Source organism: Pantoea sp. Taur (assembly GCF_009830025.1).
Classification (GTDB): domain Bacteria; phylum Pseudomonadota; class Gammaproteobacteria; order Enterobacterales; family Enterobacteriaceae; genus Pantoea; species Pantoea communis.
The window spans coordinates 115,344-171,854 of the sequence record NZ_SZZZ01000006.1 but is presented as its reverse complement, the minus strand read 5'-3'; the positions used below and the strand labels follow the sequence as shown (position 1 = coordinate 171,854).

Sequence of the window (56,511 nt, the reverse complement as noted above, 5' to 3'; positions counted from 1 at the left end):
ACCGGAGCAGCCTCCTGTGCAGCCGGTACCGCCGCCGGAAACGGTGCCGCAGCCGCCAAAACTCAAAACCATTAACTGGAATGCCAGCGTGCAGCCGTTAGTGGGGAACATGGTGCAGTCTGCCGGTGTGAATCCAGGCAGCGTGCTGCTGGTGGATCGCATCAAGAACAGCACCAACGGTTCGTTGCAGAGTGATAAAGCCACCGATGCGATTCAGAATGCGCTGGCGAACAACGGCAAATTCACTTTGGTAACGCCAGAACAGCTGGCACAGGCAAAACAGACTTTGGGCTTATCCGCCGATGACAGCCTCAATTCGCGCAGCAAAGCCATTGGCCTGGCACGTAATGTCAACGCGCAGTATGTGCTTTACAGCAGTGCTCAGGGCGATGTGAAAGCGCCAACGCTGCAGATGCAGCTGATGCTGGTGCAGACCGGTGAAATTATCTGGTCAGGCAATGGTATTGCTCAACCCTGATCCCATACTGCAACAACGGATTCAGCAACAATGGCCGACGGCGCAAGCTGCCGGTCATTTTTTCGCGCTGCCGGGATTGAGTGGCAACAGTGTGCGGGTGAAAACCGAGCAGGGTGAGCTGCTGGCGCGTCGTGCGCCACAGCAACCGCTCCCGTTTGTTGATCGCCAACGCGAATATCGCATCTTGCGTCGAATGCGTGCTGCGCAACTCGGGCCGACGCCACTGGATTGGCATCATCCCTGGTTATTACAGAGCTGGTTGCCCGGCGAGGTGCTGACTCCTGAGCAATTCAATCAACAGCGTGATGCGGTGCTTGCCTTGCTACATCGCCTGCATCAGCAGCCGCTGACAGGCTATCGCTTGCGACTGACACCGCTGTTGCAACACTACTGGCAGCTGTGTCAGCAACGCCACTGGCGCTGGCAACATCAACTGCAGCGCCTGATCAGGCAGGGTGAACCCCGGCCGTTACGCCTCGTGCCGATTCATATGGATGTTCACGCGGGCAATGTGATTGCCACGTCAGACGGCTTACGTCTCATCGATTGGGAATATGCTGCCGATGGCGATGTGGCATTGGAACTCGCGGCGCTCTGCGCGATCGATGGTGAACACCCAATCGACTGGATTGCGGGTTACGCGCAACGCAGCCAGCTTGACGAAGCGCGACTTAAGCGACATATGCGGCGCTGGCAGCCGTGGCTGCATCTGCTGATGGCGAGCTGGTATCAGCTGCGTGCTGAGCAGAGCGGTGACCCTCATTTGCAACAGCTGGCGCAGGCCAGCTGGCAGGATCTCTAACTCAGGATTGTAACCATGACCATGAATACCCCCGGCCCATTAATGCTGGATGTTGAAAGCTACGAACTCGACGCCGAAGAGCGCGAGATTCTGAAGCATCCGCTGGTGGGCGGACTGATTCTGTTTGCCCGCAACTTCCACGATGTGGATCAGCTGGCGGAACTGGTACGCCAGATTCGCGCTGCTTCGCGTAATCGTTTAGTGGTCGCCGTGGATCAGGAAGGCGGACGGGTGCAGCGCTTCCGTGAAGGCTTTACCACACTCCCCGCGATGCAATCTTTTGCCGCCCTGCATGATATCGCCACGGCGGGTGAAGTTGCCCAGCAGGCGGGCTGGCAGATGGCAGCGGAAATGATCGCGATGGATATCGACATCAGCTTTGCGCCAGTGCTGGATATTGGCCACATCAGCGCGGCGATTGGCGACCGTTCCTTCCATGAAGATCCCGCCATTGCATTGCAAATTGCTCGCCGTTTTATCAACGGCGTGCACGAAGCCGGCATGAAAACCACTGGCAAGCATTTCCCCGGCCACGGTGCGGTGAGTGCTGATTCACATAAAGAGACCCCGCGCGATCCGCGCGATGCCGCCACGCTGCGCCAGCATGATATGGCGATCTTTAAGCAGTTGATTGATGAGCAACTGCTGGATGCCGTGATGCCGGCGCACGTTATCTATACTGAGATCGATCCATTACCTGCCAGCGGCTCACCTTATTGGCTGCAAACCGTGCTGCGTAAAGAACTCGGTTTTAACGGGGTGATTTTCTCCGACGATCTGTCGATGGAAGGTGCTGCGGTAATGGGCAGTTATGCTGAGCGCGCTCAGCAGTCGCTCAATGCGGGCTGCGACATGATCCTGGTGTGCAATCAGCGCGCCGGAGCGGTGAGTGTGCTGGATAACTTGACGCCGATCCAGGCGGAGCGTGTCACGCAGTTATACCATCAGGGGCGTTATACCCGAGAAGCGCTGCAATCCAGTGAACGCTGGAAGCAGAATCATCATCAGCTGAGCGCATTACAGGAGCGCTGGCTGGAGCATAAAGCGTCGGGCAGATAAGCGTCGCTGCCCGGATTTCATTCCACGCTGAGGATAATCATGATCATCTATCTGCACGGTTTTGATTCCAATAGTCCGGGCAACCACGAAAAAGTGCTGCAACTGCAGTTTATTGACCCGGACGTCAGACTCATCAGTTACAGCACGCAACACCCCAAACATGACATGCAGTTTCTGCTGAAAGAGTGCGATAAATTGCAGCAGCAGGGCGGTGACGCGTATCCCTTGATTTGCGGGGTGGGGCTGGGTGGTTACTGGGCCGAACGTATCGGTTTTCTCTGCGGTATGCGTCAGGTGATTTTCAATCCCAACCTATTCCCGTATGAGAACATGGAAGGCAAGATTGATCGTCCGGAAGAGTATCTGGATATCGCCACCAAGTGCGTCAGTGATTTTCGTGAGAAGAATCGCGATCGCTGCCTGACCATTTTGTCCCGCCATGACGAGGCGCTGGATAATCAGCGCACGGCCGCACAACTGCACCCTTTCTATGAAATCGTGTGGGACGAACAGGCCAGCCATAAATTCAAGAACATCTCGCCACATTTGCACCGCATTAAGGCCTTTAAATCCCTTGCCTGAGCCTCCGCGCGCCGTGTGATGCGGCGCACAAAACGTTTAACATTCTGATAATGCGCTTGAAAGATTGATGTACATCAATTTTCTTATGATATGTCGTTAGCGCCGTGATATTCTGCCCTCAGCTCGCGATTTAACGTCGCCAACCCTATGTTTATTAAGGTTTTTAGTAACCATTAATTAACTATTGGTTTACAACTTTGAGGGGGTCTTTGTTGACTACATCTATGGAAAAAATCGTCATTATTGGCGGTGGTGCCGGCGGCTTAGAGCTGGCAACGCAGCTCGGTCACAAGCTGGGCAGGAACAAGAAAGCCGAGATTATTCTCGTCGATCGCAACCACAGCCATCTGTGGAAGCCATTGTTGCATGAAGTGGCAACCGGTTCGATGGACGAAGGGATCGATGCCCTGAGTTATCTGGCGCACGCGCGTAATCACGGTTTTCAGTTCCAGCTGGGTTCGCTGACGCAAATCAACCGCGAAAACAAAACCATTGAGCTGGCGGAAATCCGTGATGCTAACGGTGAATTACTGGTACCGCAGCGCGAGATGGCTTATGACCGTCTGGTGATGGCGCTGGGCAGCACTTCCAATGACTTTGGCACTCCGGGTGTGAAAGATCACTGCATCTTCCTCGATAACCCGCATCAGGCTCGTCGTTTCCACAACGAGATGCTTAACCTGTTCCTGCGCTTCTCCGCCAGTGAAGGTAGCCTGGAAAAAGTGAACATTGCGATTGTCGGCGGCGGCGCCACCGGCGTTGAGCTGTCAGCAGAACTCTACAATGCCGTGAAGCAGCTGCACAGCTATGGCTACAAAGGCCTTGATAGCTCTGCACTGAACGTGACGCTGGTGGAAGCCGGTGAGCGTATTCTGCCAGCATTGCCACCGCGCATTTCTGCTGCGGCACACCAGGAACTGACCAAGCTCGGCGTGCGCGTCCTGACGCAAACCATGGTGACCAGCGCAACAGAAGAGGGGCTCAATACCAAAGGCGGCGAATTTATTAATGCTGACTTGATGGTGTGGGCTGCCGGTATTAAAGCGCCGGACTTTATGAAAGAGATTGGCGGGCTGGAAACCAACCGTATCAATCAGTTGGTGGTGAAAGACACGCTGCAAACCACGCTGGATGATGACATCTACGCGATTGGTGACTGCGCCTCCTGCGCACTGCCGGGCGGCGGTTTTGTGCCACCGCGCGCGCAGTCTGCACACCAGATGGCGTCACGCGCGCTGGAAAATATTCTGGCGCAACGCAAAGGCAAACCGCTCAAAGCCTACGTCTATAAAGATCACGGTTCCCTGGTATCACTGTCGCGCTTCACCACCGTGGGTAGTCTGATGGGTAACCTGATGCGCGGCTCGATGATGGTAGAAGGGCGCATTGCGCGTTTCGTCTACATTTCTCTATATCGCATGCACCAGATTGCGCTCCATGGATACTTCAAAACCGGCCTGATGATGCTGGTCGGTAGCCTGAACCGCGTGCTGCGTCCTCGCCTCAAGTTGCACTAATGTTTTCGGGCGGTCCTCTGCCGCCCGATGCCGCTCTGCCTGCCGTAACCCGCTGAAAAACGACAATTCAGTTTAAGGTTACGGCGGTATTTCAGCCTCTCTCAGAACTCTCCGAAAAACTGGCCCTGACGGCTTTCCGCTGCGTTTCCTCCATTAATCTGATGTTGCAATTACGGACCATCTGTAAAACTTATATCCACAAACACGGCGCGGCGCGCACGCCGGTTATGCCTCGGCTACACAGGATTTCGTAGCGGCAGGAATGCGCGGTAACAACATTCAGGAGGACATTCCTGTGAATAAATCAATGTTAGCGGGTATCGGTATCGGCGTGGCAGCAGCGTTAGGGGTTGCCGCCGTCGCCAGCATGGATGTCTTTGATCGCGGCCCGCAGTATGCACAAGTTCTCTCGGCTACGCCGATCAAAGAGAGCATTAAACAACCGCGACAGGAGTGTCGCAACGTGACGTTAACGCATCGTCGTCCGGTACAGGATGAGAACCGCATCGCCGGTTCGGTACTGGGTGCAGTGGCGGGCGGCGTGCTCGGTCACCAGTTTGGTGGCGGTCGTGGGCGCGATGTCGCAACGGTAGCGGGCGCGCTGGCGGGCGGTTACGGTGGTAACCAGGTGCAGGGGGCACTGCAGGATCGTGATACCTACACCACCAACGAGCAGCGTTGCAAAACCGTTTATGACAAACAGGAAAAAATGCTGGGTTATGATGTGACCTATAAAATAGGCGACCAGCAGGGCAAAATCCGCATGGAAAATGACCCTGGCACCCGCATTCCGCTTGACCGTAATGGTCAGCTGATCCTGAATTCGAATCAGGCCTGATTGGGCAAAGACACGTCACAGCAGCAGTAACGAAAAAAGCGCCGTAAGGCGCTTTTTTTATGGTGTAAACCGGCGCGGCGAGATTCATCTCGCGTCCCGATAGCCACCATGTTGCATGCAGAAGCGCAATGTATCGCTTCGCCAGGCGAGATGCGGTTGAGAACGCTAAATCCGATTCTTCGCCAGCTCGGCAATAAAGCCCTGAATCCACTCCATCCGCACTTTGCGCTCTTCCAAATCACGAGTGAATCTCAGACGGGTTGGACCATCCAACTTCCACTGTTTAGGATCTTTTTGCAGCAGGCCAATCAACCAACCGGGATCGACATGATTCTGCGGCGCGAACTCGAAGAATCCGCCTTTTTCACTGGCTTCAATTTTACGCACGCCCAGTTCTCGCGCCACCAGACGTAAAGCCGCCACATCCAGAAGGTTGCGCGCCGCATCCGGCAACTTGCCAAAACGATCGATCATCTCAACCTTCAGCTCAGCCAGTTCCTGCTCGTCACTGGCTGAGGCAACGCGTTTATAGAGTGACAAACGCGTATTCACGTCCGGAATAAAGTCATCCGGCAGCAGCGCAGGCATGCGCAGTTCGATTTCGGTCTGGTTGCTGGTGAGATCTTCCAGCGATGGCTCGCGCCCGGCCTTCAGCGCATCCACGGCGTTTTCCAGCAGTTCCATATACAGCGTGAAACCGATCGTTTCCATTTGGCCGCTCTGATCTTCGCCCAGCAGCTCGCCGGCACCGCGAATCTCAAGATCATGCGTCGCCAGCGCAAAGCCCGCGCCCAGGTCTTCCAGCGAGGCAATCGCCTCCAGACGCTTCTGCGCATCAGTGGTCATGGCTTTTGGATGCGGCGTTAACAGCCAGGCATAGGCCTGATGGTGTGAGCGACCGACGCGGCCACGCAGCTGATGCAGCTGCGCCAGGCCAAAGTGGTCAGCACGCTCAATGATGATGGTGTTGGCGCTCGGCACATCAATACCGGTTTCGATGATGGTAGTACACACCAGCACGTTAAAACGCTGGTGGTGGAAATCATTCATCACCCGTTCCAGCTCGCGCTCGCGCATCTGGCCGTGGCCGATGGCGATGCGGGCCTCCGGCACCAGCTCCGCCAGACGCTGTGCGGCTTTTTCGATGTTCTCAACATCGTTGTAGAGATAGTAAACCTGACCGCCGCGTAAAATTTCACGCAGCAGCGCTTCACGCACCACCAGGCTGTCGTACTCGCGCACAAAGGTTTTCACTGCCAGACGGCGGGCTGGCGGTGTTGCAATGATCGACAGATCGCGCATGCCGCTCATCGCCATATTCAGTGTACGTGGGATGGGGGTAGCAGTGAGCGTCAGGATATCAACGTCCGCGCGCATCGCTTTAATACGCTCTTTATGACGCACGCCAAAACGGTGCTCTTCATCGACAATCAACAGACCGAGATCGTGCCATTTCAGGTCGTTTGACAGCAACTTATGCGTGCCGATCAGAATATCCACTTTGCCTTCACGTGCCTGTTCCAGCACCTGGCTCTGCTCTTTGGCGCTACGGAAGCGTGACAGCATCTCAATGCGCACTGGCCAGTTGGCGAAACGGTCACGGAAGTTGTCGTAATGTTGCTGCGCCAGCAGGGTGGTGGGCACCAACACGGCGATTTGTTTGGCATTCTCCACCGCGAGGAAGGCGGCGCGCATCGCCACTTCAGTTTTACCAAAGCCTACGTCACCGCACACCAGACGATCCATCGCCAGCGGCTGGCACATGTCGCTCAGCACCGCATTAATGGCCTGGCCCTGATCCGGCGTAGTCTCAAACGGGAAGCCTTCGCAGAACAGTTGATACTGATCGCGATCGTGCTTAAAGGCGAAGCCGGTTTTGGCCGCGCGTTGGGCGTAGATATCCAGCAGTTCGGCCGCCACATCACGCACTTTCTCCGCCGCTTTCTGGCGTGCGCGTGACCAGGCATCGCTGCCCAGCTTGTGCAGCGGGGCATTCTCATCCGCGCCACCCGCGTAGCGGCTGATCAGGTGCAGTGATGAAACGGGCACGTACAGCTTGGCGTCGCCCGCATAGGAGAGCATCAGATATTCCGCGACAATGCCGCCGGCTTCCAGCGTGGTCAGGCCAATATAACGGCCCACACCGTGTTCCAGATGCACCACCGGCTGGCCGGGATGTAGCTCGGCGAGGTTGCGGATCAACACATCGGGATTGATGGTACGGCGATTATCCTGGCGACGACGGCTGACACGCTCACCCAGCAGGTCGCTTTCACAAATCAACGCGCGATGGCCCGCGCTATCAATAAAGCCGCGTTCGCTGGCACCAATCATTAAACTGTGCGGCTGTTTGGCGGCTTCTTCAAAGCGTTCAATCGGCTGTGGGCGCAGTTTGATGCGCGCCAGCAATTCCTGCAGGCTTTCACGACGGCCTTCACTTTCTACTGAGAAAATGATCTGCCCATCAAACTGCTCCATGAACTGACGCAGCAGATCGAGTGGCGCTTTCGCCTGGGCCTGCACCGTCAGTTCCGGCAGCGGTTGATAGCCGAGATTGGTATTGGCGGCTTTTTCTGGCAGCGTTTCGCTGCTGAGCTGCATGCGTGGCCAGGCTTTCAGTTCACCGAGTAACGCGTCCGGGCGCAGCCACAACGTTGCAGGCTCCAGCAGCGGGCGCATAGGATCGATGCGGCGATTGTCGAAACGCGCGTTAGCATCCTGCCAGAAGCGATCGGCGCTGCCGTGCAGATCGCCACTGTTGAGTACCAGCGTGTTAGCAGGCAGATAGCTGAACAGGGTGGGCAACTCCTGCTCAAAGAACAGCGGCTGCCAGTATTCGATCCCGGCAGGCAGCGTGCCTTTGCTCACTTGCTGATAGACATGCTCCGGCTCGCGCCGCACATCAAATAGCTCGCGCCAGCGGCTGCGGAACAGCTCAATCGCCGCTTTATCCGTCGGGAATTCATGTGCAGGCAGTAGATTGATAGCCTCAACCGCTTCCAGCGTGCGCTGGCTGTCCACATCGAACAGGCGCAGGCTGTCAATTTCGTCATCAAAGAAGTCGATACGATAGGGCTGATCGCTGCCCATCGGGAACAGGTCCAGCAGCGCGCCGCGCGTGGCGTACTCGCCGTGCTCCATCACCTGATCGACATGGCGATAGCCAGCCTGCTCCAGCTGATCACGCAGCGCATCGCGCGAGAGTTTTTGCCCCTGCTTCATCACCAGCGCATGGCCATGCAGGAAGCTGTGCGGACAGACGCGCTGCATCAGCGTGTTGACCGGCATAATCAGCATGCCGCGCGTCAGATTGGGCAGTTGATAAAGGGTGGAAAGACGGGCAGAGATAATGTCCTGATGCGGCGAGAAGCTGTCGTAAGGCAGCGTTTCCCAGTCGGCGAGATTGGTGACCGGCAGATCGGTGAACTGGCGAATCTCCTCCTGCAGACGCAGGGCAGATTGCATATCCGGCGTAATCATCAGCACCGGACCCGGGTGGCGTTCGGTGATACTGGCGCACTCAACCGCCTGCGCGGCGCCAATCAGTTCGCCGAGCTGACGATGATCGCCCGCTTTCGCAGGCAGGGTATAACGACTCTGTTCCGACATAAGGACTCGACATTCTCTCCTTGGATTCCAGGGCGTCATCATTCCATAATCTGCCCTGAGGATCATCTGTCGCGGTGCTATTTCTCATCGCCCTTCATACTTCGCGCTGTGGCCGCGTTAGCTGCGTCTGCGAACCCCGGTCACTTACTTGATTGCTGTGTGTAGTGCATGCGCGGACGATCGACGTTAGCCCAGGACAGCTCTTTTTCCAGATGATAGCTGTGGTTGCCGTCGTCCCACTTCACGTAATAGCCGGTTGCCGCATCTCCCTGTTCAAAGACGTTGACGATCTCGCCTCTGATTTCTCCCGATTTGTGTTTCACGATACTGCCCTTCGGAAATCTGAACATGGGTATACTCCTTTTCGCCCGGCATCTTTCGCACCGTGGCGGCGTTGGCTGCGCCTACTAACCCCAGTCACTTACTGATGTAAGCTCCTGGGGATTAGCAGGCTTGCCGCCTTGCCACAGCACGAAATCTTTGGGCTGACTGCGGTGCTGATTAAACGGGCATACTGCGGTGCCGGCTGGACATAAATTTGTGCTACATGGAGAAGTCTACCGCAGGGTATGCCTAATAAACGCACAATAAGTATCATTATTTTGTCGCAATTTTATGCATTGACGCAGATTGCGACGTATTTGGATGCAACTTTGCCACAGACTCAGAGGGTTAGAGGTTTCATAAACAGGGCTGCTCCTTTATCATCCCACTACTTATTTTCAGGCAACTGCCAAGACGGATCTCATGTATCAACCAGTCGCGTTATTCATCGGTTTGCGCTACATGCGTGGACGTGCCTCAGACCGCTTCGGTCGCTTCGTCTCCTGGCTTTCCACCATCGGTATCACGCTGGGCGTGCTGGCGCTGGTCACTGTACTGTCGGTGATGAACGGCTTCGAGCGTGAGCTGGAGGGCAATATCCTCGGCCTGATGCCGCAAGCGTTGGTCACCAGCGACAAAGGCAGCATCAATCCACAACAGGTGACGGCGGAGAGCCTCAAACTGCAGGGCGTCACGCGTGTGGCCCCGCTGACCACCGCTGATGTGGTGCTGCAAAGCGCGCGCAATGTCTCAGTGGGCGTGATGCTGGGCATCAACCCGGACGAACAAGACCCGCTCACCCCTTATCTTGTGAACACGCAACAGAACGTGCTGCAACCGGGCCAATACAATGTGATTCTCGGTGAACAGTTGGCGTCTCAGTTGGGCGTTAAACGTGGCGACCAGCTGCGTCTGATGGTGCCGACGGTGAGCCAGTTTACGCCGGTGGGCCGCTTGCCGAGCCAGCGTATCTTCACCGTCGCAGGCACCTATGCTGCCAACAGCGAAGTCGATGCCTATCAGATTCTGGTGAATCAGCAGGATGCCTCCCGCGTGATGCGCTATCCGCTGGGTAATATCACCGGCTGGCGTTTGTGGCTGGATAAACCGCTGAATGTGGATGCCTTCAGTGAACAGCACCTGCCGGATGGCCTGACGCTGAAAGACTGGCGCGAGCGCAAAGGCGATCTGTTCCAGGCGGTACGCATGGAAAAAAACATGATGGGGCTGCTGCTGAGTCTGATCATCGCGGTAGCGGCGTTTAACATCATTACTTCACTCGGTCTGCTGATCATGGAAAAGCAGGGTGAAGTGGCGATTCTGCAAACACAGGGCTTAACCCGTCGACAGATTGTCGCGGTGTTTATGGTGCAGGGCGCCAGTGCCGGCATTATCGGCACCTTGCTCGGTACGCTGCTCGGCGTGCTGCTCGCCAGCCAGCTGAATAATTTGATGCCAGTGATTGGCCTGTTCCTGGATGGCGCGGCATTGCCGGTCGATATCAACGTCTGGCAGGTGGTCACGATTGCGCTGGTCTCGATGATCGTTGCGCTGCTCTCAACCCTTTATCCGTCATGGCGCGCTGCCGCCGTACAACCCGCTGAGGCTTTACGTTATGAGTAATACCCCTTTGTTGCAGTGTCGTGACCTGTGCAAACGCTATCAGGAAGGCAGCGTGCAGACCGATGTGCTGCGCAATGTGGCTTTTAGCCTGCAGCCAGGCGAACTGACGGCCATCGTTGGTAGCTCCGGCTCGGGTAAAAGTACCTTACTGCATCTGCTCGGCGGGCTCGATGCGCCCACTTCGGGTGACGTGGTGTTCGACGGCAAATCACTGAATGCGATGTCTTCTGCTGCCAAAGCCGAACTGCGCAACCGCGAGCTGGGCTTTATCTATCAGTTCCACCATCTATTGCCCGACTTCACGGCACTGGAGAACGTGGCGATGCCATTGCTGATTGGCAAAACCGCAAAAGCGGAGGCCGCCTCGCGCGCGCTGGAAATGCTGGCAGCGGTCGGGCTGGAAAAACGCGCTGCGCATCGTCCTTCTGAGCTGTCGGGCGGTGAGCGTCAGCGTGTCGCAATCGCGCGTGCGCTGGTGAACCGTCCGCGCCTGGTGATGGCGGATGAACCGACCGGTAACCTGGACGCGCGTAATGCCGATGCGATTTTCAAACTGCTGGGCGAGCTGAATCAGCAGCAGGGCACCGCATTTCTGGTGGTGACGCACGATCTGAATCTGGCTAAACGTCTGAATCGCCAGATGGAGATGCGCGACGGTCAGCTGAGCGAGCATCTGACGCTGGGAGCCATCTGATGGGTTCGTCATTATCCCTGCTGCTTGGCCTGCGCTTCAGTCGCGGTCGGCGGCGTGGTGGCATGGTCTCACTGATCTCCATCATCTCGACCATCGGCATCGCCCTGGGTGTTGCCGTGTTGATTATTGGCCTGAGCGCGATGAACGGTTTTGAACGCGAGCTGAACAAGCGCATTCTGGCCGTGGTGCCGCACGGTGAAATCGAGCCGGTGAATCAGCCTTTCCGCAACTGGCAGCCGATGATCGCACCGATTGAAAAGGTGCCGGGTATCGCTGCAGCGGCGCCTTACATTAACTTTACCGGCTTGATTGAGAGCGGCGCGAAGATGCAGGCGTTGCAGGTGAAGGGTGTCGATCCGCAACAGGAATCGCGGCTAAGCGCCTTGCCGAGTTTTGTCGATGGCGATGCGTGGCAGCAGTTTGGCGCGGATAAACAGCAGATCATCCTCGGTGGCGGCATTGCGAAATCGCTTAACGTGAAGCAGGGCGATTGGATCACCATCATGATCCCGAACAATGATGGTGAAAATAAGCTGCTGCAACCGAAACGTATTCGTCTGCAGGTATCAGGCATTCTGCAACTCAGCGGGATGCTCGACCACAGCCTGGCGCTGGTGCCGCTGGCGGATGCGCAAAAATATCTTGATATGGGTGACAGCGTCAGCGGCATTGCGCTGAAGATGAGCGATCCCTTCCAGGCGCAAAAACTGGTGCGCGATGCCGGTGAAGCCACGCACTCTTATGTCTATATTAAGAGCTGGATTGGCACCTACGGTTACATGTACCGCGATATCCAGATGATCCGCGCGATTATGTATCTGGCGATGGTGCTGGTCATTGGCGTGGCCTGTTTTAATATCGTCTCGACGCTGGTAATGGCGGTGAAAGACAAGAGCAGTGATATTGCGGTGCTGCGCACGCTGGGCGCCAAAGATGGCCTGATCCGCGCCATTTTTATCTGGTATGGCTTACTGGCCGGATTGCTCGGCAGCATCAGCGGTGTCGTGGTAGGCGTGCTGGTGGCGCTCAACCTGACACCGATCGTGCGTGGACTGGAGCATCTTACCGGTCATCAATTGCTGGCGGGGGATATCTACTTCATTGATTTCCTGCCATCGGAGCTGCACTGGATTGATGTGATTTCGGTGCTGGTGACCGCCATCCTGCTCAGCCTGATTGCCAGCTGGTATCCGGCGCGGCGCGCCAGTCGAATCGATCCGGCTCGCGTACTGAGCGGACAGTAATGATAAAAAACGCAGCCGCCTTCGCGGCTGCGCACATTTTCAGCGTCTGTGGCATGCAGCCGTCATGCGCAGCCGCTATTATCGGGAACCATTATCCCGAGCCAAACACCCGACATGCGGTGACAACCACCGCAGCATAAGGAGCTTTTATGCGCATACCGCGCCGCCGCCTACGACTCGCCCGCGACAAGAAAAATCGCCGCAAAGTGCATCAGCGCTTTCGCCAGCGCATCTTTGAACGCGATCGCAAAGCTGAACTGGCTGCGCACCCGCAACCGCGCGTCGTGGTACTGACCGGCGCTGGCATCTCCGCCGAGTCAGGCATTCAAACCTTCCGCGCTGCCGACGGATTATGGGAAGAGCATCGGGTTGAAGATGTCGCCACGCCAGAAGGTTTTCATCGTAATCCCGATCTGGTGCAGGGTTTCTATAATGCGCGCCGCCGTCAGTTGCAACAGCCGGAGATTCAGCCAAATGCCGCGCACAAAGCGTTGGCCGAACTGGAACAGGTGCTGGGCGACAACTTCCTGTTGGTGACGCAGAACATTGATAATCTCCATGAGCGGGCAGGCAGTCAGCGCGTGTTGCATATGCACGGTGAATTGCTAAAAGTGCGCTGTGAAAGCAGTGGCCAGGTGCTGGATTGGACGGAAGATGTTAAGCCGGACGATCGTTGCACCTGCTGCCAGTTCCCGGCCCGACTCCGTCCGCATGTGGTGTGGTTTGGAGAAATGCCGCTCGGCATGGAAGAGATTTATCAGGCGATTGAGAAAGCCAATCTGTTTATCGCCATTGGCACCTCCGGGCATGTCTATCCCGCCGCCGGCTTTGTGCATGAAGCAAAACTGCAGGGTGCGCATACCGTTGAGCTTAATCTGGAGCCGAGTCAGGTGGGCAATGAGTTCGCGGAAAGCCAGTACGGCTTGGCCAGTGAGGTGGTACCGGATTTTGTGCATACCTTTCTACGCGGGCTGTATAAGTAAGACGATATCTGGTTAAGCACTTTGCGCTGAGAACGCTAACCTGAAGGATAATGATTTGACGCAACATGGCGCGCCTCACGCGCCATGATAATAACGCAGGTTCTTTAGAGGGATGACAAATGGATCAATTACTTGAGCGTTTTCTCAGTTATGTGGCCGTAGAAACTCAGTCAAAACCGCAGGCGCGTCAGGTGCCCAGCAGTGAAGGGCAGTGGACGCTGGCGCGTCAGTTACAGGAAGAGCTGATTGCACTGGGATTTGTTGATGTGTCCCTGAGCGATCACTGCTGCGTGATGGGCACTTTGCCCGCCAACGTTGACTGGCCGACCCCGGTGATCGGCTTTATCTCGCATATGGATACGTCACCGGATTTCACCGCTAAAAACGTCAATCCGCAGATTATCGAAAACTACCGTGGCGGCGATATTGCGCTGGGCAATGGCGATGAAATCCTCTCGCCGGTGATGTTCCCGATTCTTCACAAATTGATTGGCCATACGCTGATCACCACCGATGGCAAAACCTTGCTGGGCGCAGATGATAAAGCGGGTATCGCTGAAATCATGACGGCGATGGCGCGCCTGGTGAAAGAGAATATTCCGCACGGCGCGATTCGTGTGGCGTTTACCCCAGATGAAGAGATTGGACGCGGCACCTCTCATTTCGATGTTGAAGGTTTTGCAGCGGACTGGGCGTACACCATTGATGGCAGCGATCTCGGCGAATTTGAGTTTGAAAACTTCAATGCAGCGACCGCGATGGTGAAAATCACCGGCAATAACGTGCACCCTGGCAGTGCGAAAAACGTCATGGTGAACGCGCTGGATCTGGCGATGCGTTTCCACGCCGAGCTGCCCGCCAAAGAGAAACCGCAGTTCACTGACGGTTATGAAGGCTTTTTCCATCTGCACACCATCAAAGGCACGGTTGAGCACGCCGAGCTGATGTATCTGATTCGTGATTTCGACGCCGACAGCTATGAACAGCGTAAACAGCTGCTGGAAGAGATTGCTGAGCGGGTCGGTAAAGGACTGCAGGCCGAATGCTCAATAAAAGTGGAGATCAGCGACAGCTACCGCAATATGCGTGAGAAAGTTGAGCCGCATCCGCAGATCATTGAGCTGGCGCTGCAGGCCATTCGTGATTGCGGTATCGAGCCAGTGGTGAAGCCGATTCGCGGCGGCACCGACGGTTCTGCGCTATCGTGGAAAGGTTTGCCGTGTCCGAACCTGTTCACCGGCGGCTATAACTACCACGGTAAACACGAGTTCGCGTCATTAAATGTGATGTCGCAGGCGGTGGATGTGATTGTGCGCTTGTCTGCGCTGGCAGCAGAGAAGAAATAATATGATAAAAGGCCTGCTAAGCAAGCCTTTTATCAATATCTTACGTGGCAGCGCAGTCAACAGCGTCTCTGTCGCGGCAAACATCTGTGGCAAATCGCGCCGTGATAAAGAGGCGCGATTTTAGCGCAACAGATTACTCACCAAAGAACCAGTAGCCGCTGTTCACCAGCGCCGCAAGCTGAGCCAGCAGCGACGGATCGTCCAGCGCATCGCCGAAATCTTCCAGCGTTAACACCTGATTGTGTGCCAGTGCCGCCAGCACTTCCGGGTGGCTGCACGCCACGCGCTCGCCATTCACAAACACCGCATCGCCCAGCGTTAACACGCGCAGGCCACCAAGACGTGTCAGCGCATCGCCTTGCTGCAGCGCATCGTAAATCTCATCAGGCTGATACGGCGGCTCAGGAGGTGCGATATCCAGTTCGTGACGTGTCTGTGAGATAAACTCACCAAACCACTGATTAAACTGTTCTGGCTGATTAATGACATCCAGCATCACCTGACGAATTCCTTCCACTTCAGAAGGCAAAATCTGTGACGGGCAATCACGCGACGGCACATCCGGATCGCTGAAACGATAGCTGCCTAATTCGTGCGCCAGCATGTAATCAGCGAAGCCACTGATCAATTCACGACCGTTAGGTGCACGGAAACCGACCGAATAATTGATGGCATTTTCCAGCGAATAGCCCTCATGCGGGAATCCTGGTGGAATGTACAGAATGTCGCCCGGCTCCATCTCTTCATCGATGATGGCATCAAACGACTCAACCTGCAGCAGGTCGGGATGCGGGCAGTGCTGTTTCATCGGCACTTTTTCGCCTACGCGCCAGCGACGACGGCCGGTGCCCTGAATGATAAACACATCATACTGGTCGAAGTGCGGGCCTACGCCGCCGCCCGGAACGGCAAAAGAGATCATCAGATCGTCAATGCGCCAGTCAGGCAGGAAGCGGAACGGGCGCATCAGGGCAGCAGAAGGTTCATGCCAGTGATTAACCGCCTGCACCAGCAGCGACCAGTTGCTCTCGCCGAGATGATCATAGCTTTCAAACGGACCATGGCTAACCTGCCATTTACCGTTGTTATGGCTCACCAGGCGGCTGTCCACCTCGTTTTCCATCGCCAGACCCGCCAGCTCATCAGGAGAAATGGGATCAATGAAGTTTTTAAAACCACGCTTGAGCACCACTGGACGTTTTTGCCAGTAGCGCTGAATAAAGTCGGGCCAATTAATATCGAGCTGAAAGTCCATACGAGTGTTCCGGTTAGGGCCATGAATGCAGGCAAGTATAACAGCCCGCAGGCCTTTCTACTCGCGGTGATGTTCAACTTCCTGACGCTGGAAAATCACTTCCATGCGGGCACCACCCAGTGGGCTGGTGCTGGCGATCACCTTACCGGCGTATTGTTCGAGGATGTCGCGGACCACGGCTAAGCCAAGGCCCTGGCCGGGACGTAACGTATCGGCACGCTGACCGCGCACGAAGATCAGATCGCGTTTGCTTTCAGGAATGCCGGGGCCGTCATCATCAATAAACAGATGCAGTGCCTTGTCGGTTTGTCGTGCGCTGACCTCAATAAATTCCAGGCAGTATTTGCAGGCGTTATCCAGCACATTGCCCAGCACTTCCATAAAGTCATTTTGGTCGCCGATAAAGGTCAACTCGGGGGAAATATCCAGGGTGATTTCGACACCTTTGCGCTGATAAACCTTATTCAGCGCCGAGCAAAGGCTATCCAGTAGTGCCGACACCGAATGCAGATCGCGCTGCAGCGGATTATGATCGGCCTGCATACTGGCTCGATGCAGGTAGTAGCCAATTTGTTGTGAAATACGGCTAATTTGCTCCAGCATCACTGGCTCGGCCTGCTCCACGGTGAGCTCCTTGCCGCTGCGCAGGGAGCGCAAGGTACTCTGCAACACCGCCAGCGGGGTTTTCAGGCTGTGCGTTAAATCAGACAGGGTGGTGCGATAACGCGTGTAGCGCTGGCGCTCATTGGTCAGCAGCAGGTTGAGATTTCGCACCAGGCTGCGCAACTCCTGCGGTGGATTGTCGTCCAGATTCTCGCGATGACCCGTTTCCAGTTCACGCACCTGCGCGGTTAAATCACCAATAGGGCGCAGGCTCCAGTGCGCGGCCAGCCACAGCAGCGGAATCACTAACAGCAGGTTTGCTGCCAGCACATAGCTAAACCATGACCACACCACATCCGAGTGCTGCAGTTCCTGGGGGATGGAATCCACCACGACGATGGTCAGTGCCGGTAAGTTGGTGGTGGCATCGTAACGGTTGACGGCGACCGAGTGGGTAAAGGTGTCGTTGTTGTCGCTGTCCAGTTGATGTAACCGCTCTTTGACCTCGGAGTTGTTGCCGATGGCGGCCAGACTGGTGCGATTTGTGGTGTCAATTTCATAAAAATCGGGCTTGAGCAGCCACTCACGCCGAATGTTTTTGCGGATGTCAGGCACATCACGCTGCTGCCACAGCAACTTGCCGTGTTCATCGTAGATGAACACCAGCGTCGGGAAATTGAGCGTCATCCGCTCTGGCTGGGCAATGGTCAGCTTATTGTTTTGCCATTGCGCCAGGGTGAAGAACAGGTTGCTCTCGCCGCGCATCACGCGATAGGTGTTTTTATCGAAACTCACCACATAGCCGACTACGGCAACCATGCCGTAGGAGAGCGACAGAAACAGGACAATAGCGGCAGTCGCCAGTAAAAACCGGGCGCGTAATGAGAAAGGACGTAAGCGATTCAGCCAATTCATAAATCAGAGATCAAAGCGATAGCCCTGGCCGCGCACGGTGTTAATCACTTCGGTCGGATGGAGCGCAAGAATCTTTTTACGCAGGCGCCCCATCAAAACATCAATGGTGTGGCTTTCGCGCAGTTCGGCATCGGGATAGAGTTGCAGCATCAGCGAATCTTTGCTGACCACTTTTCCGGCGTTGCGGATCAAGGTTTCTACAATGGTGTACTCAAAGGCGGTGAGTTTGACCGGTGCATCATTGACGGTGACTTCGCGACGTGACAGATCAACCTGGAACGGCGGCATCGCAATGATCTGCGAAGCGTGTCCACTGTTGCGACGCATCAGCGCCTGCAAACGTGCAGCGACTTCTTCGATATGGAAAGGTTTGGTGACGTAGTCATCGGCACCGGCTTCGAGTGCTTCCACTTTAGCCTGCCAGCCTTCACGTGCCGTCAACACCAGAATCGGTTGACGCACAGCATCGCCGCGCCAGCGACGAATCAACGACATGCCATCTTCATCAGGCAAGCCTAAATCGACCAGCGCAATGTCGGGAATGTGTTCCTGCAGGAAATAGTCGGCTTCTTTGGCATCTTCGGCAGCATCCACCTGATGACCCATTTCACGTAACTGCACGGCGAGATGATGACGCAGCAGTGCATTATCTTCCACAACCAGAACACGCATAGAATTTCCTTACCTTCAAACTCAGTGATGATGGCAAGAGTATATGTTAAGCGAGCTAAACAAGAGAACAACACTTGATTGTCATCGTTTGAACGACAGCAGCAAAAAGCGGCGAGCATTCATTCCGGACGCAGGCAACAAGGGATTGATGTACTTGCCGATTTGCTGGTGCTCGACTGCCTGAGGGAAAGGGTAGGGTGTGCGCACAGGCACACCCTTAATGATTATTTTAAATCATCAACCATCTGAATGGCGCGGCCGAGATAGTTGGCCGGTGTCATCTGCTTCAGACGCACTTTCTCTTCTTCCGGCAGTTCGAGACTGTCGATGAAGGCCTGCATACCGGCTGCATCTACACGTTTACCACGCGTCAGCTCTTTCAGCTTTTCGTATGGCTTCTCGATACCGTAGCGGCGCATTACGGTCTGGATCGGCTCGGCCAGCACTTCCCAGTTGTGATCCAGTTCGTCCAGCAGACGATCGCGGTTCACTTCCAGTTTAGAGATACCTTTCAACGTCGCCTGATAAGCGATCAGCGCATAGCCCACGCCGACGCCGAGGTTACGCAGTACGGTAGAGTCGGTGAGATCGCGCTGCCAGCGGGAAACCGGCAGTTTGCTCGCCAGGTGCTGCATCACCGCATTCGCCAGACCGAGGTTGCCTTCTGAGTTTTCGAAGTCAATCGGGTTCACTTTATGCGGCATGGTGGAAGAACCAATTTCGCCCGCGATGGTTTTCTGCTTGAAGTGATTCAGGGCTACGTAACCCCAGATATCACGGTCAAAGTCGATCAGGATGGTGTTGAAACGCGCGATGCAATCGAACAGTTCCGCAATGTAATCATGCGGTTCGATCTGAGTGGTGTACGGGTTCCAGGTAACACCCAGTGAGGTGACAAACTGCTCGCTCAGCTGATGCCAGTCCACTTCCGGATACGCAGCGATGTGGGCGTTGTAGTTGCCGACCGCGCCGTTGATTTTGCCCAGCACTTCGATTTTGCTCAACTGACGCAGCTGACGTTCCATACGGTAAGCGACGTTAGCCATCTCTTTACCCATGGTGGATGGCGTAGCGGGTTGGCCATGCGTACGCGACAGCAGCGGGATATCGCGATACTCCTGCGCCAGACCTTTCACCGCATCGATGATTTTGTTCCAGAAAGGCACGATGACGTCACGGCGAGCGGTTTCCAGCATCAGCGCGTGCGACAGGTTGTTGATATCTTCAGAAGTACAGGCGAAGTGGATGAACTCGGATACCGCATGCAGCGCAGGGACATCAGCCACTTTTTCTTTCAGGAAGTACTCAACCGCTTTGACGTCGTGGTTGGTGGTGCGTTCGATGGTTTTGATGCGCGCCGCGTCTTCTTCGCTGAAATTGGCGACAATGGCATCAAGGAAAGCGTTTGCGTCAGCATCAAATGCAGGAACTTCCTTGATCTCTGCGGTCGTAGCCAGTTTCTGTAACCAGCGAACTTCAACCTCAACGCGGAATTTCAGCAAACCGTATTCGCTGAAAATGGCGCGCAGCGGGCTGACTTTATCGCCATAACGGCCATCGACAGGTGAGACGGCGGTCAGAGAGGATAATTCCATCAGTGCAACTCCTGAATCGTTAACAAATTAGGGCAGGGCGGCGCTTAATACGCCGGGCCCAGCCGGGATAAAATGGTTTTGGCTTCACGCAGCAAACGCTGACGCGAGAACATCAGCTGCAGGCGGCCACCGCCAACCTGCTGCCACAGTACAGCAGCACGAATACCTGCCAGTAAGGTGGCACGCACTTTACTCTGTACCTGAGAATTCTGTAATACCTGCGGCGAACCGGTGACCTGAATGCGCGGACCCAGTGGGCTAATGACATCGACATAAATCCCTGCCATGGCACTGGTGATGGTTTCAGATTCCAGCTCGTAATGCGCGAGTTGGCGATCAAGCTGCGCAATACGCTGAGAAAGGGTGTTCAGCGCCGCGCTGTTGCCGTGCAATTTGCGCTCCAGCACCATCATACTCAGGGTGTAACGTGTCAGTTCGGCCCCGGCACCCTGGCGGCTGCCGCTGTTCAACACCGCCATCAGCGATTCCAGGCCGAGATGCAGATTCGCTTCATCATTGCCAAATACCGCCAGCGTTGAGCCGGGGTTCAGATCCAGCAGGCTGCGCAGCGACACGGTTAATGCGGCATTGTTGCAACTGCCCTGATGCGCTAATTGCTGCACCAGATGCGCGGACTGACAAATACCCGCCAGCGCGAGCGTTATCTCATAATAGTTCTTGGCCACGCTTAACTCCTGTCATCGCGTCGGCAGCGCCGACCTCAGGCTTCTGCCAATGGCAGGCGCTGTTCAATAATGCCGCCGCCGAGGCAAACATCACCCAGATAAAATACGGCCGACTGGCCAGGCGTGACGGCCGCAACCGGCTCGTCAAAACGCACTTCAATACGATTGCTATCGAGCGGAATGATTTCACAGGGAATATCGGTCTGGCGATAACGGGTTTTCACCGTGCAGCGCAGCGGGGCCGTCATCGTTTGGCGATCAACCCAATCCAGCTGCTGAGCGATCAGGCCCACAGACATCAGGCGTGGATGTTCCGCACCCTGAGCCACCACCAGGCGATTGCGCGCCACGTCTTTATCCACCACATACCAGGGATCGTCGTTGCTCTCTTTGCGACCACCAATACCCAATCCTTTGCGCTGACCCAGCGTGTGATACATCAGCCCCTGGTGCTCACCGACAATCTCACCCTCAACGGTTTCGATTTCGCCCGGCTGTGCAGGTAAGTAACGACCAAGGAAGTCGCGGAATTTGCGCTCGCCGATAAAGCAGATGCCGGTCGAGTCTTTCTTCTTCGCGGTGATCAAATCCAGTTCTTCAGCGATACGGCGCACTTCAGGCTTCTCCAGTTCACCCACCGGGAACAAGCTTTGCGCAATCTGTTCATGGCTCAGGGTGTAGAGGAAGTAACTCTGATCTTTATTGCCGTCGAGACCGCGCAGTAACTGGCTGGTGCCATTCACATCGGCGCGGCGCACATAGTGACCGGTGGCGATGAAGTCTGCACCGAGATCTTCAGCCGCGAATTCCAGGAAGGCTTTAAATTTGATCTCTTTATTGCACAGAATATCGGGGTTTGGCGTGCGGCCCGCTTTGTACTCTTCCAGGAAGTGTTCGAACACGTTATCCCAGTACTCAGCCGCGAAGTTGATTTTGTGCAGTTTAATGCCGAGTTTGTCACACACGGCTTGAGCGTCAGCCAGATCATCAGCGGCGGTGCAATACTCCTCGCCGTCGTCTTCCTCCCAGTTCTTCATGAACAGGCCTTCAACCTGATAGCCCTGCTGTTGCAGTAACCAGGCGGATACGGAAGAATCGACGCCGCCGGACATCCCGACGATCACTTTTTTCTGGCTGTTGTCAGACATGACGCACTCTTAATTACGATAAAAACAGGCGGCGCATTCTATCATGCCGAAGCCGGGCGCGCACCTTCGTGAAACGGCCATTGGAACGGCGCCACCAGTTGCAGCGGATAACGCGCGCCTTGTTGCCACAATCGAACACTCTCGGCGACCAGCGGTGAACGCAGGCGATTCGCAGTGAGAATCTGCTCTGGCGGCAGCCACCAGCAGCAATCGATGTCGCGATCGTGCGGGGAGGTCTCGCATTTTTCTGGCAGATCGAGGCCAAACAGGAAACGCACAAAAGGTGTATCGTCAGGCGCGATCCACTGCTGCACACCGAGGAAATACTCAGGTTTAGCGTCTATGCCCGTCTCTTCAAATAACTCACGCTGTGCGGCTTCGAGCAACGTTTCATCAGCTTCGAGATGGCCCGCTGGCTGATTCCAGGTTATACGGCCATGAACACGCTCCTCGACCACCAGCAATTCGCCTTGTGCCTGCACAATGCAGGCTACGGTTACATGAGGTTTAAACATCCTTCCTCCGAATTTGTTAACTAAAAGTTATTGAAAAGTCGTGATCTAAACGTTGGCACTGACATCGCGCCACTCTCCCAGGGCTAAATCGTTCAGTTGATATTTGCCCATGGCAAAGCGAATCAGGCGTAAGGTGGGAAAACCAATATGCGCCGTCATGCGCCGCACCTGACGGTTACGTCCCTCGTACAGGGTGATTTTCAACCAACTGGTCGGGATCGCTTTACGCTCGCGGATCGGCGGCTGGCGCGGCCAGAGCCACTCTGGTTCAGTGACTAATTCCACGCCAGCAGGCAACGTGGGTCCATCATTGAGGGTAACGCCGTTGCGTAATAGGGATAAATCTGATTCCTGTGGTGCACCTTCAATCTGCACATAATAGATTTTTCCGGTGCGCTTTCCGGGCTGCGTAAGTTGCGCCTGAAGCGCGCCATCGTTGGTCAGAATCATCAAACCTTCGCTGTCGCGATCGAGGCGTCCGGCGGCATAAACGTCGCTAACCGGCACGAAATCCTTGAGCGTGCGGCGTCCCGCTTCATCACTGAACTGCGGTAAAACATCGAAAGGTTTGTTAAAGAGTATGACGCGTCGCGGTCCTTTTGGACGTGTGTCACGGCGCACGGGCTGGCGTGCTGCGGTGTTTGGACGCTTATCCTGGTGAATTCGTTGAGAAGTTTTTCGCATGGGCTTTGCAGTCAGAAACAATCGGCGCATTATAACGCGAAACTGCGGTGATTGGCGTAGCGGAAATATTCAAGTAGTATTGACCCGCATCTTACAAATCATTAACAAAAAATCGCTCGAAGGAGAGGTTGATGGAAAGCAAAGTAGTTGTTCCGGCGGAAGGTCAAAAAATCACCCTGGTTCAGGGCAAACTCACTGTTCCGAATAACCCAGTCATTCCTTACATCGAAGGTGATGGCATCGGCGTTGATGTTTCCCCTGTTATGCTGAAAGTGGTTGATGCCGCTGTGAAGAAAGCCTACAACGGCGAGCGCAAAATTTCCTGGATGGAAATTTATACTGGTGAGAAATCAGTAGAACTTTACGGCCAGGACGTCTGGCTGCCGCAAGAAACCCTCGATTTAATCAAAGAGTACCGCGTTGCCATCAAAGGCCCTCTGACTACGCCAGTTGGCGGCGGTATTCGTTCTCTGAACGTGGCGCTGCGTCAGGAGCTGGATCTGTACGTGTGTCTGCGTCCGGTTCGCTACTACACCGGCACTCCAAGCCCGGTTAAACGCCCAGAAGATACCGACATGGTGATCTTCCGTGAGAACTCAGAAGATATCTATGCGGGTATCGAGTGGAAAGCGGGCACGCCAGAAGCGGACAAAGTGATCAAGTTCCTGCGCGAAGAGATGGGCGTGAAGAAAATTCGCTTCCCTGAGCAGTGTGGTATCGGCGTGAAGCCATGCTCTGAAGCGGGCACCAAGCGTCTGGTACGCGCAGCGGTTGAGTACACCATCACCAACGATCGTGATTCTCTGACCCTGGTTCACAAAGGCAACATCATGAAGTTCACCGAAGGCTCATTCAAAGACTGGGGCTACCAGTTGGTGAAAGAAGAGTTCGGCGGCGAGCTGATCGATGGCGGTCCATGGATGAAGTTCAAGAATCCAAACACTGGCAAAGAGATCATCGTTAAAGACGTGATCGCTGACGCCTTCCTGCAGCAGATCCTGTTGCGTCCAGCAGAATACGACGTTATCGCCTGTATGAACCTGAACGGTGACTACATCTCTGATGCCCTGGCGGCACAGGTTGGTGGTATCGGTATCGCACCTGGCGCGAACATCGGTGACGAGTGCGCACTGTTCGAAGCAACCCACGGTACTGCACCTAAGTACGCTGGTCAGGATAAAGTGAACCCAGGTTCCGTTATCCTGTCCGCAGAAATGATGCTGCGTCATATGGAGTGGTTCGAAGCCGCAGACCTGATTGTTAAAGGCATGGAAGGCGCTATCGCTGCTAAGACCGTGACCTATGACTTCGAGCGTCTGATGGATGGCGCTAAACTGCTGAAATGCTCAGAGTTTGGTGACGCGATCATCGCGAATATGTAATTTCTGCCAGCCAGAAATTGAGACGGGAGCCCATGGCTCCCGTTTTTTTATGCGCTAAGTTAATCGGCCTGCTGTTCAACAGATTTGGCGGATGACGCATGCTGCTGCGACAAGCGCCAGAAATCATTGCCGCCCGGATGCTGATACATGCGCAGCCCAAACTGGCCGACAATCGCATAGATATATTCGAAGATCGCTGACTGCGAATTCTCATACTCGACCCAAAATATCGACGAGGTGAAGCAATAGACTTCTACCGGCAAACCTTCCGGCGAGGGTTTCATGGTGCGCACCACGATATACATATCCTGCTTAATATCATCGCGCTGCGACAGCCACGCGGTGAGATATTTGCGGAACACCGTCAAGTTGGTCATGCCGTTGTCAGCAAACCAACGATCGCCCACTGCATTGCTGTCACGGCCATCCATTAACGCTGACAGCTGTTCGTTAACACCGCGAATCTGGCTCATCTGCTGAATGAGTTCGTGATCGAGAAAGCGAATCGACATTTGGTCGAGGTGGAAGCTACGCATAATACGGCGCGCGCCGGAGGAGAACATCGCCTGCCAGTTGGTATAGGTTTCGGTGAGGAAGTTTTTCGTCGGGATGCGCGACAAAGTGTTATCCCAGTTACGCAGCGTAATAGTGTGCAGTGCAATATCAATCACTTCGCCGCTAATGCCTTTATCCGGCATCTCAATCCAGTCACCAAGTTGCAGCACATCGTTGGATGACACCTGAATATTCGCCACCAGCGACATTAAGGTGTGCTGGAACACCAACATTAATACCGCAGCAACCGCACCCAAACTCGAGATAATAATCACTGGCGATTTATTCGACATAATGGCCAGAATCATGATCGCCGAAATAATGTGCACCAGGATCTTGCCGACCTGAATATAGCCCTTGATCGAGTGATTCTTACGCTTTGATTTGCGGGAGTAGGAGTTGTTAACAATCTCCAGCACTTCTGTGAAGAACAGCGACAGATAAACAAAGAACAAAATGCCGCAGATAGTCTTAATAGCAATCAGCAGATGCTCGGGCAGATCTGGCATAAACTGCAGCAGGTAATAGACCGTGATCACCGGAATAAAGTTTGAGAGCTTTTCAGATAGCCGCACATCTTTATCAAGTGGAACCTGTTTTTTGTGTGTGCTGAAGAAGACCTTGCGCACCACCTTCACCACAAAGAATTTGCAGATCAGATGCGTCACCATCCCCGCAATCACCAGCAGCAGCAAGCTAAAAGTGGTGGATAGCAGGGTGTTACTCTCAATAAATTTCTGGATATCGCTTAAATAATTCATATTCACAACATGCCTGACAACGATGGCGGGGATTCAATCACAAACTGTGATCATACTGTATGCGACAAGTGCGCAATTTCTTAACGGCGGTTCGCGCCTGACAATACATTTCGCAAAACTTTGAAACAGATAGCATCCATGAACCCCTCGTCGTGCCTTTTCCGGCAAAACCCGCTATGTTCTGCGCTTCAGATTCTGGAGGTGGTATGCAAGGTGTCATCAAATTCGTTAAGGGCTGGTTGCTGTTTTCGCTGCTGTGGGGCATTTTCATGTGGTTCACTTCGTGGCAGGCGCAGGGTGAGGCCATCAGTATGGTGGTGGTGAAAAGCTTGTACGCTGGATTGATTTATCAGGCATTGATGACCATGGTGGCGCGCTTCAAAGCACGCCGTTCGCAAGCCTGATTGCTCACATCTCCCCACACAGCTTTGCGCAGCACTGACGCTAATTTGCACTCTGTCAGGCAATCTGGCCCGACTCAAAACAGTGTGGGTGGAAGAGAAGATGGCAAAGACGTCATTAGCGGCGTGGTTCTTTTTACTGGTGTCATTTGGCAGCTGTGCGCAATTACCTGACGTGCCAGTGAATATCACTGTGCACCAGGGGCGTCATCTGGATGTGAATAACAGCACGGCTGATGTGGCAGAGACGCCGGATGAACATATTCAGGAAAGGTTGGATGAGGCCGGTCATCATCAATAAGCGTTGGGGCCATGAAGGCCCCCCATCGCCGCTTATTTCCTGCCCAGCAGGAAACCGACAATAATGCCGAGGCTGGCCGCTACCGCCAGGCCAGTTGCCGGATTATCACGTACCGATTTGACCACGCAATCTGCTGCATCCTGCACAGCATAACTGGCTTGCGCGGGATAACGACGCGCGGCACCTTTAGCCTGATGTTTGCGAGAGCCGGTCCATTCCCCGATTTTTTCTTCAACTGCGCCCGCTGCTTCATTCAATTTTGCTTCCGCTTTATCAGTCATGATGACTCCCTGCTGGTTGTGAATATTACGATTCAGCGTAGTCACAGATTTTCAGACCAGCAACCCGCAGGCCAACGAGGTTGTAACAGTGGTTTGCAGGATTGTTGAACTCTGTCCAGGCTTAAACGAAGTAGCAGGCCTTTTGATTTGCGGAAATCAGGCCGTGTCACACCAGGAGGAGAGATGAAACGTGATGTATTAAGTGAAGACGATTACGATGAAGTGTGTCGGGTCATTGGCGACGCGGTGATTGTCCTATCCGAATGTGGCCACGAAACCAAACGCGCTGAAATCACCGATTTATTGCAGCGAACCCGCCACCATCGCGCGCATGATGAACGCGACGAACAGCGGATGCTGGAGCATGCGATTCGTCTGGTCAAACCCTAATCCCTAAGGGTGTCACGAGGCGCCCTTAGGGATTTCCGCGATAAGCCGGATACCAGGTCACTAAAAAATGGCGTAGATGATCGAAACACCACTCGGCATCGTCGGCTTGCTGACAATAATAGCGAACGGTGACTTTCTCATAGCGCATATGACGCTGATGCAAAGGTGACCAGCCCCAATCCAGCACGGCGCGGGCGTAATTGACCAGGGTGCCGCTCTGCATGTTGTGCTGCTTCTCTTGTCGGCTCAGATAGAGTTCAAATGCCTGATCCAGACTTTGCGTCTCCTCACTGCTGCCACTCGATAGCGCCGGGCGTAATGCCACATCGATAAATCCGCACACGCCGTCATCACGCTGCTGCCAGTCACAGGCTAAGGTCATAAATACCCCCTCCTGCAAATTCACCTCTTCCAGTAAACGCCGTAAATTTTCGGAATGTTTACCCGCTGAGATTTCGTCGATGCGATCGGTCTCCAGCGTGAGGTCAAATCCACAAGGATTCACCGAACCATCCGCGTTGGTGGAAGCGGGGAAGGGGAAATCGATGTAGCCGTTATTGTCCAGACTCTTTTCCATAGTACAGGTCCGCAGCGTGAGGAAGCCTGACAATAAACCATCTTTCCCGGCTAAGCACGTTTAAGGGCACGTCCAGGTAATCATGGTGTTCTGATAAGGGTTGATCAGACGGAATTGCTTATCTGACAGCCGCTGAGCGGTGAAGCCCTCAGGCGTCACGGCAGAAGGGACATACTGGAAACGATCGCTGGAGTGCAATGTGCCACTTTTCACCGCCACGCCATCACGCGTGACCGTAAAGGCATTCACCAAATCGAAAATGCGCCCCTGCGTTTGCCCCATTGATTGTCCATAAATGGTCGCGACTTCGCCCGGGCAGTCGACACCTTTGGGCGTGGAGCTGCAACCAGCCAATAATAAAAGGGTGAGTACTACCGTGATTCGCAACATGATCCTGTCCTGGTTCGATTCCTTGTTTGCAGTGGCCCGTCAATGCCCACTGATATGCTGATCATAGCAGGTCTGGCACCGCTTCCCATTTGTCATTTGCTTAATCGTTAAGCGGTAAGAATGTAAAGGGGTGACTTTGGTAGCAGATAAACGTTATTCTTGCCAGCGTTGCGCATCAGGTAAGCAAAACAAGGGCAAATCTATGAAAGAAGAAGAAGCCAGTTTAATGATTCTTCAGCACGCGATTGATAAATTAGAAGCCGACAAAAAAAAGCAGGTAATGAACTGTGTAGCGGCCATACAAGAAGTGATGCAAGGCTTCGATCCGGAAGATGCGGGCCTGGCGTTAATGTTAGTCGCCGCACAGGTTGCAGCAGAGTAATCCCTTTCGGTCATTCCTTCCCCATCCGTTTGCGATGGAAATCCATGCAATATAGCTGCTGCTCAGTCGATATCGGCTGATGCGCAGCGATTGTTCTGCACAGATTAATCTTTCTCCTGGTTCACATTACTGCGCGCTGTGCTAAACCTGACAATGAATCCAAAAGGAGGATGAGATGAAAAAGACATTGCTTTTAATCGGTACTTTTAGCCTCGGCCTACTGCTGGCGGGCTGCGCATCCGATCACGTCATGCACACCACCGATGGGCAGACCATTGTGGTGCAGGGTAAACCTAAAGTGGATGAAGATACCGGCATGATTACTTACAAAGATATTGATGGTAAAGAACAGCAGATAAACCGTAATCAAATCAAAGATATGAACTCGGTTAACTAACGTTTCCTTTACCCTTCTATCCTTGCAGGCCCGTACTCAACGGGCCATTATTCGTTTTATCGCTTTTTTCTGTGTTACGCTTCTCTGCATAAAACCCAACGAAATCATCATCTAACCTCAGCGGAGATCCAATGAAGGCGATAGCTATTGCCGTTGGCTTAATGGCGTGCCATATCGCGCCGGCCTGGAGCGAAACCGAATTTCAAATTACCTGTCCGGGGCGCCCGACCATGACGGTATCGCGTGCGGAATACGGTTTAAGTACGCTGATGTGGCCAACACGTCATTTTCAAATTGCAGCAGGGCAACAGCGCACGCGTTTGCAAGGCGGGGATAAAGTGGCGATTACGCGTTTTCGTAATGGCGATCAGCTGATTGTGAACAAAAACAATGACGATACGTTCTTTGTCTATGCCGATAGCGATAAACTCATCCCCTGCAATCGCACCGAAAAACGCGATGCGGAAATTCTTTCGCTGGAACGATACGACGATAGCCAGCGCCCCAATTCATAGTTGCCTGTCAAAGGAGAAGACGATGCAATTAAGCGTAACCGACACCGTTACCGCAGAGGATCTGGATGATGTTCGTCTCGGCCTCACCGAATATAACAGCCGCTTTATCGATCCCAGTGAGATGCAGGCGATTGGCGTCTTCATTAAGGATGCTTCTGGCCGCAAGCTGGCCGGGTTGACCGGTTCCACCTTTGGTAACTGGCTGCGCATCGACCTGCTATGGGTCGGCGATGCGTTACGTGGGCAGGGCGCTGGTACACAGTTGATTCAGGCCGCCGAAACAGAAGCCCGCGCCCGTGGTTGCCTTTATGCGCAGGTTGATACGGCCAGTTTCCAGGCGCGCCCGTTCTATGAAAAGATGGGCTACACCTTACGCTTTAGCCTCGATAATTATCCGCGTCTGCATCAGCGTCATTACCTCAGTAAATCGCTGTAGCTAGATCAGTGGCTGCTGGCGTAAATCCAGCGGCGATTGCTCTGCCTCATCAATCGCCGCCAGCCAACTCTGCAAATCAACTTTGGCCCATGATAAGTGACCACGCGTGGTACTCATTAGCACGACATCCGGGCGCAGCTCGCGGTACAGCTCCAGTGATTGCTGTAACTCCAGCGGATTACTCTCCGGTACCAACACGCTGATCCAGCGGTTGTAGTCACAGGTTAAGGTATCGCCAACAAACAGATAGGTCTGGCCCAGCGGGGAGTGATAAAGGTAACTGCAGCTGCCGGGTGTGTGGCCGGGTGTGGGCAGCAGATGGAAATCACCAAAGTGGCTTTCCTGCTGAATGAAGGTCTCATCAGGTTCGACAATCAGACTGACCGGCCCCAGTGAACGGCTGTGACAGTAGAGCGCACTGTTAAAACGCTGCTGTATCGCCACGGCGCCGGGCGCGGCTTCATGCCAGTGGGTGAGGTAGTGGCGAATCACCCCGCCCGCATCATTGAGAAACTCATGATCGAGCGGATGTTCGACACGGCCGATGACCAGATTGCCGCGCGGATGGCGCAGCATAAAGCCATGCATCATTAAATCTTGCGCCGTCTCTTCGGCGGGAAATTCCGGGGTGGAGATCCACAAATCTTCGTACAGTGGCTTCAATGTCGGTCTCCTGCGGCAAAACGTTAGCGCAATGTCGGGTGGCCGGTGAAGGCAAGCTGTGCTTCGCCCTGTTCAAGCTGTAAGGTGGCGCTGGCACCCAGCGGCAGCGTGACGGTGTCGGCATCGTGGCCAAACGCCAGTTCGCTGATCACCGGTAGCTGATATTCATCGCGGATGCGTTGCCATACGCTGGCAAAATCGAAACCATTGTCATAAGCCGACAGTGACGTGCTGGTGAAACTGCCGGTGATGATCGCCCGCTGGCGCACCAGAATGCCGCTCTGTTGCAGTTGAATCAGCATACGCTCTATGCGGAAAGGATGCTCATTCACATCCTCGATCACCAAAATGCCGTTTTCAATTTGTGGCATCCAGGGTGTGCCGATCAGTGAGCAGATCATCGCCAGATTGCCACCCCACAAGGTCCCTTGCCAGCGTCCCGCATCCGGGCTGTGGGTCTGCCAGCCTATATTGACTGTAGGAGAAGAGAGCGCCTGCCAAAAGTGTGACAGGGTAAATTCGGATAATGCCTCTGCGCCGAAGTTGCCGGCCAGCATCGGGCCGCTGAAGGTCACCAGCCCGGTTTGCGCCAGTAACGCCAGTTGAATCGCGGTGAAATCACTGTGTCCACAAAGCGCGATAGGTTGATTGAGCAGACGGCGCTGCAGACCGACATAATCAATCTGATCCAGCAAACGCGAGGCACCGTACCCACCGCGCACCGCCAGCACAATATCGGGCAGCGTGCTCAGTGTTGCCAGCTGGTTCACATCATTCAACCGTTCCCCGTCTTCGCCCGCAAAACGCTGGAAGCGGCGTGTAATCGCTGATAAGTTGTCCAACTGATGTCCCTGAGCCTGTAAACGACTCACTGCACGTTGGGCCGCATCCTGATTATGGCAATAGCCGGAGGGGGCGATCAGACGAATAGATCGGGGGGAAAGCATAGCGTTCATCCTGATTTAAAGTGGCCTGCCGATGATGGCGAAATCCGTTACCGATGTCACGGCAGCACAAGGTTTTTTACGTATTTAGGATAAACGGTAATTTTGCATTGCGCTGCGCCAGATATGATAGCTTGCGCCAACTCTATTGCGGAACCAAAAATCAGTGAAAATTCGACTACTTATGCTATCTGCGCTGTTGCTCGCGGGCTGTGCCAGTGAGCCAGAAAAAACGGTCGTGCCAGAGAAAAATACGCCATTAACCCAGGCACCACCGTCGAAAGTGAATGATGCATGGTCAATGTTTACCGAAGATGCCGCCAGTCATTATGGCGTTGATGAGAAGTTAATCAGCGCCATTATTAGTGTCGAATCCGGGGGCAATCCCACCGTTACCAGCCGTTCAAACGCGGTAGGGTTGATGCAGATTAAAGCCTCAACGGCGGGGCGTGCGGTGTATCGCACTCAGGGACGTCACGGTCAGCCGACGTCTTCGGAATTGCGCGATCCAGCGAGAAATATCGATATCGGTGCGGCATATCTCAAGCTGCTGCAGGATTCTGAGTTGGCCGGTATTCGAAATCCACTCACGCTGCGTTATGCCACCATCGTTTCTTACGCCAACGGTGCTGGTGCGTTGCTGCGCACCTTCTCACGGAATCGCGATCGGGCGATTGCGATGATCAACTCGATGACGCCGGACGAATTCTATCAGCATGTGCAGGATAAACATCCGGCGGCACAGGCACCACGTTATCTGTGGAAGGTCACAACGGCCTACCGAACCATCGGATAAGTCGGCTTTGCGAAGCGCGGCTCGTCAGGGCCGCGCCTTAAAGTGCCCGGTTAAATCGGTCATTCCATCAGCAATCGTGCGGTGGGATAATCCACAATCAGCACTTTCACATATCCACCGCGCAACGCTCCGCGAATCGCCTGGGCTTTCTCTTTGCCGCCCGCCAGTGCTACCACTTGCGCACACTGTTTAACCTGCGCCAGCTCCATGCCAATCACCGGATCTTCCTCGGCGTTCAACACCGGTTTTCCGTCAGCATCAAAATAATGCAAACAGATATCGCCCACCGCACCGCGCTCGGCCAGCGTGCGCAGCATCTCGCCGTCATAGTAGTTGCCGGAATTGCGTAGCAGCGCGGAAGGCTCAAGATCGCCAATGCCGACAATCGCCAGATCCACTTGATCAAACTTTTCCAGCACCACGGCCACGTCTGGGTTTACTGATAAGCGTTGACGATCCTGCACTGAATGCTCAATCGACTGCGACGGCAGCAACCAGGCCGGACAATCCAGCAGCGCCGCAAGATTCTGCGTCAGGATGGTGGCCTGCACGTTGCCGTTCGCACCCACCCCACCAAGCAGCTGGATCACGCCTTTGCAGGGCGCACTCAGCGGATGCAACGCGTCCACCATCGCGCGAATGGTGCCACTCCATGATGAAATGCCGATCAGTTCATCGGCGCGCAGGCGGGTTTCCAGATAGTGCGCCGCTGCTGAGCCAATCGCCTGTTTAATTTGCAGCGCGGAAGCCTGATCCGGCACATCGACCACAATCACCTGTGGCAGCTGATACTGCTGCTCAATCGCCTTCTCCAGTTCGGGATAGACATTGGCGGGTGGCACCACGCTGATTTTCACTACGCCTTCTTTCACGCTGCGATTGAGGATGCGTGACACAAAGGATTGCGACAGCTTCAGCAGTTGCGCAATATCGGACTGCTTCATGCCTTCCACATAATAAAGCGTGGCGATTTTTACCATCAGCCGCTGTTCGTCCTGTTTTGCCATGGTTTTTTCTCTCTCTTAACCTGCCTGGTATTGTTAATCAGGCTGTCATAAATAACAACGCAGAACATTTTGTGATCGTTTTCGCTTTTTCAGGATCGCGCGATGGACGAGTCCAGGAAGCCAGCGCATAGTCATTATGCATATAAAATCGCAATTGAATATATATTCAAGCGGAGAAAAAACAATGAAAGCTTCTGTCCTCAAAATGACCCTACTGGCTTCACTGATGTTAGCTTCAGCGGCAACGCTGGCGGCAGAAAAGGGCTTGATTGCTATCATCACGCCTTCTCACGATAACCCGTTCTTTAAAGCTGAAGCCGATGGCGCGCAAGAGAAAGCCAAAGCGCTCGGTTACACCACGCTGGTGGCCTCGCACGATGATGACGTGAATAAGCAAAACCAGCTGATCGAAACCGCCATTGCGCGTAAGGCCAAAGCGATCATTCTCGATAATGCCGGCGCAGACGCCACCGTCGGGCCGGTACAAAAAGCCAAAGATGCCGGAATCCCCACCTTCCTGATTGACCGCGAGATCAACAAAACCGGCGTCGCCGTGGCGCAGATTGTCTCTAACAACTATCAGGGCGCGCAGCTGGGCGCAGAGAAGTTCGCTAAGTTGCTGAACGGCAAAGGCGACTACGTTGAGCTGCTGGGCAAAGAGTCGGATACCAACGCGGGCGTGCGCTCACAGGGCTATCACGACGTGCTGGATGACTATCCCGATATGAAGATGGTGGCGCAGCAGAGTGCCAACTGGAGCCAGACCGAAGCCTTTAGCCGCATGGAAACCATTCTGCAGAAAAATCCCAACATTGTCGGGGTGATTTCCGGGAATGACACCATGGCGCTGGGGGCAGAAGCCGCGCTGAAAGCCGCCGGTAAAACCAACGTAATTGTGGTGGGCTTTGACGGCAGCGACTACACGCGCGATTCCATCATCAATAAAGGCAACATCAAAGCCACGGTGCTGCAACCAGGCTGGGATCAGGCACAAATGGCGGTTGAGCAGGTGGATTACTACCTGAAAAACGGCAAAGCGCAAAAAGAAGAGAAGCAGCTGATGGATTGCGTGCTGATCGACGACAGTAACGCCGCGAAGCTGAAAAACTTCAACCTGGCGAAATAAGACGGAGGTCGGCATGAAGGGAAAAGCAGCAACCGGGCTGATGGTTGGGCTCTTATCGCTGATATTGACCGCCTGCACCGTGGTGGATCTCGATGCAAACGGCAATCCCATCATGCCGAAAGATCCGAATGCCAAACCCGGCTACAGCAACCAGACGCCACAGCAGATCGCCGAATCGAGCTGGGCCAGCCGGGTGCAGCAACCGGCTGAGAAGCAGGCGCTGAGCTGGGCGGATATGGAAACCAAAAGTCATACCGTCAAGGCGGGTGGCAGCGAAAGCGTGTTTGTGCGTGCCGGAGGAACCGTCACCGCCTTTGATAACAGCAACGAACGCGAACGCAGCCTGACTGTCACCATCAATGGCAAACCGGTCAAGGTGTTGATTGGGCCGGTACTGCGCAGTAATGCAATTCGTGATGCGGCGGGCTATCGCTTTGAAGAGTTCACCAATCAGGTGCAATACGCACAGCTGACTAAAGCGTTGAACCGCCATGCCGTCCAGCAGCTACCGCCGGTGGATGCCAGTTGGGTCGGCAAACCGGTGCAGGCGCTGTTAGCCGTCAGTATGGAGCCGAATCAGGTGAATGACGTGGTGGCGATTCAGTTGCAGCAAGGGAATCCATGATGAGCGATGAAATCATCCTGCAGGCCAAACAGATGTCGATGTTGTTTCCGGGCACCCTGGCGCTGGATCGTGTCGATTATCGCGTGTGGCGCGGCAAAGTGAACGTCATCATCGGTGAAAATGGGGCAGGTAAATCCACGCTGATGAAGATCCTCGCCGGGGTGCAGCAGCCCACTAGCGGCGAAATGTTCCTTAACGGCGAAAAAGTGGTGTTGAGCAGTACGCGAGACGCCGCCCGCCACGGTATCGGCATGGTGCATCAGGAACTCAACCTGTTCGAAAACCTCAGCGTGGCGGAGAACATCTTTCTGGGACGGGAAATCCAGCGCGGAATCAGCCCGATTAACGAAGCAGAACAGAAGCGACGCACGGCTGCGTTATTGCAACGTCTCGACCAGCCAATTTCACCGGACGAGATGGTCGGCAACCTGAAAGTGGGTCAGCAGCAGTTGGTGGAAATTGCCAAAGCGCTGGCAGAAAACGCCGACATCTTAATTCTGGATGAGCCGACCTCGGCGTTGAGCAAAACCGAAGTGGAGATCCTGTTCCGGGTGATCCGCGAACTGACGCGGCAGGGGGTTTCCATCATTTATATCTCACATCGGCTGGAAGAGCTGATGGCGATTGGCGATGTGATCACCATCCTGCGCGACGGTCGCTTTCAGGCGGAAGCGAAGGTCAGCGACATCGATGTGCCGTGGATCGTGCGTGAAATGCTCGGCAGCGAACCGGTGAGTAACTTTCTGCCGCCTAATCGTCAGTTCGGGGCGGCGGTGCTGGAAGCCGAGCACATCACCTGCGTCAGTGCCCATGGCAATACGCTGGTGGACGATGTCAGTTTCAATGTGCGCGCCGGGGAGATTGTCGGCATTTATGGCCTGATGGGCGCGGGGCGCACCGAGTTGTTTGAGTGCCTGCTCGGCAGCCAGCGCAACTATCTCGGCAAACTGTGGCTGGACAGCAAACCGTTACCCACACGCTTGCCAACGGCCGAACGTATTCGTATGGGCATGAGCCTGGTGCCGGAAGATCGCAAACGGGCCGGTATTTTCCCGGTCTCCTCTGTGGCCAGCAATCTCACCATTGCCAGCCTGTGGCGACGTTTATCGCATCGCACCGTGATCGCCGAACAAGCTGAACGCGAAGCGGTAAACAGTACGGTAGGCAATCTGGCCATCAAAATCTCGTCACCCGACGTGGCGATCAGTGCGCTGAGTGGCGGCAACCAGCAGAAAGTGGTGATTGGCCGTTCATTGCTCACCAATCCACGTTTACTGCTGCTGGATGAGCCGAGCCGGGGCATTGATGTGGGTGCCAAAGCGGAAGTGTTTCGCATGATGGTGAAACTGTCAGAGCAGGGCATTGCCGTGGTGTTCTCCACCTCCGATTTAAAAGAAATTATGGCCGTCGCCGATCGCATTCTTGTGATGTCTGGCGGCAAGTTGACAGCTGACCTGCCGCGCGCGGAAGCGGAAGAGGCGGCGCTGGTTAAAGCAAGTGCACAGGGGTTCTGAGCATGAAAAACAATGGCGCAATGGCGCTCGCTTCGCCAGGTAAGGTTTTCAACTCGCGTGAAGGCATGATTCTGCTGCTGTTAAAACTGCGCACCTTTATCGCGTTGTTCCTCATCGTCGGCTTCTTTGCCATCACCGTGCCGGATTTCCTCGCCGTGGGCAGCATGGTGATCATGGTCAAACACATCGCCATCAATGCGTTTCTGGCGCTCGGCATCACCTTTGTGATTATCACGGCGGGTATTGATCTCTCCATCGGCGCTACGCTGGGCCTGTGCGGCATGATTGCCGGCTGGTTGATTACCAAAGGCATTGTGTTGCCGATGTTTGGCATCGCCATCTTTCCCAGCGTTTGGGTGATTGTGCCCGTGGTGTTAGTGGTGGGTGGACTGATTGGCGCGGTGAATGGCTGGATCATCACCAAATACAACGTGGCCCCGTTTATCTGCACGCTGGGCACCATGTACATCCTGCGCGGGGCGGCGATGCTGACCTCTGGCGGCGAAACCTTCCCCGGCTTGCAGGGCAATCCGCTGCTGGGTAACACCGGTTTCGACAAAATCGGTGCGGGGTATTTTCTCGGCTTACCGTGGGCGATCTGGATGATGGTGGTGCTGGCGCTGGTGATTGCCTATGTAGCACGTCGCCTGCCGTTTGGCCGTCAGGTGTATGCGATTGGTGATAACGAGCGTGCAGCGGAACTCTCTGGCGTCAAAGTGAAGTCGGTGAAAATCTGGGTTTACACCATTTCAGGTTTCTGTGCGGCGATTGCCGGCATTGTGGTCTCCTCGCAACTGGTAGCCAGCCATCCGGCGAACGGCACCTCATTCGAGATGAATGCGATTGCGGCGGTCGTGCTGGGTGGTACGTCACTGGCTGGCGGGCGCGGCACCATTCTCGGCACGCTGGTGGGAGCATTTGTTATCGGTTTCCTCGCGGATGGCCTAATCATGATGGGCGTCAGCGAGTTCTGGCAAATGGTGATCAAAGGCATCGTGATTATCGTGGCGGTGATCATCGATCAGATGCAGAGCCGCATGCAGCAAAAGGCCGCCGTGGTGGCGCAGAAGGCATTGATTCAGGAAGGTGAGGCCAAAGGTTAATCGGTTGGGTGCCGGCAGAAATTGTCTGCGCCCCTTTTTTTGTACGCAATGAATATATATTCAATAACGCTTTAAAATGCAGAGGTGTCTATGAATCCTTTCAAATATTCGGTGGCGGACCTGGCAGCGAAAGCGCGCGCTGTGCGTCGCCGCATCATCCAGCTCAATGCCGGTAGTCCGGCGGGTGGACATACCGGTGCCGATCTCTCTCAGGTCGAAATCCTGACGGCACTCTATTTCCGCATCCTGAATTGCGCACCGGATCGCACTAACGATCCGCAGCGGGACATTTACATCCAGTCGAAAGGGCATGCGGTCGGCGGCTATTACTGTGTGCTGGCAGAGGCGGGCTACTTCCCAACAGAGTGGCTGCCGACTTATCAGCATTCGGATTCGCATCTGCCGGGTCATCCGGTGCGGCAGAAAACGCCGGGCGTGGAACTCAACACTGGTGCTTTGGGTCACGGCTTACCGGTGGCGGTGGGTATTGCGCTGGCGGCGAAAAAAGACAACAGCGACCGCCGCATCTTCGTGGTCACCGGCGACGGTGAACTGGCCGAGGGCAGTAACTGGGAGGCCGCGCTGGTGGCGGCGCACTACAACCTCGATAACCTGGTGATCATCAACGACAAGAACAAACTGCAGCTGGCAGGGCACACGCGCGACATTATGAACACCGATCCGCTGCCGGATAAATGGCGAGCCTTCGGTCTGGAGGTCACTGAATGCAACGGTAATGACATGGCTTCCGTGGTGGAAACCATTGAAAACCTGCCACGTAACGGCAAACCGCAGGTGATTGTGGCGCATACCGAGAAAGGCTTTGGCATCTCCTTTATTCAGGGCAAACCAGAGTGGCATCACCGTGTGCCGAAAGGGGAAGAGATCGAACTGGCACTGGAGGAATTAAAAGATGAGTAATGCAAAACACCTGGCCACGGTGATGGTGGAAGCCTTTATTGACGCGGTTAATCGCGGTGTGGATCTGGTGCCGGTGGTGGCAGATTCCACCTCAACGGCAAAAATATCGCCTTTCATTAAGGCGTTTCCCGATCGGTTGGTGAACGTCGGCATTGCGGAACAAACTCTGGTGGGCACGGCGGCCGGTCTGGCAATCGGTGGAAAAGTGGCGGTGACCTGTAATGCAGCTCCGTTCCTGATTTCGCGCGCCAACGAGCAGGTAAAAGTGGACGTCTGTTACAACAATACCAACGTCAAACTGTTTGGCCTGAATGCCGGTGCCAGTTACGGCCCGCTGGCCAGCACCCACCACAGCATTGATGATATTGCGGTGATGCGTGGCTTCGGCAATATCGAGATTTACGCGCCATCCTGCCCGCTGGAGTGCCGCCAGATCATCGATTATGCCCTTGCGCATGTGGGGCCGGTTTACATCCGTCTGGATGGCAAAGATCTGCCTCAGCTGCACGATGAAAACTACCAGTTCCGTCCCGGCCAGATCGACGTGTTGCGTGAAGGCAACGACATCGTGCTGGTGGCAATGGGTTCCACCGTGCATGAGGTGGTGAGCGCGGCTGAGCAATTACATGAACAGGGAATCAGCGCAGGTGTGATCGCCATTCCATCAATTCGTCCCTGTGATACCCAACGGCTGCAAGAGCTGTTAAAGCATTATCCGGCGGTGATCACCGTAGAAGAACACAACGTCAACGGCGGCGTCGGCAGCCTGGTGGCCGAAGTGCTGGCTGAAGGCGGCTGCGGAATTCCGCTGTTACGTCTGGGCATCCCCGATGGGCAATACGCGATTGCTGGCGATCGTGCCTCCACGCGCGCGCATCATGGTATTGACGCCGCCAGCGTGGTGAAGAGTGCAGTGCGCATGTGTGCAGGAGCGTAAACATGGCGGGTCCATTAATACTGGCAATTGATGAAGGTACCACCAACGCGAAAGCCATAGCGGTGGACCGCGCAGGCAACGTGGTGGCGCGCGGCAGCCAGCCTCTGACGCTAGCCCATCCCCAGCCCGGATTGGCCGAACAGCATCCGCTGGCGATCTGGCGGGCGGTGAAACAGGCGATTGAAAGCTGTCTGGCGCAGTGTGGCGGGGCAGAGGTGGCTGCCGTCGCGATCAGCAACCAGCGCGAGTCGGTGCTGATCTGGCAGCGCCGCGACGGTCAGCCGCTGACGCCATTGGTGAGCTGGCAGGATCGCCGTTCGGAAGCCTTTTGTCGCGATTTACGCATGGCGGGCAAAGCGCCACGCATCACCGGCTTAACTGGTTTGGCGGTGGACCCGATGTTTCCGGCGGGCAAACTCACCGGGATGCTGGCGGCGATTCCGGATGGACTGGCGCGTGCGCAGGCCGGTGAACTCTGCATCGGCACGGTGGATAGCTGGCTCAGCTGGCAACTGAGCGGCGGCGAAAGTTTTGTCACCGATCACGCGAATGCGGCCCGCACCCAACTCTACAATTTGCACAGCGGCGACTGGGATGACGAGCTACTAGCGCTGTTCCATATCCCGCGCGCGGCGCTGCCACATATTGTGCCCTCCGCCAGTGCGCAGGGTGTTGTCACGGTACAGGACATCGCCGGACTGAAAGCGGGTACGCCCATTTTGTCGCGCATTGGCGATTCTCATGCGGCATTACAGGCGCAACGCAGTGCGGGCGAAGAGGTGGTGAAAGCCACTTACGGCACCGGTTCATCACTGATGATGTCGATGGCCACCCCTTTGCTGACCGAGAACGGCCTCAGCACCACGGTGGCGTGGCATGATGGCACGCTGCGTTTTGCTTTCGAGGGCAATATTACCCATACCGGTTCGGGCGCGGCCTGGCTGGGACGCATGCTGGGCATCAGCGATCCGCGTGAACTGACGGCGATGGCGCAGCGCAGCGAGCATAATCAGGGCATCTATTTCGTGCCTGCATTGTCAGGCCTGGGCGCGCCCTGGTGGGATTTGAAGGCGCGCGGCATGGTATGTGGCCTTACCGATGCCGCCACGCCAGAGGTGCTGGCGCGCGTGGCGCTGGAATCGATCACCTTCCAGATTGCCGATGTGTTCTTCGCTATGGAGCAGGCCAGTGGTGTGCAGTTACCCGCGCTCTGTGTGGATGGCACGGCAACCGAAAACAGTTGGCTGATGCAGTTACAGGCAGACGTGTTGCAGCGGCCGCTGAAACGTGCCCCTACCGCTGAAGTCTCCGCCCTGGGTGCCGCGCTGCTGGCGGGGCGTTCATTAGGCTGGTGGCAGCAGGGCAGTGATATGCAGGCGTTGCAGGGGGGCAGCGTGATTGAGCCGCGCAGCGATCGCGCGACCATTATGCAGGAGAATTATCGCGGCTGGCTGGAAGCGGTGGCGCGTTGTCGTTATCAACCGCACCATTAATCTTTATCGTCTCAATGACAACGTATGGCGCGAGGGCGAGTCACACCGCGCTTGCCCAGGCGTGATAAATCGTGTCGTAGAGAAATCTGCGGGGTTCGCTCTGGTCCCCGCATGTTACCCAATTACTGGAAGCGATTCGCTTTGTCGCGCGCCAGACGCTCCAGGGCAAAGATCACCTGCTGTAGCTGGCGTTCCTGCACCGGCTCAATGGCGGTAAAGCGGAAGCTGAGACGAGGGGTTGTGCGGGTTTCATTCTTGCTGGTGACGGTGCTGCGCTCGCCAATATTCAGCAGCTGTGCCGTGACCTCAAAATGACCGTATTCGCCCAACTCCACGCGCAGATTTTTAAAGGTGTCACCGCGGTTCAGACCCTCTGGCAAGCTTTCGTCCAGCAATACTCCTGCACCGCCGAGAGAGAGATCCTGCAAACGAAAACGCGCCTTACTGCCATCCGGCCACTGCGTATGGCAGTAAAACACTGGCTCCATCGGGGCGGAAACACGGAAAAACTCACGACGCTGGATCTGCCACAGCAGTTCAGGCAGTGGGGCAGTGAAAGCCGGTAAGCCTTCGAACTCGGTGCGCTCCAGTTTGATCAAGCCAAACTCGACTTTTGCCCCCTGCGTTTCTGCCGCGATATTCACTTCGCCGCCCTGCAGCGCTAAATCGTTGTCCAGTGCATTGCTGCCGAGATCGAAGATCACGCGATCCTCGTCGGCATCCAGCATGCGACTGATAAATTGACCGCGCGAAAAACTCACCATTAAAGGGGTCTGGAAACGCAACAAATCCTTCATTACGTTTAAAACAGCAAGGGTGCCTCGTTTGAGATATTGTTCGTTATCGGCTTCTTTCACATCCTGCTCCACTTATCCGATTGTTATTATCACGGGTGACACGGCTATCGCATTATTATCGACAGGGTGGCAAAAAGCTTTAGCCTGCTAACTCTCTATCTACTGTGATGTTCATCAAGCAGATTAAAAATATCCGACTATACTAATCGCAGTGAACACCTTGATTCATAACGTAAGGAGCAGTAAATGGGTATCATTTCATGGATTATTTTTGGTTTGATTGCCGGGATCATCGCTAAATGGATCATGCCAGGTAAAGATGGCGGTGGATTCATCATCACTGTGGTTTTAGGGATCGTCGGCGCGGTAGTTGGCGGCTGGATCAGTACCCTGTTTGGCTTCGGTAAAGTTGACGGTTTCAACTTTGGCAGCTTCGTGGTGGCGGTGATTGGTGCCATCGTGGTGCTGTGGATCTACCGTAAAGTGCGCACCTAGCAGTACCCCCTGATTTAATGAAATCCGCATCCCGCCGGGATGCGGATTTTTTTTGGCAGTTAGAAGTCGTAGCCCACGGTGGCGGTAATGGTTCGCTCTGCGCCGCGATAGCAATACCCGGTGCCATAACAGGCGGCGAGATACTTTTTGTCGGTCAGGTTATTGGCATTGATCTGCAGCCATGCCCCTTTCAACTGTGAATTCCACGCACTCAGGTCGGCACGGACTGATGCATCCAACAACGTCACTGACGGCAAACGTGTGGTGTTTTCATTATCAGCCCACTGTTTACCGATATAACGCACACCCGCACCGGCGCTCAAGCCGTAATCAAACTGATAGTGACCCCAGAATGACGCCATGCTGTTCGGCGTGACGTAAGGCGTATGGCCATCATTCCCGTCAACGGAATCTTTGAAACGCAGATGGTTCAGCGTGTAACCGGCGATGGTGCTGAGTCGCGGCGTCAGCTGGTTGCGGGCTTCCAGCTCAATGCCCTGCGAATGCACTTTACCGGAAGGACTGTAGGTGCTGTCTACCACGTTGCGGTTCGCCACGTCGTTCTGCGTCAAATCGTACAGCGCGATGGAGTACATATCGCGCGTGCCCACCGGCTGGTATTTCACACCAGCTTCGTACTGCTCGGAAGTGGTTGGCTTCAGCTGATTGCCGTCTGGGTCGGTCAAAGAAGCCGGGGTAATCGCCTGGCTCCAGCTGACGTAAGGTGAAATACCGCTGTCGAACGCATACAGCAGCGCAGCACGGCCGCTGACGTGGTCATCCTGGCGACGGCTGGTGCCATTATTGGAGACGATGCGATCGTAACGACCAGAGAGATCCAGATGCCAGCGGTCGAGCTGCATTTCATCCTGCAAGTAGAGCCCGGTCTGATAATAGCGACGCGTTTGTTCGGTCCAGCTGTAATCCGGCATGCTGCCGACCGCTTCGCCCGTCCAGGGGTTTAATGAACTCGCATAGCCACTGGCTTTACTCAAATCATTCTTATAACGGTGGTATTCGGCACCGAGGATCACCCGATGCTGCAGCGCGCCGGTGGCAAAATCGGCCTGCAGACGGTTATCGTTGGCCCATGCGCTGAGCGAGGAACGTTCACCGGAGTAGTAGCGGGTCAGCAGGTCCGGGTTAGCGGCATCCCAGCCAATCTGATACACCTGATCGAGATCGACATTGGCGTGGCTATAGCTGGCGGTGGAGTATACAGACCACACTTCATTGAAGCGGTGCGAGAAGTCGTAGCTGTAGATCTGCTCGTGGCGCTTGAACTGATCCAGCGCGCTGTCGCCCTCATAGAATCCATCACTCAGCTTGCGGCCATTATGGCTATAAAGCGTGCCTTCAGCGGGCACGGAACCGTGATAACCGCCGGATGGATCTTTTTGCAGATAGGCTCGCAGCACCAGACTGGTGTCTTCGCTGGGTTGCCATAGCAGCTGTGGCGAAATCGCATATTTTTCTTCACGGGTGTGATCGTATTGCGTATCGCTGTTACGCGTGATGCCGGTGAGACGGAAAGCCCACTGATCGTTAATCGCATTGGTGTAGTCAAAGGCGGCGCTGTTGGTGGCGTTGGTGCCGGTCGACAGGCGGAAATGGCCCTCTTCAGCAAACTGCGGCCGCTTGCTCACCTGATTGACTAATCCGCCTGGTACGGTCTGGCCGTAAAGTGCGGAGGAGGGGCCTTTGATCACATCAACGCGATCGAGGAACCAGTTATCTACCTGCAAGATGTTGAAGCTGCCGCCATCACTCATGATGCGCAAGCCATCCAGGAAGGTGTTGTCGACATCGCCGCCATGAAAACCACGTAGCGCGATGGTGTCATAACGCGTAGCGGCACCGCCAAAGTTGGTGAATACGCCCGGCGTATAGTTCAGTACCTGATTGAGATCCTGCGCACCCTGATCCTCCATCTGCTGACGTGTTACCACCGAGATGGACTGCGGCGTGGTGATCAGCGGCTGATCGGTTTTACTGCCGCCGCTGCTGCGGGTGGCGAGATAGCCTTGTGTCGGTGAGTTGGCGCTCTCCTGCGGTTGCGCGGTGACGACGATGGACTCTTCTGCGAAGGTTGCGGCAGGGAGGGCCAGAGCCAGTGCACAGAGCACGCGGGTACGATTAAGGGTAAAAAGCGTCATCGGAAATCCTTTAACGGGAAGCAGAACAAAAGCAGCACTCAACCGGCAATGCCGAAAATTGAGAATACGATTAAAACTAAGAGTGAGAATTATTATCTTTTAGTGGTGTGTGTTTCAAGTTGTTAATGTGAGTGAAAGAGATTGTGAGGAAATAAACAGGAGGGGTAGCGTAGCGAGCGCGGCTTTAAGTGAGAAAAGGTTTCATGATGCAGTCATACCATCTGTCGCGGTGCGCGAGGGTGTGTAAACCTGAGGTGATGACTTCGCTGTGTTCAGTGCTGGCATCGTATGCCTGAGATGATGGCATTCAGCACCTTAGCTTTAACAGCGCGAACCGATTGCGCTGCTACCGTTTGACAAACAAAGCAGTAGCAGCGGTTTTAAAGTAGAGGGAGAGGGTTATTTACCCGCACTCAGCGCGGGCATATTCGGGATATCGCTCGCGTTATTACAGGTGTGATCTTTCGGGCAGTATTTATCAAGTAGTTTGAGCGTCACGCCGTTGGTCCAGCCGAAACCGTCCTGCAACGGATATTCACCGCCACCACCGCCGCCCAGTTGCGCGCCTTCCACCACATACTTCTCAACCAGCTTGTGCTCTTTGTCGTAAGTGGCCTGCACGTTCTGCAGGAAGCGCTGACCAATTTCCTGTGCCAGCTTGGGTTGCTTGTAATGTTCCAGACCTTCCACCGCCACCCATTGCAGAGGCGCCCAGCCATTTGGTGCATCCCATTGCTGACCATTGTTCACGGTGGTGGTCACCAAACCGCCAGGTTTCAACAGCTGTTTCTCCACCGCTTTGGCAGTGCGGTCCGCCTGTTTCTCGCTCGCCACCTGCATATAGAGTGGGAACAAGGTAGCGGCGGTCAGCTGCGGATGAATGTGTTTTTTCTGCCAGTCATAGTCGGCATACCAGCCCTGTTTCTCATTCCACAGATAACGATTAATCGCTGCCTGACGTTTCTCAGCATCTGCCGCGAACTGTTTGGCTTTGTCATCCTGATTCGCCAGTTTCGAGGCTTTGGACAATACCTGCTCCAGATGGAACATCAGGCTATTGAGATCGACCGGTGCCAGTTGGGTGGTGCGGATCGAGGCCAGATTGTGGGCATCGGTAAACCAGCGAGAGCTGAAGTCCCAACCCGAGGCCGCACCGGCACGCAGATCGCGATACACCTGCTGTTTATTGCGATCCGGCGCCTTGTTGGCGGTGTTCACATCGTCGAGCCAGGATTCGGTGCGCGGCGCATCGCGGTCATCCCAGTAGCGGTTAAGCAGAGTGCCGTCGCCGAGTTTGATCACGCGCTTACTGGCCTGACCGGCAGCGACCTTATCGCTGTCTGCCATCCAGTAGTCATACTCTTTCTGCAACTGCGGCAAATACTGGCGATAGACATCATCACCTTTATGCGTCGCCAGCAGATCCACCATCAGGCTAAAGAATGGTGGCTGCGAGCGGCTGAGGTAATAACTGCGGTTGCCGTTGGGGATGTGGCCGTATCTATCCAGTTCAGTGGCGAAGTTATCCACCATATCCTGCACGCGATCCCAGTGCCCGCTCTCGGCGAGACCCAGCATGGTGAAGTAGCTGTCCCAGTAATAGACTTCGCGGAAGCGGCCGCCCGGCACCACATAGGGTTTCGGCAGTGGCAACAGGGAATCATACTGGCTGGCGGTCGGTGTCGATCGTGTCAGCACCGGCCACAGGCCGTTGATATGTTCACGCAGGCTTTGTCCTGCAGGCGGCACGTATTTGTCCTGCTCTTTAGGCAGGGTGAAATTAGCGTCCACGAAATGCTTGAGGTCGAAGTTGCGCTGGCTCTTTTGCATCTGCCAGTCCGCCAGTATCGAGGAAGGATTGTACTTCGGAACCGCATCGGCAAAGGTTTTCTGATCCGGATAAAATTTTGCCTGCTGTACCGCATTAAACAGAGGCCCCAGGCGGATATCGGGCGGCTGTGGCTGGCTGCTTAGCATTCGGCTGGTATCTTCCGCCTGCGCAACAGAGGCGCTGGTCAGCAGCGCCGCGCTCAGTAAGAACGTCAGTGGCGCGGGGGTGAATTTGACATTTTTTATCATCGGTTTTTCTCCTTGTCCGAAAAGGTGGTGCGCTAACACATTGACCACCCGAACAACTTTAGTCGCTAACGTGCCGCTTAGCCGCCTCAAGCCATGGAAATGTGAAGCCGCGGGAATTAATCACGCAAGAAATTGCATTAACCTTAAGGTTTTTGCTTGCCCTGAAGCGCTATTTGCCTGAGGCTGAAGGAAAAAAAGGAGAGCTGTATGGAGATCATCTGGTATCACCCGTCGCAAGCCCCCGATCGCTGGCTAGCGGGACTACGTCAGCGTTTACCGCAAGCCAACGTGCGCTACTGGCAGCCAGGCGACACGGATCCGGCGGATTATGCCATCGTGCGTTCGCCACCCACCGAGATGCTGGCTGGTCGTCCATTGAAAGGTGTGTTTGCCATGGGCGCGGGCGTGGACGAAATTCTTAAGCAACTGCGCGCCCATCCGGAAATGTTAGCCGATGAGGTGCCGCTGTTCCGTCTCGAAGATACCGGCATGGCGCGACAGATGCAGGAATACGCCAACTGGTGCGTGCTAGGCTGGTTCCGCCGTTTTGCCGACTATCGTCAGCAGCAGCAACAGGCAAACTGGCAGCCACTCGACACAGCGGAGCGCTCTGACTTTACCATCGGCGTGCTCGGTGCGGGCGTGTTGGGCAGTAGCGTGCTGGAAAGTTTACGTCAGTGGGGTTTCCCGCTGCGTTGCTGGAGCCGCTCGGCTAAGCAGATTGAAGGCGTGCAAACTTTCCACGGTCGCGATCAGCTGGATGCATTTCTCGATGGGACTCAGGTGCTGATCGACCTGTTGCCCACCACGCCGGAAACCACCAACCTGATCGATGAAAAGTTTCTGCGCGTGTTACCGCAGGGTGCCTTTTTCCTCAATCTGGCGCGTGGCGCGCACGTGGTGGAAGCCGATCTGCTGGCCGCATTGAACAGCGGTCAACTGGCGGGCGCGGCGCTGGACGTGTTCCAGACCGAGCCACTGCCGGCGGATCACCCGCTCTGGTCTCATCCACATGTCACATTGACGCCACATACTGCGGCTATCACGTTGCCCGGCGAGGCGATGGATTTCATTGCCGGTGCCATACTTGCTCTGGAGCAAGGGGATCAGCCGGGTGGTTTAGTTGATCGTCAGCGCGGTTATTAATTCACATTGAGTCAGGAGAAGAGGATGTATCCCGTCGATTTGCATATGCACACCGTTGCCAGTACCCACGCATACAGCACACTGCATGACTATGTGGTGCAGGCGAAGCAGAATGGCCTGAAGCTGTTTGCCATCACCGATCACGGCCCGGATATGGCGGATGCGCCGCACTACTGGCACTTCGTTAATATGCGTATCTGGCCACGCGTGATTGATGGCGTAGGCGTTTTGCGTGGTATTGAAGCCAACATCAAAAATCAGCAGGGTGAAATTGACTGCAGCGGCCCGATGCTGGATGCGCTGGATCTGATTGTGGCCGGTTTCCATGAGCCGGTGTATGCACCGCGTGATAAAGCGCATCACACGGAAGCGATGATTGCCGCGATGGCCGGTGGACTGGTGCATATTATTTCGCATCCGGGCAACCCGAAATTCCCGGTGGATATCCGCGCCATTGCCGAAGCGGCCGCGCATTATGATGTGGCGCTGGAGATCAACAACTCTTCCTTTACTCACTCACGTCCGGGTAGCGAACCCAACTGTCGCGCCATTGCTGAAGCGGTGCGTGATGCCGGCGGGCGTCTGGCGTTTGGGTCGGATTCGCACACCGCCTTTACCCTCGGTCATTTCGAACACTGCATCCGCATTACGCGTGAAGTGGATTTTCCCGAGGATCGCGTGTTAAATGTCACGCCGCGCCGCCTGCTCGACTTCCTCGAACAGCGAACCGGTAAGCACATTGCTGAATTTGCGGACTTTTAACTTTTAGCCTCAAGGAATTCTGTTGCATGAATGAGTTTTCCATTCTCTGCCGCGTCATCGGCTCGCTGTTCAACCGCCAGCCACAAGATCCATTGCTGGTGCCGCTCTTCACCATGCTGCGTGAAGGCAAACTGAAGGCTCAGTGGCCGCTGGAGCAGGATGAACTGTTAACACGCCTGCAGCAGAATAGCGATCCGCAGGCCCTGGCGGCGGATTACAACGCACTGTTCGTCGGCAGCGAATGCAGCGTACCGCCTTACGCCTCACAGTGGCCAAACGGCCCGCAGGAAGCGGATGTGCGTGCGTTTCTCTCTTCACGTGGCATGCCGTTAAGCGACGCGCCAGCCGACCATTTTGGCGTACTGCTGCTGGCGGCTTCGTGGCTGGAAGATCAGTCCGCGGAGGATGAGTTTGCTGCGCAATTAGCGCTGTTCGACGACTATCTGCTGCCGTGGTGCGGCGCGTTCCTCGGCAAAGTGGAAGCCCACGCGACCAGCGCGTTCTACCGCACGCTGGCCGCGCTGAGCCGTGAAGCTATTCAGGCAATGTACGACGAGCTGAACGAAGGCAACGACGAAGAAGCCTGATTACCAGCTGGCTGCGCTGCTGCCGAGCTTGACGCCCGGCGTGGCGCAGATCATCGGCGTGCCGGGCAGGTATGCAGCGGCACGCAACCTTTCGGCAATCCCCCACGCATTGATCTCAACTGTCGGCAGGGCATCGTCGTGCTGCGCGGTAATGCCATGCTGCGGCTGCTGCGGTGACGCGCCAAACTGTTGCAATAGCCTGGCGGTGCGCGCCAGCGATAAGCGAGCCTGCCAGCCAACGTGATTTTCCCGACGCTGACGCATCCCTTCCAGCACAGCGGCGGCCATCATATAACCGGTGGCGTGATCGAGTGCCTGCACTGGCAGCGGTGTCGGTTTGATGTTACCACGCCAGACCATGCCCTGTTCGGCAATGCCGCATCCCATCTGCACCAGACTGTCAAAGCCGCGACGATTGCGCCATGGTCCGCTCCAGCCCCATGCATTGAGACTGACATCCACCAATCCGGGCGACAGTTTGCGCCGTGACTCGGCATCCAGCCCTAGCTTTTCCAGCGCATCCGCGCGATAACCATGCACCAGCACATCAGCGTGTTTGATCAGATCGCGCAGCTGCTCAACGCCCGCTCTGGATTTGAGATCGAGCCGTGCGCAGCGTTTGCCGCAGGTGATCTCCTCCTCCAATGTTGGCTCTTCCCAGCCGTAAGGATCGATACGTAAAACCTGCGCGCCAAGGCTGGCGAGAAAACGCGTGGCGACAGGCCCGGCGATAATGCGCGTCAGATCGAGCACACGCACGCCGAGCAGCGGACGAGCAGGCGGCAGTTGCCAGCCGGGCGTGGGCGCATCCCCCGTGGCCTGTTGGGCGATCAGCGCTTCACTGCTGACGGCCAGCCCTTGCGGGTGCTGCAACCACTGTTGCTCACTGCGCATCTGCGCAGCACAGCCGCCAGCCTCAATCACGGCCTGCTCCAGCGCGGCCGCTTGCCACTGAGACACCCGCTGCGCTAATGCGGCGCGGTCGGCGTGTTGGCCCAGCACCTGCTCCATGGCGGCGCGATGATGCGGAGCGTTGGTGTGCAGACGGATCCAGCTATCGGCGGTGGCGTAATCGCCTGCAAAGGGATCCCAGAGCGCGGCGGGTGAGCGATTTAACGGCGTAAGGCTGTGCTGAAACCAGCGAGAGGCGAGCCGCACATTGACGCTAACCGGGGCCGATTGCCCGAGCAAATCGCTCACTGCCTGGCTTGCCAACCCGATGCTGGTGGCGGCCAGTTCACTGACGGCAAACGCGGAAGAAAAGGTATCGGGCTGGAGAAAGCTGAGCGCGGGAAGGGGTTCCGCGCCACGCAATCCTTGCCACAGTTGCTGCCATAACGCGGCAGCAGATTGAGTATCCATATTGAGTCTCCGGAAAACGCGCGAGACTCAAGCATAGCAGAGAGAATTTAACGGCGGCGCAGGCGAGGAAAGCGCGCGTGCATGCGCAGATTACGCAGGTTGATCACCGCAATGGCGGTACCGAGCACCACCAGAGACGCCCCGAGAATTTTGAAGCTGTTCATGCTATCGCCCAGCACAAATACGCCCATCAACACGGCCAAAACGGGCGTGAGCAGCGAGTAAGGCATGATTAAGTTGACGTTGTACTTTTTCAGCAACGAATACCACAAGGTATAAGCCACAATCGAGGAAGCCAGCGCGCTGTAAAGAATACCAAACCAGCCGCGCCAGCCCGCGTGACTTAAGGCGTAAAACTGCTGCGATTCGGTGAGCCAGGAAGCGGCTCCGACAATCGGCACAGCGAGGAACGAGATCCAACCGGTGAGCGTCAGCGGTTTTATCGGCGGCGATTTCTTCACGATCATATTGCTGATGGCCCAGCCAAAGGCGCTGCACAACAAGATGCATAAGACCCACCACGCCGGAATCGTGGGGCTGCCGGAGAGCACCGCCACGCCACTTAACGAGATCGCAATACCAAACAGCTGTACCAGCGTCAGCTTCTCTTTTAACACCAGCATTGCCAGCAACATGGCAATCGGCGTACCGAGTTGCACCACAATCGCGCCGGTTCCGGCATCGGTAAAGCGCATGCCGACAAACAGTAGCGAGAAGTGCATAAAGCCAAAAGTGAAGGCAAGGGTGAGCAGCCACGGCAGCTGTTCGCGCGTAATGCGGCAGAACGGTACCAGTACAATCGCCACCACCACAAAGCGCATCCAGGTGAGGAACAGCGGTGGAAGTTCCAGCAATCCCCACTTCACCGCCACGTTATTGAAAGCCCAGATGGAGACCACCATCAGAACCATAAAGAAATGCCGCACTGCCACAATGTCATCCTTCACATGAAAGGGGGTAATCACCGGCTAATCATGGCACGAAGCTGTGCATTTCTGTGACATTGTGCAAAAATATTTTTCGTTATGGCATGAGCTTATGCAGGAAAAAAATAAGACAGGTCACTGATTTCCTGTCAAAGTGGATGTCCGAAAGCTGACTCCGTTAAGGAATGAATTCGGAATGACACACACCCGCGCGTTACCCCTTGCTCTGATTCAACTCGAAGTCCCGCCACCGCAGGTTGTGGCGCAAATTGGTGAACAACCCGTCTGGTTTATTGATGCGCTGCAACTGCAGCCGGAAGACTATGTGATTGTCCGTCCGCATCTTGGCGAAGAGCTGCCGGCGTTTGATCGCGTCAGCGGCGCGATTCTCAGCGGCTCCTGGGCAATGGTCACCGACCACGCCGACTGGAGCGAACGCACGGCCGCATGGATCCGTGGTGCGCTGGAAGCGGAGCTGCCGCTGCTGGGCGTCTGTTACGGTCATCAGCTGATGGCGTATGCGCTGGGCGGCAAAGTGGGTGATAACCCGAACGGCTGGGAGCGCGGCTTGAAAACCCTGACCCACACTGCCAGTGATGATCCCTGGTTAGCGACGTTACCAGGTGAATTCCAGGCGTGGTTGTCACATCGTCAGTCGGTGATTACGCCGCCGTCGCAGGCTGAAGTATTGGCACGTTCCGAGCTGGATGGCTGCCAGATTTTACGTTATTCCCCGCAGGCGCTGTCGGTGCAGTTCCACCCGGAGTTTACCCGCGAAATCATGACCACCTGCTTACCGGAAGGCGTGAGTGATGATGGCGCGCAGGTCGCCGGTGAGGATTGGTCACGTGAGTTGCTCCAAAGATTCTGGCAGCAAACGCGGCCGCAGCCGCGCGTGCAGGCTCAGGGCGCGTAATGCCGTGTGCAGCGATAAACCCAGGCGGGCGGCATATTTTTCAGCACCCGCTGGCGCTGCCAGGTGAAGTAGCGTGACAGAGTCGGTTGGGTCAATGAAGTGTATTGGAACTGAATGAATACACCGCGCGGGCCCAACACATCGTGCACGGCGCTCAGAATCGCTTCGCGCGTTTCCGGCGGCAGCGACAGCAGCGGCAGGCCGGAAAAGATCACATCGTATTCACCCGACAAGTACTCGGCTGAGCACGCACGCACCTGCATGCGCGGATCGCTCCACGCGCGCAAACTCTTCACTAAATCTGGACTGATCTCGAACACATCTAATTGAGCCTGCGGCGACATTCTGTCCAGAATATGACGGGTTAACACCCCGTCACCGGCACCGAGTTCGGCGATACGCAGGCTGTGATCCCAGTTGGCTGCATCGCACATGGTGCGGCACAGCGCAGCAGAGGAGGGCGTGATGCTGCCCATCTTGCGCGGGTTCCGAATAAATTGCTGAACAAAGTTCGCTTTGGCGCGCATTAACGTCAGGGCTGAAGCCAACATCTCTTTCTCCTGATGAGTATCCTGTTTCATATTGACCAAATTCATTGCGCTTGTTTCGCTTTTCGCTGCATCTGCGGCAAAACTCGGAATTATCCGCAACGAAGCGGGGGAGATATTGGAGGGATGTTAAGCTGATAACCGGGCTGTGAAGTGGCGCAATAGACCCCCGCCATCTGCGGCGGGCAAGAGCATAACGTTTAATCAATGCTGAGACTGGCGTTCAGGATCGTCACGCCTAAATCTCAAACCTTGATTACCGGAATTTTCCTTCGGTGCGGTCACAGTTTCCCGCTCTGCGATCTGACAGGCTGACATTGATCGATCAATGTTAATAACAGGTTTCATAGTTGTTATTCGCCACTCTGTCCGCAAGGAGAAACACCATGCGTTACGCTGCTCCGGGAGAACAAGGTTCTCTCATCACTCTGCAATCGCGTTATGGCAACTTTATCAACGGCGAATTCGTTGCGCCGGTGAACGGTAATTACTTCGTCAACACCACCCCGATTAACGGTTCCACTATCGGCGAGTTCCCGCGTTCGGATAAGGCCGATATCGATAATGCGGTGGCGGCAGCACAGGCCGCTGCAGATGCCTGGGGAAAAACCTCTCCGCAGGCGCGTTCGCTGGTGCTGCTGAAAATCGCCGATCGACTGGAAGAGAAGCTGGAATACATCGCGGTCAACGAAACCTGGGATAACGGCAAGCCGGTGCGTGAAACCCTGGCCGCTGACCTGCCGCTGGCGGTAGACCACTTCCGCTACTTCGCGGGCTGCGTGCGCGCACAGGAGGGCACCGCAGCGGAAATCGACGAATTCACCGCCGCTTATCACTTCCACGAACCGCTGGGCGTGGTCGGGCAAATCATCCCGTGGAACTTCCCGCTGTTAATGGCGGCGTGGAAACTGGCTCCGGCGCTCGGAGCGGGTAACTGCGTGGTGTTGAAACCGGCTGAGCAGACGCCCTTGTCGATCACCCTGTTTATGGAAGTGATCAAAGATCTGGTGCCACCGGGTGTCATCAACGTGGTGCACGGTTACGGTAAAGAAGCCGGTGAAGCGCTGGCGTCACATCCGGGTATCGCCAAGATCGCCTTTACCGGCTCGACCGCTACCGGTGGGCACATCCTCGAACTGGCGGCGAAAAGCCTGATCCCGTCCACCGTTGAGCTGGGCGGTAAATCACCGAACATCTTCTTTGAAGACATCATGGATGCGGAAGAGAGCTTTATCGAGAAAGCAGCAGAAGGCGTGGTGCTCGGTTTCCTGAATCAGGGCGAAGTCTGTACCTGCCCGTCACGCGCGCTGGTACAGGAGTCGATCTTTGAGCCGTTTATGGCGGCCGTCATGAAACGTATTAAAACCATCAAACGCGGCGATCCGCTGGATACCGAAACCATGATTGGCGCGCAGGCGTCGCAACAGCAGTTCGACAAAATCCTCTCTTATCTGGAAATCGCGCAGAAAGAGGGTGCACAGGTGCTGCACGGCGGCGGTGTAGAGAAGATTGGTGAAGCGTTCGATAGCGGCTACTACATTCAGCCAACGCTGCTGAAAGGCGACAACAGCATGCGCGTGTTCCAGGAGGAGATCTTTGGACCGGTGGTCGGTGTGCTGACCTTCAAAGATGAAGCGGAAGCCCTCGCCATCGCCAATGACTCGATCTACGGGCTGGGTGCTGGCGTCTGGACTCGCGATATCAACCGCGCCTATCGCATGGGACGCGCGATTAAAGCGGGTCGCGTCTGGACCAACTGTTATCACCTCTATCCGGCACACGCGGCGTTTGGGGGTTACAAGAAATCCGGTATCGGTCGCGAGACCCACAAAATGATGCTCGATCACTACCAGCAAACCAAAAACCTGCTGGTGAGCTACAGCACGCAACCGCTGGGCTTCTTCTAAGCATTCAGGCAGCGGGTCATGCCGCTGCCTTTTCTCCCACATGCCTCATTCAGACTAATCCTGCCGCGATTCGCATCTACCCTATAAGGGCGTTTTCTTTCTCCCTTAGTCAGGATGGTGAATCATGCGTATTGCGGCAACGTTTTCTGTCTGCCTGTTGTCCCTCTCATTTGGTGCGTCGGCCATTCCCAGTGCGTTTCCTACGGGCGTGACCTATTACGATCCCGCGCGTGCCTGGAACGGTTATGTGGTGATCCCCGGCAGCGATAACCAAACCCATTTAATTGATATGACCGGGCAGGAAGTGCATCGCTGGGCCTATGAAGGATTCCCGAGCTGGCCAATTCCCACAGATCGCGTCAACGGCCAGCGGGGGCATCTGCTGGTACAGCTGGAGCGTCAGAAAGATCTCGATAAGGAAGCCAGCCCCGGCAACGGCATGGTGAATGCCAGCGTGGCGGAAGTGGACTGGAACGGTGCGGTACAGTGGCAATACGGCAGTCAGCAGCAGCCGGTGCACCAACACCATGAAATCCAGCGCCTGGCAGATGGCAACACCCTGGTGCTGGGCGCGGCACTACGGCAGCTGCCCGGCTACAACTATCGCATTATCGATAATACGCTGGAGGAAGTGTCGCCGCAGGGGGAAAAGCTGTGGAGCTGGTCAGTGGCCGATCACCTCAATGAGCTGGGCTTTTCTGATGCGCAACTGGCGATGATCCGTGACAGCCAGGACGCTGACTTTTTGCATATGAACACGGCGGCACCGCTGGGGCCAAATCCGTGGTTTGATAAAGGCGATCAGCGCTTTGCCCCTGACAACATCCTGTTTAACTCGCGCAACGGCAACGTTGCCGTGATTGTCGATCGGCAGACGGGCAAAGTGGTGTGGCGCATCGGGCCTGATTATCCAGCGCTGAAGCTGGATACACCGCTGCCGCGTCCACTGGATCAACTGATTGGCGAGCACGATGTGCACATGATCGGACCGGGCTTACCGGGTGCTGGCAATATTCTGATTTTTGATAATCAGGGCAACGCCGGATTCCCGCCCACGCGGCAAGGATTCTTCTCCGCTTCACGCGTCATTGAAGTGAACCCGCAAACCAAACAAATCGTCTGGGAGTACACCGGCGAGAAATCAGGACAAGCGATCTCCACCTTCTACAGTGCCTATATCAGCAACGCGCAGCGCCTGCCGAATGGCAACACCTTGATCAACGAAGGGCAGAGCGGCCGCCTGTTCCAGGTGACACCGCAGGGCGCGATTGTCTGGGAGTACGTCAGCCCGTTTTACGGCAAAGCGATGCCGCGCGATCACTACAGTGGCAACACGGTGTATCGCGCCTACATGGTGGATTACCGCTGGGCACCGGATGGGACACCGCACAGTGAGAAGGCGGTGACAGCGGATTGCATCCGTTATCCGGCGCTACCGGGTTGTCCGGCGCTGACATCCTCACAGTAAGAAATGTGCGTTACTTCTTTAATCAGACTGTCATTTGGCCGTGACAGAGTGCCTGCATCACGAAAGCAGAATATTCCGCTACATTTGAGCCTGGTCTTGTCGATATAAGAGTGTAGGGAAAGTAAAGTCGCGCACCATTTTAAGGAAAAACATGAACACATTGCATAAGTTTCAGGAACAGCACGATGACGTGCTGGATGCCGATGATCAGCACATCATCACGGTGAATCTGCCGGGACGTCAGGCCATCTACGTGATTGGTCAAAACGATGATGATGCCGATATGCTGTTAG

The 56,511-nt window shown here is 55.4% G+C and carries 58 protein-coding genes (2 of these 58 running past the window's edge); 35 read left to right on the top strand and 23 right to left on the bottom strand.

All coding sequences use genetic code 11. From position 1 onward, the window contains the following. The 6 genes from lpoB to FD744_RS10965 all read left to right on the top strand — a co-directional run. Positions 1–478, top strand: the 3' portion of a protein-coding gene (gene lpoB, locus FD744_RS10990; protein ID WP_034822075.1) for a penicillin-binding protein activator LpoB. The gene continues 119 nt to the left of window position 1, outside the view; the window shows 478 of its 597 coding nt (coding positions 120–597); its start codon lies off the left edge, out of view; it ends in the stop codon at positions 476–478. Next, positions 438–1,280, top strand: coding sequence for a thiamine kinase (thiK, locus tag FD744_RS10985; protein WP_373424385.1), 843 nt, complete (start codon positions 438–440; stop codon positions 1,278–1,280). Before lpoB ends, thiK begins: the two co-directional genes overlap by 41 nt. Before the next feature lie 15 nt (positions 1,281–1,295). Continuing rightward, entirely contained in the window at positions 1,296–2,339 is a 1,044-nt protein-coding gene (gene nagZ / locus FD744_RS10980; protein ID WP_160868220.1) for a beta-N-acetylhexosaminidase, read from the top strand. 39 nt (positions 2,340–2,378) lie between these two features. Continuing rightward, positions 2,379–2,921 (top strand): alpha/beta hydrolase YcfP, encoded by a 543-nt coding sequence (gene ycfP, locus FD744_RS10975; protein ID WP_034822066.1) that lies wholly within the window; start codon positions 2,379–2,381, stop codon positions 2,919–2,921. A gap of 212 nt (positions 2,922–3,133) precedes the next feature. Further along, complete coding sequence (locus FD744_RS10970) at positions 3,134–4,438, top strand: NAD(P)/FAD-dependent oxidoreductase (protein WP_034822063.1); 1,305 nt, start codon at positions 3,134–3,136, stop codon at positions 4,436–4,438. Between the two features lie 295 nt (positions 4,439–4,733). Continuing rightward, a complete protein-coding gene (locus FD744_RS10965; RefSeq protein ID WP_034822117.1) occupies positions 4,734–5,276 on the top strand; it encodes a glycine zipper 2TM domain-containing protein in 543 nt (180 codons plus the stop codon). Positions 5,277–5,441: 165 nt separating this feature from the next. Here the strand turns inward: FD744_RS10965 and mfd are convergent, their stop codons facing one another. Both mfd and FD744_RS10955 read right to left on the bottom strand, forming a co-directional pair. After that, complete coding sequence (gene mfd / locus FD744_RS10960; RefSeq protein WP_160868219.1) at positions 5,442–8,885, bottom strand: transcription-repair coupling factor; 3,444 nt, start codon at positions 8,883–8,885, stop codon at positions 5,442–5,444. A 140-nt stretch (positions 8,886–9,025) separates the two neighbouring features. Then, positions 9,026–9,235 carry a hypothetical protein gene (locus tag FD744_RS10955; RefSeq protein WP_034822057.1) on the bottom strand — a complete coding sequence of 70 codons (210 nt, stop codon included), beginning with the start codon at positions 9,233–9,235 and terminating at the stop codon, positions 9,026–9,028. A gap of 397 nt (positions 9,236–9,632) precedes the next feature. On the opposite strand from FD744_RS10955, the gene lolC reads away from it, so the two are divergent. From lolC to pepT, 5 genes are all read left to right on the top strand, one after another. Then, entirely contained in the window at positions 9,633–10,832 is a 1,200-nt protein-coding gene (gene lolC, locus FD744_RS10950; protein ID WP_097119630.1) for a lipoprotein-releasing ABC transporter permease subunit LolC, read from the top strand. Next, a complete protein-coding gene (lolD, locus tag FD744_RS10945) occupies positions 10,825–11,526 on the top strand; it encodes a lipoprotein-releasing ABC transporter ATP-binding protein LolD (RefSeq protein WP_034822051.1) in 702 nt (233 codons plus the stop codon). The genes lolC and lolD overlap by 8 nt, the downstream gene beginning before the upstream one ends. Next, a complete protein-coding gene (lolE, locus tag FD744_RS10940) occupies positions 11,526–12,770 on the top strand; it encodes a lipoprotein-releasing ABC transporter permease subunit LolE (RefSeq protein ID WP_038647554.1) in 1,245 nt (414 codons plus the stop codon). Before lolD ends, lolE begins: the two co-directional genes overlap by 1 nt. A gap of 149 nt (positions 12,771–12,919) precedes the next feature. Then, on the top strand, positions 12,920–13,753 hold the full coding sequence (cobB, locus tag FD744_RS10935; RefSeq protein WP_034822045.1) for a Sir2 family NAD+-dependent deacetylase: 834 nt from the start codon (positions 12,920–12,922) through the stop codon (positions 13,751–13,753). Between the two features lie 119 nt (positions 13,754–13,872). Further along, complete coding sequence (gene pepT / locus FD744_RS10930; RefSeq protein WP_160868218.1) at positions 13,873–15,099, top strand: peptidase T; 1,227 nt, start codon at positions 13,873–13,875, stop codon at positions 15,097–15,099. 133 nt (positions 15,100–15,232) lie between these two features. Here the strand turns inward: pepT and FD744_RS10925 are convergent, their stop codons facing one another. From FD744_RS10925 to rluE, 8 genes are all read right to left on the bottom strand, one after another. Next, positions 15,233–16,354 carry a cupin domain-containing protein gene (locus FD744_RS10925; protein ID WP_160868217.1) on the bottom strand — a complete coding sequence of 374 codons (1,122 nt, stop codon included), beginning with the start codon at positions 16,352–16,354 and terminating at the stop codon, positions 15,233–15,235. Positions 16,355–16,411: 57 nt separating this feature from the next. Further along, positions 16,412–17,872 (bottom strand): two-component system sensor histidine kinase PhoQ, encoded by a 1,461-nt coding sequence (gene phoQ / locus FD744_RS10920; protein ID WP_058962308.1) that lies wholly within the window; start codon positions 17,870–17,872, stop codon positions 16,412–16,414. A 3-nt stretch (positions 17,873–17,875) separates the two neighbouring features. Then, positions 17,876–18,544, bottom strand: coding sequence for a two-component system response regulator PhoP (gene phoP / locus FD744_RS10915; protein WP_034822036.1), 669 nt, complete (start codon positions 18,542–18,544; stop codon positions 17,876–17,878). 224 nt (positions 18,545–18,768) lie between these two features. After that, a complete protein-coding gene (gene purB / locus FD744_RS10910; RefSeq protein ID WP_034822034.1) occupies positions 18,769–20,139 on the bottom strand; it encodes an adenylosuccinate lyase in 1,371 nt (456 codons plus the stop codon). Positions 20,140–20,183: 44 nt separating this feature from the next. Continuing rightward, the gene (hflD, locus tag FD744_RS10905; RefSeq protein ID WP_034822031.1) at positions 20,184–20,825 is read right to left on the bottom strand and encodes a high frequency lysogenization protein HflD; all 642 of its coding nucleotides are present in this window, start codon (positions 20,823–20,825) and stop codon (positions 20,184–20,186) included. A 35-nt stretch (positions 20,826–20,860) separates the two neighbouring features. Next, the gene (gene mnmA, locus FD744_RS10900; RefSeq protein ID WP_038647542.1) at positions 20,861–21,973 is read right to left on the bottom strand and encodes a tRNA 2-thiouridine(34) synthase MnmA; all 1,113 of its coding nucleotides are present in this window, start codon (positions 21,971–21,973) and stop codon (positions 20,861–20,863) included. A gap of 41 nt (positions 21,974–22,014) precedes the next feature. Next, positions 22,015–22,488, bottom strand: coding sequence for an NUDIX domain-containing protein (locus tag FD744_RS10895; RefSeq protein ID WP_038647540.1), 474 nt, complete (start codon positions 22,486–22,488; stop codon positions 22,015–22,017). Between the two features lie 45 nt (positions 22,489–22,533). Further along, positions 22,534–23,172, bottom strand: a complete 639-nt coding sequence (rluE, locus tag FD744_RS10890) for a 23S rRNA pseudouridine(2457) synthase RluE (protein WP_236699797.1) — start codon at positions 23,170–23,172, stop codon at positions 22,534–22,536. A 131-nt stretch (positions 23,173–23,303) separates the two neighbouring features. Here rluE and icd point away from each other — a divergent pair, with 131 nt between their 5' ends. After that, on the top strand, positions 23,304–24,554 hold the full coding sequence (gene icd, locus FD744_RS10885) for an NADP-dependent isocitrate dehydrogenase (protein ID WP_034822019.1): 1,251 nt from the start codon (positions 23,304–23,306) through the stop codon (positions 24,552–24,554). 59 nt (positions 24,555–24,613) lie between these two features. Here the strand turns inward: icd and FD744_RS10880 are convergent, their stop codons facing one another. Continuing rightward, positions 24,614–25,870 carry a mechanosensitive ion channel family protein gene (locus FD744_RS10880; RefSeq protein WP_045813885.1) on the bottom strand — a complete coding sequence of 419 codons (1,257 nt, stop codon included), beginning with the start codon at positions 25,868–25,870 and terminating at the stop codon, positions 24,614–24,616. A 206-nt stretch (positions 25,871–26,076) separates the two neighbouring features. Here FD744_RS10880 and FD744_RS10875 point away from each other — a divergent pair, with 206 nt between their 5' ends. Next, a complete protein-coding gene (locus tag FD744_RS10875; RefSeq protein ID WP_034822012.1) occupies positions 26,077–26,274 on the top strand; it encodes a DUF6404 family protein in 198 nt (65 codons plus the stop codon). A gap of 100 nt (positions 26,275–26,374) precedes the next feature. Then, positions 26,375–26,572: a hypothetical protein gene (locus FD744_RS10870; RefSeq protein WP_038647530.1), complete on the top strand. Its 198-nt coding sequence runs from the start codon at positions 26,375–26,377 to the stop codon at positions 26,570–26,572. Positions 26,573–26,604: 32 nt separating this feature from the next. Here FD744_RS10870 and FD744_RS10865 read toward each other — a convergent pair whose 3' ends face one another. After that, positions 26,605–26,853, bottom strand: coding sequence for a CsbD family protein (locus tag FD744_RS10865; protein WP_160868216.1), 249 nt, complete (start codon positions 26,851–26,853; stop codon positions 26,605–26,607). A 183-nt stretch (positions 26,854–27,036) separates the two neighbouring features. Here FD744_RS10865 and FD744_RS10860 point away from each other — a divergent pair, with 183 nt between their 5' ends. Next, positions 27,037–27,243 (top strand): DUF2767 family protein, encoded by a 207-nt coding sequence (locus tag FD744_RS10860; RefSeq protein ID WP_034822002.1) that lies wholly within the window; start codon positions 27,037–27,039, stop codon positions 27,241–27,243. A 25-nt stretch (positions 27,244–27,268) separates the two neighbouring features. Here FD744_RS10860 and FD744_RS10855 read toward each other — a convergent pair whose 3' ends face one another. Next, positions 27,269–27,820 carry a hypothetical protein gene (locus FD744_RS10855; RefSeq protein ID WP_160868215.1) on the bottom strand — a complete coding sequence of 184 codons (552 nt, stop codon included), beginning with the start codon at positions 27,818–27,820 and terminating at the stop codon, positions 27,269–27,271. Positions 27,821–27,880: 60 nt separating this feature from the next. Then, on the bottom strand, positions 27,881–28,210 hold the full coding sequence (locus FD744_RS10850; RefSeq protein ID WP_160868214.1) for a hypothetical protein: 330 nt from the start codon (positions 28,208–28,210) through the stop codon (positions 27,881–27,883). A 202-nt stretch (positions 28,211–28,412) separates the two neighbouring features. On the opposite strand from FD744_RS10850, the gene FD744_RS10845 reads away from it, so the two are divergent. From FD744_RS10845 to FD744_RS10830, 4 genes are all read left to right on the top strand, one after another. Next, a complete protein-coding gene (locus tag FD744_RS10845; protein WP_034821992.1) occupies positions 28,413–28,592 on the top strand; it encodes a hypothetical protein in 180 nt (59 codons plus the stop codon). Between the two features lie 175 nt (positions 28,593–28,767). Continuing rightward, positions 28,768–28,989, top strand: coding sequence for a YgdI/YgdR family lipoprotein (locus tag FD744_RS10840; protein WP_058962298.1), 222 nt, complete (start codon positions 28,768–28,770; stop codon positions 28,987–28,989). Positions 28,990–29,120: 131 nt separating this feature from the next. Further along, complete coding sequence (locus tag FD744_RS10835) at positions 29,121–29,504, top strand: hypothetical protein (protein WP_034821987.1); 384 nt, start codon at positions 29,121–29,123, stop codon at positions 29,502–29,504. 22 nt (positions 29,505–29,526) lie between these two features. Next, on the top strand, positions 29,527–29,940 hold the full coding sequence (locus FD744_RS10830) for an N-acetyltransferase (RefSeq protein WP_038647520.1): 414 nt from the start codon (positions 29,527–29,529) through the stop codon (positions 29,938–29,940). Here the strand turns inward: FD744_RS10830 and FD744_RS10825 are convergent, their stop codons facing one another. Further along, positions 29,941–30,603, bottom strand: coding sequence for an MBL fold metallo-hydrolase (locus FD744_RS10825; RefSeq protein ID WP_160868213.1), 663 nt, complete (start codon positions 30,601–30,603; stop codon positions 29,941–29,943). Positions 30,604–30,626: 23 nt separating this feature from the next. Further along, positions 30,627–31,550: a muramoyltetrapeptide carboxypeptidase gene (gene ldcA / locus FD744_RS10820; RefSeq protein WP_160868212.1), complete on the bottom strand. Its 924-nt coding sequence runs from the start codon at positions 31,548–31,550 to the stop codon at positions 30,627–30,629. A gap of 163 nt (positions 31,551–31,713) precedes the next feature. Between ldcA and emtA the strand changes: the two genes are divergently transcribed. Beyond that, complete coding sequence (gene emtA, locus FD744_RS10815; protein ID WP_075564066.1) at positions 31,714–32,343, top strand: membrane-bound lytic murein transglycosylase EmtA; 630 nt, start codon at positions 31,714–31,716, stop codon at positions 32,341–32,343. 59 nt (positions 32,344–32,402) lie between these two features. Here the strand turns inward: emtA and FD744_RS10810 are convergent, their stop codons facing one another. Next, positions 32,403–33,350: a sugar-binding transcriptional regulator gene (locus tag FD744_RS10810; protein WP_034821975.1), complete on the bottom strand. Its 948-nt coding sequence runs from the start codon at positions 33,348–33,350 to the stop codon at positions 32,403–32,405. 184 nt (positions 33,351–33,534) lie between these two features. Between FD744_RS10810 and FD744_RS10805 the strand changes: the two genes are divergently transcribed. From FD744_RS10805 to FD744_RS10775, 7 genes are all read left to right on the top strand, one after another. After that, positions 33,535–34,476 (top strand): D-ribose ABC transporter substrate-binding protein, encoded by a 942-nt coding sequence (locus tag FD744_RS10805; RefSeq protein ID WP_034821972.1) that lies wholly within the window; start codon positions 33,535–33,537, stop codon positions 34,474–34,476. A gap of 13 nt (positions 34,477–34,489) precedes the next feature. Beyond that, positions 34,490–35,101 (top strand): DUF2291 family protein, encoded by a 612-nt coding sequence (locus FD744_RS10800; RefSeq protein ID WP_160832510.1) that lies wholly within the window; start codon positions 34,490–34,492, stop codon positions 35,099–35,101. Next, complete coding sequence (locus FD744_RS10795; RefSeq protein ID WP_097119204.1) at positions 35,101–36,615, top strand: sugar ABC transporter ATP-binding protein; 1,515 nt, start codon at positions 35,101–35,103, stop codon at positions 36,613–36,615. Before FD744_RS10800 ends, FD744_RS10795 begins: the two co-directional genes overlap by 1 nt. Before the next feature lie 2 nt (positions 36,616–36,617). Next, entirely contained in the window at positions 36,618–37,718 is a 1,101-nt protein-coding gene (locus FD744_RS10790; protein WP_034821966.1) for an ABC transporter permease, read from the top strand. 90 nt (positions 37,719–37,808) lie between these two features. Continuing rightward, complete coding sequence (locus FD744_RS10785; protein ID WP_034821964.1) at positions 37,809–38,639, top strand: transketolase; 831 nt, start codon at positions 37,809–37,811, stop codon at positions 38,637–38,639. Continuing rightward, complete coding sequence (locus FD744_RS10780; protein WP_160868211.1) at positions 38,632–39,576, top strand: transketolase family protein; 945 nt, start codon at positions 38,632–38,634, stop codon at positions 39,574–39,576. Before FD744_RS10785 ends, FD744_RS10780 begins: the two co-directional genes overlap by 8 nt. 2 nt (positions 39,577–39,578) lie before the next feature. Continuing rightward, entirely contained in the window at positions 39,579–41,069 is a 1,491-nt protein-coding gene (locus tag FD744_RS10775; protein WP_160868210.1) for an FGGY family carbohydrate kinase, read from the top strand. Positions 41,070–41,191: 122 nt separating this feature from the next. On the opposite strand, the gene FD744_RS10770 is transcribed toward FD744_RS10775, so the two are convergent. Continuing rightward, complete coding sequence (locus tag FD744_RS10770; protein ID WP_058959680.1) at positions 41,192–41,926, bottom strand: flagellar brake protein; 735 nt, start codon at positions 41,924–41,926, stop codon at positions 41,192–41,194. Between the two features lie 186 nt (positions 41,927–42,112). Between FD744_RS10770 and FD744_RS10765 the strand changes: the two genes are divergently transcribed. Next, a complete protein-coding gene (locus tag FD744_RS10765) occupies positions 42,113–42,361 on the top strand; it encodes a GlsB/YeaQ/YmgE family stress response membrane protein (protein ID WP_160868209.1) in 249 nt (82 codons plus the stop codon). 59 nt (positions 42,362–42,420) lie between these two features. On the opposite strand, the gene FD744_RS10760 is transcribed toward FD744_RS10765, so the two are convergent. Both FD744_RS10760 and treA read right to left on the bottom strand, forming a co-directional pair. Further along, positions 42,421–44,517, bottom strand: a complete 2,097-nt coding sequence (locus FD744_RS10760) for a TonB-dependent siderophore receptor (protein ID WP_160868208.1) — start codon at positions 44,515–44,517, stop codon at positions 42,421–42,423. Between the two features lie 399 nt (positions 44,518–44,916). Beyond that, positions 44,917–46,596, bottom strand: coding sequence for an alpha,alpha-trehalase TreA (gene treA / locus FD744_RS10755; RefSeq protein ID WP_160868207.1), 1,680 nt, complete (start codon positions 46,594–46,596; stop codon positions 44,917–44,919). Between the two features lie 207 nt (positions 46,597–46,803). On the opposite strand from treA, the gene ghrA reads away from it, so the two are divergent. From ghrA to FD744_RS10740, 3 genes are read left to right on the top strand one after another with little or no spacing between them, the layout of a single operon-like run. Continuing rightward, positions 46,804–47,742 carry a glyoxylate/hydroxypyruvate reductase GhrA gene (gene ghrA, locus FD744_RS10750; RefSeq protein WP_160868206.1) on the top strand — a complete coding sequence of 313 codons (939 nt, stop codon included), beginning with the start codon at positions 46,804–46,806 and terminating at the stop codon, positions 47,740–47,742. Between the two features lie 24 nt (positions 47,743–47,766). Then, positions 47,767–48,504 carry a phosphatase gene (locus FD744_RS10745; protein WP_034821944.1) on the top strand — a complete coding sequence of 246 codons (738 nt, stop codon included), beginning with the start codon at positions 47,767–47,769 and terminating at the stop codon, positions 48,502–48,504. A 26-nt stretch (positions 48,505–48,530) separates the two neighbouring features. After that, positions 48,531–49,091 carry a molecular chaperone gene (locus tag FD744_RS10740; protein ID WP_058959684.1) on the top strand — a complete coding sequence of 187 codons (561 nt, stop codon included), beginning with the start codon at positions 48,531–48,533 and terminating at the stop codon, positions 49,089–49,091. Here FD744_RS10740 and FD744_RS10735 read toward each other — a convergent pair whose 3' ends face one another. Then, the gene (locus FD744_RS10735; protein ID WP_160868205.1) at positions 49,092–50,453 is read right to left on the bottom strand and encodes a CoA transferase; all 1,362 of its coding nucleotides are present in this window, start codon (positions 50,451–50,453) and stop codon (positions 49,092–49,094) included. Positions 50,454–50,500: 47 nt separating this feature from the next. After that, positions 50,501–51,385 carry an EamA family transporter gene (locus FD744_RS10730; RefSeq protein ID WP_160868204.1) on the bottom strand — a complete coding sequence of 295 codons (885 nt, stop codon included), beginning with the start codon at positions 51,383–51,385 and terminating at the stop codon, positions 50,501–50,503. A 190-nt stretch (positions 51,386–51,575) separates the two neighbouring features. Between FD744_RS10730 and FD744_RS10725 the strand changes: the two genes are divergently transcribed. Next, positions 51,576–52,295: a glutamine amidotransferase gene (locus FD744_RS10725; RefSeq protein ID WP_058959686.1), complete on the top strand. Its 720-nt coding sequence runs from the start codon at positions 51,576–51,578 to the stop codon at positions 52,293–52,295. On the opposite strand, the gene FD744_RS10720 is transcribed toward FD744_RS10725, so the two are convergent. Further along, a complete protein-coding gene (locus FD744_RS10720) occupies positions 52,283–52,846 on the bottom strand; it encodes a class I SAM-dependent methyltransferase (RefSeq protein WP_097119214.1) in 564 nt (187 codons plus the stop codon). The genes FD744_RS10725 and FD744_RS10720 overlap by 13 nt on opposite strands. Positions 52,847–53,229: 383 nt before the next feature. Between FD744_RS10720 and FD744_RS10715 the strand changes: the two genes are divergently transcribed. The 3 genes from FD744_RS10715 to FD744_RS25345 all read left to right on the top strand — a co-directional run. Continuing rightward, the gene (locus FD744_RS10715) at positions 53,230–54,750 is read left to right on the top strand and encodes an aldehyde dehydrogenase family protein (protein WP_160832521.1); all 1,521 of its coding nucleotides are present in this window, start codon (positions 53,230–53,232) and stop codon (positions 54,748–54,750) included. A 124-nt stretch (positions 54,751–54,874) separates the two neighbouring features. Further along, the gene (locus FD744_RS10710; protein WP_160868203.1) at positions 54,875–56,218 is read left to right on the top strand and encodes an aryl-sulfate sulfotransferase; all 1,344 of its coding nucleotides are present in this window, start codon (positions 54,875–54,877) and stop codon (positions 56,216–56,218) included. A gap of 151 nt (positions 56,219–56,369) precedes the next feature. Further along, positions 56,370–56,511, top strand: partial view of a hypothetical protein gene (locus FD744_RS25345; RefSeq protein ID WP_166931753.1) — the 5' portion only. 23 nt of this gene lie beyond the right edge of the window; 142 of the gene's 165 nt are visible here — the first part of the coding sequence; the start codon lies at positions 56,370–56,372; its stop codon lies off the right edge, out of view.

What these genes read in the sequence shown, in the direction of transcription:
- FD744_RS10870 (WP_038647530.1), top strand. Translation starts at nt 26,375, where the DNA reads ATGGCAAAGACGTCATTAGCGGCGTGGTTCTTTTTACTGGTGTCATTT.
- lolD (WP_034822051.1), top strand. Translation starts at nt 10,825, where the DNA reads ATGAGTAATACCCCTTTGTTGCAGTGTCGTGACCTGTGCAAACGCTAT.
- FD744_RS10850 (WP_160868214.1), bottom strand. Translation starts at nt 28,210, where the DNA reads ATGTTGCGAATCACGGTAGTACTCACCCTTTTATTATTGGCTGGTTGC.
- FD744_RS10835 (WP_034821987.1), top strand. Translation starts at nt 29,121, where the DNA reads ATGAAGGCGATAGCTATTGCCGTTGGCTTAATGGCGTGCCATATCGCG.
- FD744_RS10855 (WP_160868215.1), bottom strand. Translation starts at nt 27,820, where the DNA reads ATGGAAAAGAGTCTGGACAATAACGGCTACATCGATTTCCCCTTCCCC.
- ldcA (WP_160868212.1), bottom strand. Translation starts at nt 31,550, where the DNA reads ATGCTTTCCCCCCGATCTATTCGTCTGATCGCCCCCTCCGGCTATTGC.
- FD744_RS10745 (WP_034821944.1), top strand. Translation starts at nt 47,767, where the DNA reads ATGTATCCCGTCGATTTGCATATGCACACCGTTGCCAGTACCCACGCA.
- FD744_RS10925 (WP_160868217.1), bottom strand. Translation starts at nt 16,354, where the DNA reads ATGGACTTTCAGCTCGATATTAATTGGCCCGACTTTATTCAGCGCTAC.
- FD744_RS10800 (WP_160832510.1), top strand. Translation starts at nt 34,490, where the DNA reads ATGAAGGGAAAAGCAGCAACCGGGCTGATGGTTGGGCTCTTATCGCTG.
- cobB (WP_034822045.1), top strand. Translation starts at nt 12,920, where the DNA reads ATGCGCATACCGCGCCGCCGCCTACGACTCGCCCGCGACAAGAAAAAT.
- FD744_RS10810 (WP_034821975.1), bottom strand. Translation starts at nt 33,350, where the DNA reads ATGGCAAAACAGGACGAACAGCGGCTGATGGTAAAAATCGCCACGCTT.
- FD744_RS10735 (WP_160868205.1), bottom strand. Translation starts at nt 50,453, where the DNA reads ATGGATACTCAATCTGCTGCCGCGTTATGGCAGCAACTGTGGCAAGGA.
- FD744_RS10740 (WP_058959684.1), top strand. Translation starts at nt 48,531, where the DNA reads ATGAATGAGTTTTCCATTCTCTGCCGCGTCATCGGCTCGCTGTTCAAC.
- FD744_RS10830 (WP_038647520.1), top strand. Translation starts at nt 29,527, where the DNA reads ATGCAATTAAGCGTAACCGACACCGTTACCGCAGAGGATCTGGATGAT.
- FD744_RS10715 (WP_160832521.1), top strand. Translation starts at nt 53,230, where the DNA reads ATGCGTTACGCTGCTCCGGGAGAACAAGGTTCTCTCATCACTCTGCAA.
- FD744_RS10790 (WP_034821966.1), top strand. Translation starts at nt 36,618, where the DNA reads ATGAAAAACAATGGCGCAATGGCGCTCGCTTCGCCAGGTAAGGTTTTC.
- FD744_RS10805 (WP_034821972.1), top strand. Translation starts at nt 33,535, where the DNA reads ATGAAAGCTTCTGTCCTCAAAATGACCCTACTGGCTTCACTGATGTTA.
- FD744_RS10880 (WP_045813885.1), bottom strand. Translation starts at nt 25,870, where the DNA reads ATGAATTATTTAAGCGATATCCAGAAATTTATTGAGAGTAACACCCTG.
- lolE (WP_038647554.1), top strand. Translation starts at nt 11,526, where the DNA reads ATGGGTTCGTCATTATCCCTGCTGCTTGGCCTGCGCTTCAGTCGCGGT.
- FD744_RS10895 (WP_038647540.1), bottom strand. Translation starts at nt 22,488, where the DNA reads ATGTTTAAACCTCATGTAACCGTAGCCTGCATTGTGCAGGCACAAGGC.
- FD744_RS10955 (WP_034822057.1), bottom strand. Translation starts at nt 9,235, where the DNA reads ATGTTCAGATTTCCGAAGGGCAGTATCGTGAAACACAAATCGGGAGAA.
- purB (WP_034822034.1), bottom strand. Translation starts at nt 20,139, where the DNA reads ATGGAATTATCCTCTCTGACCGCCGTCTCACCTGTCGATGGCCGTTAT.
- FD744_RS10765 (WP_160868209.1), top strand. Translation starts at nt 42,113, where the DNA reads ATGGGTATCATTTCATGGATTATTTTTGGTTTGATTGCCGGGATCATC.
- lolC (WP_097119630.1), top strand. Translation starts at nt 9,633, where the DNA reads ATGTATCAACCAGTCGCGTTATTCATCGGTTTGCGCTACATGCGTGGA.
- rluE (WP_236699797.1), bottom strand. Translation starts at nt 23,172, where the DNA reads ATGCGAAAAACTTCTCAACGAATTCACCAGGATAAGCGTCCAAACACC.
- FD744_RS10720 (WP_097119214.1), bottom strand. Translation starts at nt 52,846, where the DNA reads ATGTTGGCTTCAGCCCTGACGTTAATGCGCGCCAAAGCGAACTTTGTT.
- phoP (WP_034822036.1), bottom strand. Translation starts at nt 18,544, where the DNA reads ATGCGTGTTCTGGTTGTGGAAGATAATGCACTGCTGCGTCATCATCTC.
- ycfP (WP_034822066.1), top strand. Translation starts at nt 2,379, where the DNA reads ATGATCATCTATCTGCACGGTTTTGATTCCAATAGTCCGGGCAACCAC.
- mnmA (WP_038647542.1), bottom strand. Translation starts at nt 21,973, where the DNA reads ATGTCTGACAACAGCCAGAAAAAAGTGATCGTCGGGATGTCCGGCGGC.
- FD744_RS10860 (WP_034822002.1), top strand. Translation starts at nt 27,037, where the DNA reads ATGAAACGTGATGTATTAAGTGAAGACGATTACGATGAAGTGTGTCGG.
- treA (WP_160868207.1), bottom strand. Translation starts at nt 46,596, where the DNA reads ATGATAAAAAATGTCAAATTCACCCCCGCGCCACTGACGTTCTTACTG.
- ghrA (WP_160868206.1), top strand. Translation starts at nt 46,804, where the DNA reads ATGGAGATCATCTGGTATCACCCGTCGCAAGCCCCCGATCGCTGGCTA.
- FD744_RS10795 (WP_097119204.1), top strand. Translation starts at nt 35,101, where the DNA reads ATGAGCGATGAAATCATCCTGCAGGCCAAACAGATGTCGATGTTGTTT.
- pepT (WP_160868218.1), top strand. Translation starts at nt 13,873, where the DNA reads ATGGATCAATTACTTGAGCGTTTTCTCAGTTATGTGGCCGTAGAAACT.
- FD744_RS10785 (WP_034821964.1), top strand. Translation starts at nt 37,809, where the DNA reads ATGAATCCTTTCAAATATTCGGTGGCGGACCTGGCAGCGAAAGCGCGC.
- FD744_RS10845 (WP_034821992.1), top strand. Translation starts at nt 28,413, where the DNA reads ATGAAAGAAGAAGAAGCCAGTTTAATGATTCTTCAGCACGCGATTGAT.
- phoQ (WP_058962308.1), bottom strand. Translation starts at nt 17,872, where the DNA reads ATGAATTGGCTGAATCGCTTACGTCCTTTCTCATTACGCGCCCGGTTT.
- FD744_RS10710 (WP_160868203.1), top strand. Translation starts at nt 54,875, where the DNA reads ATGCGTATTGCGGCAACGTTTTCTGTCTGCCTGTTGTCCCTCTCATTT.
- icd (WP_034822019.1), top strand. Translation starts at nt 23,304, where the DNA reads ATGGAAAGCAAAGTAGTTGTTCCGGCGGAAGGTCAAAAAATCACCCTG.
- FD744_RS10725 (WP_058959686.1), top strand. Translation starts at nt 51,576, where the DNA reads ATGACACACACCCGCGCGTTACCCCTTGCTCTGATTCAACTCGAAGTC.
- FD744_RS10780 (WP_160868211.1), top strand. Translation starts at nt 38,632, where the DNA reads ATGAGTAATGCAAAACACCTGGCCACGGTGATGGTGGAAGCCTTTATT.
- FD744_RS10840 (WP_058962298.1), top strand. Translation starts at nt 28,768, where the DNA reads ATGAAAAAGACATTGCTTTTAATCGGTACTTTTAGCCTCGGCCTACTG.
- nagZ (WP_160868220.1), top strand. Translation starts at nt 1,296, where the DNA reads ATGACCATGAATACCCCCGGCCCATTAATGCTGGATGTTGAAAGCTAC.
- FD744_RS10775 (WP_160868210.1), top strand. Translation starts at nt 39,579, where the DNA reads ATGGCGGGTCCATTAATACTGGCAATTGATGAAGGTACCACCAACGCG.
- FD744_RS10875 (WP_034822012.1), top strand. Translation starts at nt 26,077, where the DNA reads ATGCAAGGTGTCATCAAATTCGTTAAGGGCTGGTTGCTGTTTTCGCTG.
- mfd (WP_160868219.1), bottom strand. Translation starts at nt 8,885, where the DNA reads ATGTCGGAACAGAGTCGTTATACCCTGCCTGCGAAAGCGGGCGATCAT.
- FD744_RS10865 (WP_160868216.1), bottom strand. Translation starts at nt 26,853, where the DNA reads ATGACTGATAAAGCGGAAGCAAAATTGAATGAAGCAGCGGGCGCAGTT.
- FD744_RS10760 (WP_160868208.1), bottom strand. Translation starts at nt 44,517, where the DNA reads ATGACGCTTTTTACCCTTAATCGTACCCGCGTGCTCTGTGCACTGGCT.